The sequence below is a fragment of the Bacillus sanguinis genome, from assembly GCF_018332475.1.
Taxonomy (GTDB): Bacteria; Bacillota; Bacilli; order Bacillales; family Bacillaceae_G; genus Bacillus_A; species Bacillus_A sanguinis.
The window spans coordinates 1-53,504 of the sequence record NZ_BOQB01000025.1; the positions used below are offsets into that span (position 1 = coordinate 1).

Annotated in this window: 54 protein-coding genes and 3 pseudogenes; 43 read left to right on the top strand and 14 right to left on the bottom strand. The window is 35.4% G+C overall.

Annotated elements, in window-relative coordinates:
- Positions 1-328: 328 nt before the first annotated feature.
- Positions 329-658, bottom strand: coding sequence for a hypothetical protein (locus tag KI369_RS03745; RefSeq protein ID WP_000403420.1), 330 nt, complete (start codon positions 656-658; stop codon positions 329-331).
- Between the two features lie 65 nt (positions 659-723).
- Here KI369_RS03745 and KI369_RS03750 point away from each other — a divergent pair, with 65 nt between their 5' ends.
- The 8 genes from KI369_RS03750 (at position 724) to KI369_RS03785 (ending at position 6,175) form a co-directional block, all read left to right on the top strand.
- Complete coding sequence (locus KI369_RS03750; protein WP_212955058.1) at positions 724-1,971, top strand: lipase family protein; 1,248 nt, start codon at positions 724-726, stop codon at positions 1,969-1,971.
- A gap of 14 nt (positions 1,972-1,985) precedes the next feature.
- Complete coding sequence (locus KI369_RS03755) at positions 1,986-2,282, top strand: hypothetical protein (RefSeq protein ID WP_001137438.1); 297 nt, start codon at positions 1,986-1,988, stop codon at positions 2,280-2,282.
- A 200-nt stretch (positions 2,283-2,482) separates the two neighbouring features.
- A complete protein-coding gene (locus tag KI369_RS03760; protein ID WP_212955059.1) occupies positions 2,483-3,064 on the top strand; it encodes a TetR/AcrR family transcriptional regulator in 582 nt (193 codons plus the stop codon).
- A gap of 2 nt (positions 3,065-3,066) precedes the next feature.
- On the top strand, positions 3,067-3,234 hold the full coding sequence (locus KI369_RS03765; RefSeq protein ID WP_212955060.1) for a hypothetical protein: 168 nt from the start codon (positions 3,067-3,069) through the stop codon (positions 3,232-3,234).
- Between the two features lie 79 nt (positions 3,235-3,313).
- Positions 3,314-3,790, top strand: coding sequence for a PH domain-containing protein (locus KI369_RS03770; protein WP_212955061.1), 477 nt, complete (start codon positions 3,314-3,316; stop codon positions 3,788-3,790).
- Positions 3,783-5,234, top strand: coding sequence for a PH domain-containing protein (locus KI369_RS03775; RefSeq protein ID WP_212955062.1), 1,452 nt, complete (start codon positions 3,783-3,785; stop codon positions 5,232-5,234). The genes KI369_RS03770 and KI369_RS03775 overlap by 8 nt, the downstream gene beginning before the upstream one ends.
- A 243-nt stretch (positions 5,235-5,477) precedes the next feature.
- Entirely contained in the window at positions 5,478-5,915 is a 438-nt protein-coding gene (locus KI369_RS03780; RefSeq protein ID WP_212955063.1) for a hypothetical protein, read from the top strand.
- Positions 5,912-6,175 (top strand): CPCC family cysteine-rich protein, encoded by a 264-nt coding sequence (locus KI369_RS03785; protein ID WP_212955064.1) that lies wholly within the window; start codon positions 5,912-5,914, stop codon positions 6,173-6,175. The genes KI369_RS03780 and KI369_RS03785 overlap by 4 nt, the downstream gene beginning before the upstream one ends.
- Before the next feature lie 64 nt (positions 6,176-6,239).
- Here KI369_RS03785 and KI369_RS03790 read toward each other — a convergent pair whose 3' ends face one another.
- Positions 6,240-6,623, bottom strand: coding sequence for a hypothetical protein (locus KI369_RS03790; protein ID WP_212955065.1), 384 nt, complete (start codon positions 6,621-6,623; stop codon positions 6,240-6,242).
- Between the two features lie 295 nt (positions 6,624-6,918).
- Between KI369_RS03790 and KI369_RS03795 the strand changes: the two genes are divergently transcribed.
- The 4 genes and pseudogenes from KI369_RS03795 (at position 6,919) to KI369_RS03810 (ending at position 11,521) form a co-directional block, all read left to right on the top strand.
- Positions 6,919-8,511, top strand: a complete 1,593-nt coding sequence (locus KI369_RS03795) for an S-layer homology domain-containing protein (RefSeq protein WP_212955066.1) — start codon at positions 6,919-6,921, stop codon at positions 8,509-8,511.
- A gap of 557 nt (positions 8,512-9,068) precedes the next feature.
- A pseudogene (locus KI369_RS03800) lies at positions 9,069-9,257 on the top strand (nitroreductase family protein); the annotation flags it as partial.
- Positions 9,258-9,306: 49 nt separating this feature from the next.
- Entirely contained in the window at positions 9,307-9,678 is a 372-nt protein-coding gene (locus KI369_RS03805; RefSeq protein WP_212955067.1) for a DUF1304 domain-containing protein, read from the top strand.
- An 853-nt stretch (positions 9,679-10,531) separates the two neighbouring features.
- On the top strand, positions 10,532-11,521 hold the full coding sequence (locus KI369_RS03810; RefSeq protein WP_212955068.1) for a hypothetical protein: 990 nt from the start codon (positions 10,532-10,534) through the stop codon (positions 11,519-11,521).
- Between the two features lie 108 nt (positions 11,522-11,629).
- On the opposite strand, the gene KI369_RS03815 is transcribed toward KI369_RS03810, so the two are convergent.
- Entirely contained in the window at positions 11,630-12,265 is a 636-nt protein-coding gene (locus KI369_RS03815) for a pentapeptide repeat-containing protein (RefSeq protein ID WP_212955069.1), read from the bottom strand.
- Positions 12,266-12,543: 278 nt separating this feature from the next.
- Here KI369_RS03815 and KI369_RS03820 point away from each other — a divergent pair, with 278 nt between their 5' ends.
- From KI369_RS03820 to KI369_RS03835, 4 genes are all read left to right on the top strand, one after another.
- Positions 12,544-13,347, top strand: a complete 804-nt coding sequence (locus KI369_RS03820) for a MerR family transcriptional regulator (RefSeq protein ID WP_212955070.1) — start codon at positions 12,544-12,546, stop codon at positions 13,345-13,347.
- A 315-nt stretch (positions 13,348-13,662) separates the two neighbouring features.
- Positions 13,663-13,959 (top strand): protoporphyrinogen oxidase, encoded by a 297-nt coding sequence (locus tag KI369_RS03825; protein WP_212955071.1) that lies wholly within the window; start codon positions 13,663-13,665, stop codon positions 13,957-13,959.
- Between the two features lie 75 nt (positions 13,960-14,034).
- On the top strand, positions 14,035-14,511 hold the full coding sequence (locus KI369_RS03830) for a PH domain-containing protein (protein WP_076869180.1): 477 nt from the start codon (positions 14,035-14,037) through the stop codon (positions 14,509-14,511).
- Positions 14,504-15,922 (top strand): PH domain-containing protein, encoded by a 1,419-nt coding sequence (locus KI369_RS03835; RefSeq protein ID WP_212955072.1) that lies wholly within the window; start codon positions 14,504-14,506, stop codon positions 15,920-15,922. The genes KI369_RS03830 and KI369_RS03835 overlap by 8 nt, the downstream gene beginning before the upstream one ends.
- Positions 15,923-16,091: 169 nt before the next feature.
- Here KI369_RS03835 and hmoB read toward each other — a convergent pair whose 3' ends face one another.
- The gene (gene hmoB, locus KI369_RS03840; protein WP_016094592.1) at positions 16,092-16,595 is read right to left on the bottom strand and encodes a heme-degrading monooxygenase HmoB; all 504 of its coding nucleotides are present in this window, start codon (positions 16,593-16,595) and stop codon (positions 16,092-16,094) included.
- 128 nt (positions 16,596-16,723) lie between these two features.
- Between hmoB and KI369_RS03845 the strand changes: the two genes are divergently transcribed.
- The 4 genes from KI369_RS03845 to hemY all read left to right on the top strand — a co-directional run bounded on the left by KI369_RS03845 (position 16,724) and on the right by hemY (position 22,465).
- Positions 16,724-18,841 (top strand): transglycosylase domain-containing protein, encoded by a 2,118-nt coding sequence (locus tag KI369_RS03845; protein WP_212955073.1) that lies wholly within the window; start codon positions 16,724-16,726, stop codon positions 18,839-18,841.
- Positions 18,842-19,018: 177 nt separating this feature from the next.
- Entirely contained in the window at positions 19,019-20,065 is a 1,047-nt protein-coding gene (gene hemE, locus KI369_RS03850) for a uroporphyrinogen decarboxylase (protein WP_000252614.1), read from the top strand.
- A 14-nt stretch (positions 20,066-20,079) separates the two neighbouring features.
- Positions 20,080-21,015: a ferrochelatase gene (gene hemH, locus KI369_RS03855; RefSeq protein WP_212955074.1), complete on the top strand. Its 936-nt coding sequence runs from the start codon at positions 20,080-20,082 to the stop codon at positions 21,013-21,015.
- 19 nt (positions 21,016-21,034) lie between these two features.
- Positions 21,035-22,465, top strand: coding sequence for a protoporphyrinogen oxidase (gene hemY / locus KI369_RS03860; protein ID WP_212955075.1), 1,431 nt, complete (start codon positions 21,035-21,037; stop codon positions 22,463-22,465).
- A gap of 39 nt (positions 22,466-22,504) precedes the next feature.
- Here hemY and KI369_RS03865 read toward each other — a convergent pair whose 3' ends face one another.
- On the bottom strand, positions 22,505-23,857 hold the full coding sequence (locus KI369_RS03865; RefSeq protein WP_212955076.1) for a DUF4026 domain-containing protein: 1,353 nt from the start codon (positions 23,855-23,857) through the stop codon (positions 22,505-22,507).
- A 241-nt stretch (positions 23,858-24,098) separates the two neighbouring features.
- On the opposite strand from KI369_RS03865, the gene KI369_RS03870 reads away from it, so the two are divergent.
- A complete protein-coding gene (locus tag KI369_RS03870) occupies positions 24,099-26,465 on the top strand; it encodes a DUF6359 domain-containing protein (RefSeq protein ID WP_212955077.1) in 2,367 nt (788 codons plus the stop codon).
- Between the two features lie 40 nt (positions 26,466-26,505).
- Here the strand turns inward: KI369_RS03870 and KI369_RS03875 are convergent, their stop codons facing one another.
- Positions 26,506-26,799, bottom strand: a complete 294-nt coding sequence (locus KI369_RS03875; RefSeq protein ID WP_212955078.1) for a hypothetical protein — start codon at positions 26,797-26,799, stop codon at positions 26,506-26,508.
- Between the two features lie 291 nt (positions 26,800-27,090).
- Between KI369_RS03875 and KI369_RS03880 the strand changes: the two genes are divergently transcribed.
- On the top strand, positions 27,091-27,390 hold the full coding sequence (locus tag KI369_RS03880; protein WP_212955079.1) for a hypothetical protein: 300 nt from the start codon (positions 27,091-27,093) through the stop codon (positions 27,388-27,390).
- A gap of 87 nt (positions 27,391-27,477) precedes the next feature.
- Here KI369_RS03880 and KI369_RS03885 read toward each other — a convergent pair whose 3' ends face one another.
- Entirely contained in the window at positions 27,478-28,332 is an 855-nt protein-coding gene (locus KI369_RS03885; RefSeq protein ID WP_212955080.1) for a hypothetical protein, read from the bottom strand.
- Between the two features lie 327 nt (positions 28,333-28,659).
- On the opposite strand from KI369_RS03885, the gene KI369_RS03890 reads away from it, so the two are divergent.
- The 4 genes from KI369_RS03890 to KI369_RS03900 all read left to right on the top strand — a co-directional run bounded on the left by KI369_RS03890 (position 28,660) and on the right by KI369_RS03900 (position 32,970).
- Positions 28,660-29,232, top strand: a complete 573-nt coding sequence (locus KI369_RS03890; RefSeq protein ID WP_000963378.1) for a TetR/AcrR family transcriptional regulator — start codon at positions 28,660-28,662, stop codon at positions 29,230-29,232.
- Between the two features lie 213 nt (positions 29,233-29,445).
- On the top strand, positions 29,446-32,217 hold the full coding sequence (locus KI369_RS03895) for a YhgE/Pip domain-containing protein (protein WP_212955081.1): 2,772 nt from the start codon (positions 29,446-29,448) through the stop codon (positions 32,215-32,217).
- A gap of 195 nt (positions 32,218-32,412) precedes the next feature.
- Positions 32,413-32,628, top strand: coding sequence for a hypothetical protein (locus KI369_RS29420; RefSeq protein ID WP_238484902.1), 216 nt, complete (start codon positions 32,413-32,415; stop codon positions 32,626-32,628).
- A gap of 36 nt (positions 32,629-32,664) precedes the next feature.
- Positions 32,665-32,970 carry a DUF2087 domain-containing protein gene (locus tag KI369_RS03900; RefSeq protein WP_212955082.1) on the top strand — a complete coding sequence of 102 codons (306 nt, stop codon included), beginning with the start codon at positions 32,665-32,667 and terminating at the stop codon, positions 32,968-32,970.
- 26 nt (positions 32,971-32,996) lie between these two features.
- On the opposite strand, the gene KI369_RS03905 is transcribed toward KI369_RS03900, so the two are convergent.
- Entirely contained in the window at positions 32,997-33,350 is a 354-nt protein-coding gene (locus KI369_RS03905) for a PH domain-containing protein (RefSeq protein WP_212955083.1), read from the bottom strand.
- A 133-nt stretch (positions 33,351-33,483) separates the two neighbouring features.
- Between KI369_RS03905 and KI369_RS03910 the strand changes: the two genes are divergently transcribed.
- Together KI369_RS03910 and KI369_RS03915 are read left to right on the top strand one after the other, a co-directional pair.
- Positions 33,484-33,993: a GNAT family N-acetyltransferase gene (locus tag KI369_RS03910; RefSeq protein WP_212955084.1), complete on the top strand. Its 510-nt coding sequence runs from the start codon at positions 33,484-33,486 to the stop codon at positions 33,991-33,993.
- Positions 33,994-34,230: 237 nt separating this feature from the next.
- A complete protein-coding gene (locus KI369_RS03915; protein ID WP_000103726.1) occupies positions 34,231-35,244 on the top strand; it encodes a LacI family DNA-binding transcriptional regulator in 1,014 nt (337 codons plus the stop codon).
- Between the two features lie 39 nt (positions 35,245-35,283).
- On the opposite strand, the gene yhfH is transcribed toward KI369_RS03915, so the two are convergent.
- Positions 35,284-35,412 carry a protein YhfH gene (gene yhfH / locus KI369_RS03920; protein WP_000567010.1) on the bottom strand — a complete coding sequence of 43 codons (129 nt, stop codon included), beginning with the start codon at positions 35,410-35,412 and terminating at the stop codon, positions 35,284-35,286.
- A 180-nt stretch (positions 35,413-35,592) separates the two neighbouring features.
- Between yhfH and KI369_RS03925 the strand changes: the two genes are divergently transcribed.
- From KI369_RS03925 to KI369_RS03960, 8 genes and pseudogenes are all read left to right on the top strand, one after another.
- On the top strand, positions 35,593-36,327 hold the full coding sequence (locus tag KI369_RS03925; protein WP_212955085.1) for an MBL fold metallo-hydrolase: 735 nt from the start codon (positions 35,593-35,595) through the stop codon (positions 36,325-36,327).
- 9 nt (positions 36,328-36,336) lie between these two features.
- Positions 36,337-37,326 carry a lipoate--protein ligase gene (lplA, locus tag KI369_RS03930; protein ID WP_212955086.1) on the top strand — a complete coding sequence of 330 codons (990 nt, stop codon included), beginning with the start codon at positions 36,337-36,339 and terminating at the stop codon, positions 37,324-37,326.
- A gap of 170 nt (positions 37,327-37,496) precedes the next feature.
- Positions 37,497-37,937: a hypothetical protein gene (locus KI369_RS03935; protein WP_212955087.1), complete on the top strand. Its 441-nt coding sequence runs from the start codon at positions 37,497-37,499 to the stop codon at positions 37,935-37,937.
- Positions 37,938-38,083: 146 nt separating this feature from the next.
- Positions 38,084-39,616, top strand: a complete 1,533-nt coding sequence (locus KI369_RS03940) for a fatty acid--CoA ligase family protein (protein ID WP_212955088.1) — start codon at positions 38,084-38,086, stop codon at positions 39,614-39,616.
- Between the two features lie 112 nt (positions 39,617-39,728).
- Entirely contained in the window at positions 39,729-39,980 is a 252-nt protein-coding gene (locus KI369_RS03945) for a hypothetical protein (RefSeq protein WP_000435468.1), read from the top strand.
- 84 nt (positions 39,981-40,064) lie between these two features.
- A complete protein-coding gene (locus tag KI369_RS03950) occupies positions 40,065-41,087 on the top strand; it encodes an S-layer homology domain-containing protein (protein ID WP_212955098.1) in 1,023 nt (340 codons plus the stop codon).
- Between the two features lie 129 nt (positions 41,088-41,216).
- Positions 41,217-41,636 (top strand): annotated as a pseudogene (locus KI369_RS29425) (alpha/beta hydrolase); the annotation flags it as partial.
- A 146-nt stretch (positions 41,637-41,782) separates the two neighbouring features.
- Positions 41,783-42,889, top strand: a complete 1,107-nt coding sequence (locus KI369_RS03960) for a metallophosphoesterase (protein ID WP_212955089.1) — start codon at positions 41,783-41,785, stop codon at positions 42,887-42,889.
- A 41-nt stretch (positions 42,890-42,930) separates the two neighbouring features.
- Here KI369_RS03960 and KI369_RS03965 read toward each other — a convergent pair whose 3' ends face one another.
- Complete coding sequence (locus KI369_RS03965) at positions 42,931-43,284, bottom strand: DUF5412 family protein (protein ID WP_029437792.1); 354 nt, start codon at positions 43,282-43,284, stop codon at positions 42,931-42,933.
- A gap of 358 nt (positions 43,285-43,642) precedes the next feature.
- Between KI369_RS03965 and KI369_RS03970 the strand changes: the two genes are divergently transcribed.
- Positions 43,643-44,620 (top strand): HD domain-containing protein, encoded by a 978-nt coding sequence (locus KI369_RS03970; RefSeq protein ID WP_212955090.1) that lies wholly within the window; start codon positions 43,643-43,645, stop codon positions 44,618-44,620.
- A 44-nt stretch (positions 44,621-44,664) separates the two neighbouring features.
- Here KI369_RS03970 and KI369_RS03975 read toward each other — a convergent pair whose 3' ends face one another.
- Both KI369_RS03975 and KI369_RS03980 read right to left on the bottom strand, forming a co-directional pair.
- On the bottom strand, positions 44,665-45,783 hold the full coding sequence (locus tag KI369_RS03975) for an anti-sigma factor (RefSeq protein ID WP_212955091.1): 1,119 nt from the start codon (positions 45,781-45,783) through the stop codon (positions 44,665-44,667).
- A gap of 5 nt (positions 45,784-45,788) precedes the next feature.
- Positions 45,789-46,239: pseudogene (locus tag KI369_RS03980) on the bottom strand (RNA polymerase sigma factor); the annotation flags it as partial.
- 339 nt (positions 46,240-46,578) lie between these two features.
- Here KI369_RS03980 and KI369_RS03985 point away from each other — a divergent pair.
- Positions 46,579-47,481 carry an AraC family transcriptional regulator gene (locus tag KI369_RS03985; RefSeq protein ID WP_212955092.1) on the top strand — a complete coding sequence of 301 codons (903 nt, stop codon included), beginning with the start codon at positions 46,579-46,581 and terminating at the stop codon, positions 47,479-47,481.
- 59 nt (positions 47,482-47,540) lie between these two features.
- A complete protein-coding gene (locus tag KI369_RS03990) occupies positions 47,541-47,906 on the top strand; it encodes a VOC family protein (RefSeq protein ID WP_166704128.1) in 366 nt (121 codons plus the stop codon).
- Positions 47,907-48,072: 166 nt separating this feature from the next.
- Here KI369_RS03990 and KI369_RS03995 read toward each other — a convergent pair whose 3' ends face one another.
- Together KI369_RS03995 and KI369_RS04000 are read right to left on the bottom strand one after the other, a co-directional pair.
- Positions 48,073-49,815: a sensor histidine kinase gene (locus KI369_RS03995; RefSeq protein WP_212955093.1), complete on the bottom strand. Its 1,743-nt coding sequence runs from the start codon at positions 49,813-49,815 to the stop codon at positions 48,073-48,075.
- 9 nt (positions 49,816-49,824) lie between these two features.
- Positions 49,825-50,529 (bottom strand): response regulator transcription factor, encoded by a 705-nt coding sequence (locus KI369_RS04000; RefSeq protein WP_212955094.1) that lies wholly within the window; start codon positions 50,527-50,529, stop codon positions 49,825-49,827.
- 133 nt (positions 50,530-50,662) lie between these two features.
- Between KI369_RS04000 and KI369_RS04005 the strand changes: the two genes are divergently transcribed.
- The 4 genes from KI369_RS04005 (at position 50,663) to KI369_RS04020 (ending at position 53,457) form a co-directional block, all read left to right on the top strand.
- A complete protein-coding gene (locus KI369_RS04005) occupies positions 50,663-51,517 on the top strand; it encodes a CPBP family intramembrane glutamic endopeptidase (RefSeq protein ID WP_212955095.1) in 855 nt (284 codons plus the stop codon).
- A 37-nt stretch (positions 51,518-51,554) separates the two neighbouring features.
- Positions 51,555-51,854: a hypothetical protein gene (locus KI369_RS04010; RefSeq protein WP_064476854.1), complete on the top strand. Its 300-nt coding sequence runs from the start codon at positions 51,555-51,557 to the stop codon at positions 51,852-51,854.
- A gap of 11 nt (positions 51,855-51,865) precedes the next feature.
- On the top strand, positions 51,866-52,054 hold the full coding sequence (locus tag KI369_RS04015) for a hypothetical protein (RefSeq protein WP_212955096.1): 189 nt from the start codon (positions 51,866-51,868) through the stop codon (positions 52,052-52,054).
- 134 nt (positions 52,055-52,188) lie between these two features.
- Entirely contained in the window at positions 52,189-53,457 is a 1,269-nt protein-coding gene (locus KI369_RS04020) for a M48 family metallopeptidase (RefSeq protein ID WP_212955097.1), read from the top strand.
- Positions 53,458-53,504 lie beyond the last annotated feature (47 nt).

Here is a 53,504-nt window from a genome sequence, read left to right on the forward strand (position 1 = left end):
ACAGAAGGGGATAAAATTATAGAGAAAAACTCTTTAGGCATTCCGATGAAGCCAGGGAAGGTATGAAGGATTTAAAAACGGATACAAATCATTTTGTTAAGAAAAAAATTCATATGCTAAAATATTTTACGTGAAAAGGGACATTTATCAATATATATATATTGATATCGTTTATAGATGTCCCTACGGTTTTTAATAGCTTGTATGTTTCTCGATTGTACTTAAGGAATGTAAAAAAAGCACTCATAGATACAATCTACGAGTGCTTTTGACGGTATGGATTTGTTTAGGGTTTTCATAAAGAAAAAATATTACAACAAATCGTTAACTAATCATGTTTTAGTTCAAAATTTTTGGTGGTTGAAATGGTACTGATATGATAGTTATTAGCGTATTCAACTGCAACACTAAATTCTTTGCTTTTGTCATCCGTTACATAACCGGATATGAAAATTGTTTGAAGATCATTTGGAGTGAATTTATGTTTAGTAATAGTTACATCTACGTTTTCCTCCTCCTTGAAGTATTTAATAGTTTCTTCTTTTGCTGTATTAATGATTTCTTCCTCTTTATTATTTTCCACATTACACCCTCCTAAAATAGTAAATATTAAAGTGAAAAAGAAAAATATACCAATAATCTTCTTTTTTATTTCCATATATACCCTCCAATTATGGTATTTTTATTATTAGGATATCGCATAATTTACAGGAGGGGAAGAACTTGCAACAAAATGAGAAAGTATTAGACACTACGTATTATCAATTAGCTCGTTATGCATACCAAGATGATGAAAATTTAAAAGATAATGTTTACATTAGAGATAATGGGAAGAATAAGATCCAATCGTGGGCAGTAGAAAAAACATTCCACGACAAACAAACCGGAATGGACGCAGTAGTCTTTGAACGAGATATAAATGGGAAAAAGCAAGTTATGGTATCTTTCCGAGGAACAGAAGGGGATAAAATTATAGAGAAAAACTCTTTAGGCATTCCGATGAAACAAGGGGAAGGTATGAAGGATTTAAAAACGGATACGAATCATTTTGTATTACGAGAAGGTGTTCATGAACCAGCAGCACCTCCTGTAGCAGGAACTGAGAATGCAGGTTCAAAGAAATATTGGAATGAAGAGAATCAGCGCTGGGAAACACATAATCAATTTGAACAAGCTGAAAGGGTCATGAAACAAGTAACGGATACATATAAGGGCAGGGATGATGTGGAGATATATACGACGGGTCATTCATTAGGGGGAGCTTTAGCGGAATATGCAGCGGCATCTAATGACAATGTAAGATGTATGTCATGGAATGCGCCAAGTGCAAAACATTTGTTACCGCCTGATTTACAAGAAAAAGCAAATAATGGTGAGTTTAATAATAGAATTGTAAGTGTTGTTCACGGAAATGATTCAATTGGTTATGGACCATTTGGTGCATATGAAAGTCATATAGGATCTACTTATGCGGTAACACCACCAATTTCGAAAGAAGAAATGTCCGAGTTATCATTACAACAAAAGCTTGGGATGGATGTTACTCGATTTTTGAATTCGATAAGTGGTCCTGGTTATCATTATCAAACAGATAAAAACTTCCGATTTGGGGAGAATGGGTCTTTATCAAATAAATACTTGTTAAATGTAGACACGAATGAAAGAGTTTATGATTCACCGGGCGCGTTATTAGGCGGGGGAGAGATTCGTGTAGTTGTAGAGAATTTGGAAAAAGCCGTAAGAGATATGAAGCGAAACGCACAAGAATTTCAAGATAGAGTACCGAGGTTAATTTCTAATATGATGACATTATTAGAAACGGCTGAAAGTAGACGGGTAGAAGCTAAAGTAAATAATATACGCGCACATGTAGAGCATTTAAGTTTTTGGTACATACGAACAGCAACGGAAATTTCAGATTTTATTGAGAAGAAAGCCGATGATTATAAGAAGACGGATCAACAATATTAAGGGAGAAGATTAAGATGCCGAGAATTTACTTAAATGAAGAAGTATTGAGCCAAGCTTTACAACAATTTGACCATATGATTCAAGACTTAAACCATAATAAAAGGGTTGTAAGTAATGTACATAATTTACTTCTTTCAAGCTGGTCGCAACTTGGAGTAGGGAAAAAAGCCATTAGCGATTTAGAATCTTTTAAAAAAGATATCGAAAGAAGGATGGAAGAATTAGAGTCTGATAAAAGAGAGTTAAAGGGTGCGATTGATTTATTAAAAGCGTTAGATCAAAGTTATGATTACATGGGGCCTAAATATTAAATTACAAGAAGCACTCGCAAAGGTGCTTTTTGTAGTTTAACTGGATGAAAGATTACTGTAGTAATTATGGAAGAATATGATTCTGATTCATAAAGTGAATGGAGAAAGTAATATGTAGTTTTGAATCAAACTTGCAAACGATGATTTTTTATTTTACAATTTATTTACCGACCGGTAAGTAAAAATAAGTGAGGTACAGTATGACAAAGAATTTACAAACATCGCAAAACATTGTCGAGGCATCATTTAAACTCATGGCAGAGCACGGCATTGAGAAGATGAGCCTTTCTATGATTGCGAAAGAAGTAGGTATTTCAAAACCGGCTATTTATTATCATTTTTCTTCTAAAGAAGCGTTAGTCGATTTTTTATTTGAAGAAATTTTTTCTGGGTATCATTTCGTGAGTTATTTCGATAAAGAACAATATACGAAAGAAAACTTTGCAGAAAAGTTAATTTCAGATGGTTTACATATGCTCTCTGAATATGAAGGGCAAGAAGGAATATTACGCGTTATAAATGAATTTATCGTAACTGCATCGCGAAATGAAAAGTATCAGAAACGCTTATTTGAAATACAAGAAGAGTTCTTAAATGGTTTCCACGATTTATTGAAGAAAGGTGTAGAACTGGGCGTTGTGTCACAATATGAAACGGAAGAAAATGCTCATACGCTAGCGCTTGTGATCGATAATATGAGTAATTACATGCTCATGGGATTCGAGTTAAAGTATAAAGAAATTTGGATTCGAAATGTGAAAAACGTTATGAAGGAGGAATAGAAGTGAAAATGCAAAAAAACTGGTGGCTCGGTTTTCTCGGATTCATTGGAGTTTATAAAATACCAGGTATGATAGAGGCTTTTCAAGCGAATGGAAGTTGGCTGAAGTTAATCGGCTTCATTTGGCTACTTTGGTTCGGATATTTTATTCCTAAGAAGAAAGATAATTAAATTACAATTTTCTGTAAAGTTATGTAAAATATAGATTGAGACTATTCGTATATTAGATTACTAGATTTGGAGTGGTTACATGGATCCATTGAAAAATGAAATTCACCCTGACATGGTGAAGGTGTGGAAAGTTCGTGCTGTAATTGAAGAAGGGATCGGTATTCTCGTCATTTTAGCTTACCTTTTCCTCATGATAAAGTTTGATTGGTGGGCATGGATTTTGTATGTGATGATTGGGCTAACAGTTGTGTTCGCACCATTTTCGTACTTCTTATTCCCGAAACTACGTCAGCGTTATTACAGTTATCAATTAAATGACGAAGAACTTGAAATTCAGCACGGTCTTTTCGTCGTAAAGCGCGTATTAGTACCGATGATTCGTGTACAGCACGTGACAATTGAACAAGGACCGATTATGAGAAAATATGGCTTAGCTGAATTGCACATTTCTACAGCAGCAACTTCTCACAGCATCCCAGGTTTAACGATGTATGAAGCAGAAATGTTGAAAACGAAAATCGCAGAATTAGCGAAAGTGAGTGATGAGGATGTATAAGAGGCAGCATCCAATCACGATGTTATTAGAATTAAAAATAACAGACTTTATACCACTCATTATTTTCATGTTTAGTTTAAACGGAAAGTTCCCGTTTTGGTATTTAATTCCCGCTGCATTCGGTTTACTCACCGTCTTTTCAGCGTTTGAAAAATGGTACTACACAACATACTGGGTTGAAAATAACGTACTACATGTGAAACAGGGGCTCTTTGTGAAGAAGGAGAGCTACTTAAATAAAGAACGTGTGCAAACGATTCATACAAGTTCTAACGTGTTATATCAAATGCTTGGCTTAAAGAAAATTCAAATCGAAACAGCTGGTGGGGGCGACGATGCAGAAGTTAGTTTAGCTGGTATTACAGTAGAAGAGGCAACAGAGCTTATTACTTTGCTAAATGAGCCAACTCCAGAAGTGAAAGCAGAAGAAACGTTAGACGAAGCAGTAGAAAATACAGAAGAAAAACAAATCGTTACAGAAGAGAAACAATCGACAGAATATAAATTGACTTGGAAAGAAATTTTACTAGCATCTGTTACATCTGGTCAGTTTGGACTATTATTCTCATTAATCTTTTTCGTATATCATCAAGTAGATGAGTACATTCCGAAATGGATCGAGAATGGCGTAAAGTCGTATGTAATGGACCACGATATATATGGCTTGATTTTCATGATAGCCATTTTGATCGTCCTTTCATGGATTATATCGACAATCGGTTATGCGCTAAAACATGGAGATTTCACAGTGAATCGAAGAAATGATGAGGTCCGCATTTCACAAGGATTACTTGAGAAAAAAGAACTCGTCCTAAAATTGCACCGTATTCAAGGTATTACGATAAAAGAAAGTATTTTACGTCAGCCATTCGGTTATTGCGCTGTGCAAGTAGAAGTCATTCAAAGTAAAGGACTGGATGACGAGAAAGAAAAAGTTACACTGCATCCAATCATTCGAAAAGATCGCGTACAACAGTTACTCGCACATTTACAATTACCATACGAACTGAATACAAATATTATTTCATTACCAAAAACAGCATTACGCCGCTATCTCATTGATAGTTTCATTTTCTTCGCAATGCTAGCAATCCCGCTTACTGGAATAAGTATATACTTTGAAAAGCACTTCATCATGTGGGCATTCATTCCGCTAGCGATCCTCATCTTTACACTTGGATATGCAACATTTAAAACAAATGGTTACAGTGTAAATGGAGAGCAAATTACGCTTGTATATCGCAGCGTCGGAAAATATACAGGACTTGTTAGAAGAAGACACGTCCAATCAATGGAAAAGACACAATCATATTTCCAGCGCCGTGCAAATCTATGTACGTATAAGTTCTCTAACGCATCATCGAATTATAAATTAGAGCATACGGGAGTAGAAGATGCGGGGAGAATGCAGGATTGGTATAAGAAGAGATTAAGTGAGGATTAAATAGAATGGCTCGTCTTTTGCGGAAGATGGGCTATTTTTTTATCCCGCATTAACGGGCAGTAAAATCCCCAACTCAAAATTCAGCAAAAGCAAAGAAGTTAGGTGCCGGGATCAACTGCTCGTAAAAGCCCGATTGGTGAGGGCTGATAAACAGTGGGGGATGAAAAAAACCACAGATTAAAGTTTCACTTTATGTGAAAATAATGAATAATATATGTGGAAGGAAAAGTGAGGTGAATGAGAGTGAGCAAATTTTTAATTCCGTATTCATTTTCTATATTAAGTTTCTTTATTTCAGTAACGGCACTTGATTTATACGATAGGATGGGAAACAATAGTGAGCTGGTTTCGCCGAACATACTTGGTAAGATAATTCAATCTACTGCGCAAATGGGAGTCCTTACATTGTATTTCGGAGTACCTATCATTTTCGGTGGCTGTCTACTTGGTGAGTTATTGTTTAGAGGTATCATTTTACGATTTAAACTAAGCTATATTATATCTTTATTATTATATTTGCTTTTAGCTTGTAGTATTGTTTCTGTAACGGTAGGAATGCCAGCTACATATGAAGATTCTAATGTTTTTTTCATGGGAATAACTATGATTTGCGCTGTTACATTCTTAGTGGGGCGGAATATATGGGAGAAAAAACAAGTTAATAATGGAGTGGCAAAATGAAATACACATGTCCATGCTGCGGGTATAGAACAATAGAAGAAGAACCACCAGGTACATATGAAATTTGTAATATATGTTATTGGGAAGATGATGAGGTTCAGTTTAACGATCCTGATTTTGAAGGCGGGGCGAATGTAGCTTCGTTAAGACAAGCACAGAAAAATTTCATTGCATTTGGTGCTTGCGAGGAGTGCTTTTTGAAATCAGTTAGAAAGCCGACTGGTGAAGATGTGAAGGATGCTAGTTGGAAGCAAATGTAGTAAGGAAAATGTTATTACTCAATTTATTAGGAGTAATAACATTTTTTATGCAATGATGAAAGAATTAGCGCCGTCTTACAAGATAAAACAGTAAAGATGATACAGTAATAGGAATGCCAGTATTCAGAAAGGTTTCTAAAGTAAAGGATAGAAAATCTCTGTCGTTAAACCACATAAAGAATACATGATTGTAGGCAATACCTAACAATATAAATAAAGGAATACCGATTTTTAATTCGTGACTTCTTTTTATTTTTCTATAACAAAATTCACCTAATAAACAACCGATAAGAACAGGGATGCTTCCAAGAATTGAAAACATAATAATGGATACCCAAATCGGTCCCCATGAATCCGCATAATTTGGGACGCTTGCATACTGTAAAACATTCACAGCAGTAGAGAAAGCTAGTAAACATGCTATATAGCTAACAGTAAATTTCTTCATTATTATCCCCCGAGACTATGTAAAATGGCATGTAGCAATAGAAATAGAAGCAAATGAAAATCTTCCATCTTCTATATGTGATTATATCAAGTGTATAAAAAACTAGCTCTATTTTTTCGCTTCTCATATAAAAAAACAAACTGGTAGTTCATTATTTCTGCTTATATTGTTATTGGAATATTTAAGGCGAAAGGTTATAATTAACATTTGTGTAATCTGTCATTATGATAATTTTTGTGAAACGAATCACAATGGTACTACGAGTTTAATAAAGAAGAGGGGAACATGTGTAAATATGAAGCTTATAAAAGTAGCAACGATAGGTATGATTGCGGTAGGATTTCTTTCTATTTCTTCAAGTTCTTTAGCTGAAGTGGAAAATGTAACGAAGAATGAAGTGCAAGCAGCTCCAAGTAGTTTCCCTGATGTTCCGGATTGGGTAAAGCCATCAGTAGATTATCTTATAAATAAAAATGTATTATCAGGTATGCCTGATGGCACGTTTTCACCAAATTTAGAGATAGATAGAGGCTCAGCCGCCAAAATGATGGCGAAAATATTGAATCTTCCTGTCGATCAATCGGCAACGCCGTCTTTTGATGACTCAAAAAGAAATTGGGCAGCTCCGTATATTGCGACTATAGAAAAAGCGGGTGTTATTAAAGGAGATGGTAACGGGAAATTCAATCCTAATGGAAAGCTAACAAGAGGCGCAATGGCTTCTATGTTAGTAAATGCATACAAATTGCAAGAGAAAGTGACAGGGAATCCTCCAACAGTATTTAACGATTTAAAATGGCACTGGGGCGAGAAATATGTAAACATCTTGGTTGAATTAGGTATTTCAAATGGATACGGTAATGATAGTTGGAAGCCTGATCAAACAATTACTCGTGCAGAATCGGTAAATTTAATTGCTCGAACAGATATGTCAAAAGATAAAGAGCTAAAACGTAAACAAATTCAAATGTCTAAGCCATTCTTTGTTTATCAGAGTGCCTCATTATCTTCAGGAATCGCTTTTGAATGTACACCACAAACTGTAACGGTGTATGAAGAAAGAGGAGATGGCTGGGTTAAAATTCATACATCTCAAGGGTTCAAATGGGTCTTATTAAACGAGAAAAGAATTCATATTAATAGAGACTTTTTTACATATGATTATCCAGCAGACTCAGCGAATGTACTGTTAAAATATACAGCGCAAACGGTGACAGTAGTTGAAGAAAGAGGTACGTGGTTGCGTATAAGAACTGGTGCTGGTCTACAATGGATGAATACGAATGAATCTAGAACAGTTATTGATAATTTAAAAACAATCCAAAATAATCAACAAGTTATTTTAGTTACCACAAAAGGTTATCATACGAATCAAGCTCAAATTCGTACATTTGAAAATTCAAATGGGAAATGGAGAGAGCAAAAGAATATAAATGGATATATTGGGAAAAAAGGTTTTGCAGTTGAGATGAGTGAAAGTGGTATGAGTTCACCAAGAGGAAAATACACAATTGGTTCAGCTTTCGGTAGACAAGGAAATCCTGGTACGAAACTACCCTTTATTAATTTAACACCAAATCATGTCTGGGTAGATGATTCTAAATCTCCATACTATAATACGCTGCAAGAAAAGCCAGTAAGAGGTAGATGGAAATCAGCTGAAAATATGTATATCCCAGCATATGATTATGGATTCGTCATTAATTATAATACGGAATCACGTACACCATACAAAGGAAGCGCAATTTTCTTCCATGTCTCTACTTCATGGACAGAAGGGTGTACAGGTGTAGATAAACAAAATGTTATTGATATTTTACGATGGATTGATCCAGGGAAAAATCCTGTTATTATTCAAACACCTGAAAATGAACTGATGAACTATTAATTTGATAATCTTAAAAAACTTTAAGTCTACTTTCATTAGTAGGCTTTTTTTGTTAAGTATGAAATTCTTGTTTTGTTGGTATGATCTCATGCCCATAGAGCTAACTAAATGGACTGCCCCTAAAATAATAAAAATGAGTTTTATTAATAGAAGAGATATAAAATTTACGTTTTTGGAGACAACTAATTATTAATTTGATGATTCAGCTGATTTCTTTTATGTAGTTATTAAAAAATATTATAGTTTCTAAGGAGTGAACAGAGGTTTTGAATTGATTTAAAGTTGACGGAACAAAATAAAACGAATTGAGCAAAAAAACTTGCAAAACTAAAGGAGGAGTTGTATATTAATTGACGTATCAAATATTGATATATCAATTAATATTTTAATAAGTAAGAAGGGGGAATTTTTGAAAACTTGTTATTTAGAAGATGTCGGAATTTTATATAGGCTACAAGGTTAAAGTGAAGGTAAAGGGAATATATGTAAAACCTTTTTAAGCTAGGATACATGTTGCAAGAGGGTAAAAAAAACAGACAAGTAAAAGCATGGCATGCACATTGCAGTTGATGACAGCACGTGCACATGGATATGATATAAATCCAGTAGGGGCTATAGAAGAAAGTATAACTGTAATCTTTGGATTGGAAAAAGAGTACTATGTACAAGTTATGTTTCTATTTGTCAGTAAAGCAGCAGACAAAGGATATGTTTCATACCGTCTCCTTGTTGATAGAATTGCATAATGGAAAGAAGTATAAAATTGATATTAGGGAGTAGAGGGGGCAGAATAGTGTGGAAATAATCGCAGCTATTTTAGTCGGGATCGTAGCATTAGAACATTTATTTATCATGATCCTCGAAATGTTTTTTATTAATTCAAAAGTGGCAAAACGTGCTTTTCAATTACCGGAGCATTTAGAAGGAGATCGAAACGTAGCCATTATGTTTGCAAACCAAGGTTTATATAATGGATTTTTAGCCGTTGGTCTCATTTGGGGACTTATACTTGGTCTCAATTCAATTGGTTATATGGTTCAATTATTTTTTGTAATATGTGTGGTAGTAGCAGCTCTTTTCGGCGGTTTCACATCTAATAAATCAATTATTGTGAAACAAGGACTTCCAGCTATATTAGCGTTGATTTCCCTTTTAATTGTGATATAGAACCAAAGTGTTTGAATAAAAGAACTCATTTTTGAAAAATACGCTATTCTTTCTGTAGGCTCATAGGAAAGAATAGCGTATTTTTTCCTTTTAAGGGAGGTGATCCTATCCCTTTCAACTTAAGAAGTTTATAACATCCGAAAATAATAACTTTGTACATTTTCACTTAGAAATGTAAATTTTCTCTTTTTTTTTGCAGGATTGTTATGAAAATGCTTATTACATTAAGGATTAGAATTTTTTGTTTTCTGAAAATATAGATAGGGGAAAATAATGTAAAAAAAACTATTGTATATTGAAAACTCTTATGTTACATTTGTGTTACAGGAAAGTTACAAACGGTAACTTATGTTACGGTTTGTTTTCTTTTGTTTTTCGGTATGTTACGAATTGTGGTTCGTATCCAATCAACCGAGAACATGTAAAGCGAAAGAAATAGCAACCTAAAAATAGTTTTTCTATGTGTATAAGAGTGTGTGTAGTAAAGAGCCTGGTGAGAGCTTTACGCACATTATTAAAATTCCTTTCTGTCTTAAAAGAAGAAAACCAACTACCAACTATTTAGGAGTTTTAAGTAATGATAGTAAATGAAATGTACTTCCTTTCCCACACACAGTACATCTTTACTTTCAGTCTAATTACTACACAGACTTTTATACATATGCTGTTACCCCGCATTAACGGGCAGTAAGACCCCCACCTCAAAATTCAGCGAAAGCAAAGAAGTTAGGTGGGAATCAACTGCCCGTAAAGGCCCGATTGGTGAAGGCTAATAATCATTGGGGGAGGAACAAAACGCCCCACTGATTAAAGTTTCACTTTATCGTTTTAGAGATATATAGGAGGAGAAAAAATGAAAAAGTTATTAATGGTAATTGGACTTACGTTTTTAATGTTAGCTGGATGTAGTAATGGGAATTTTGACAAAGCAATGGATGAAGGAAAGACCGCGTTAACGAATAAAGAATATAAAAATGCTTTATCATCATTTGAAAAAGCGCTAGATGAGAAGAAAGACGATTCAGATGCAAAGATGCTTGTAGAACAGACGAAAGCAATGATTGAAGCAGTGAAGTTAAAAGAAGAAACAAAGGTAGAAGAATCAATCAAGTCATTTGAAAAAGTAGAGAACATGAAGAATGGAAATGCTACGCTTGTAAAACAAGCAAAGGAAGAACGAACAGCATTACTAGCCATCTTAGAGCAAAAAAAGAAGTATAGCGAGCAACTGACGAAAAGTGAAGAGTTAATAAGTAAGAAAAATTATGCAGAAGCGAAAGAGATATTAAATAAGCTAGTTGCTGAAACAAAAGATAACAAAAATCTTGAAGAATATAATAAAAAAGCGGTAGGATTAGTTACTAAAATGAATGAAGAAGAAAAAACTGCAAAGAGTGAAGCAGCGAAACCACAAAAAACAAATGTAGTAACGAATCAAAAGGTAGCAACAGAGAATAATAAAAAAGTAGAAGCAGATAAAACTCAAAAAGTAGCGACAGAAAATAATAAAAAAGTAGAAGCAGATAAAACTCAAAACGTAACGACAGAAAATAATAAAAAAGTAGAAGCAGATAAGACTCAAAACGTAACGACAGAAAATAATAAAAAGGTAGAAACAGGAAAGACTCAAGATGCATTTACTTTTGAGAAAGCGAAAGAATATATCAAAAATGAATATAAAGAAGACTATGATTACACGCTAGAGAATACGCAAGTAGAGAATGGAAAAAAATATTATCAAATTAGAGTGCGTACGACATATAAAATAGAAGGCGCAGCTGGAGCAGGATTTACTGGCGTATTCAAAGTATTCGAAGATGGTACAATTGTTGAATTGCACTAAGTTGTTGAAAAAAACATGATACAAAACAGTAACAAAATAGAGATAATAAAAAGGTATCCTTTAAGTAGTACGAGGATACCTTTTTACATTTTCAATCGTTCTTTTTAACTAATCTTTAATGATCAATCCCAATAAAGATGCAAACTGAATAGCTTGATATGGTGATACTTTACATCCCCTTAAATCGTTCACTGAAACGGTAAGTGTATCAAAAGTAGAGGAACTAATATCTATTCCTTTCAGTGATGTTTGATCAAAATTTGCTTCGTCAAGGCTGCATGAATCAAATTCAACCTTCTTTAGCTTACAGTCAAAAAAGTCTGCATTATTTAATGAAGTTTCATTAAATATAATCTTTTCTAGCTTAGAATTTCCAAATGAGGCTAAATTCAAAATTGAATTTTCAAATTCAACATTCCCTAAACTAGATTCTGTAAAATTAACTCCAATTAATTTACTGTTTTTAAATTCGACTCTGTGAACAGAAGAATTGCTTAAATTAACATTTGATAAATCACAGTTCTCAAAACAAACATCTGTAATATCGATATTGCTAAAGTCTGTATTCGTGAACTTACAATTCTTTATCACCGCACTATATAAACGTACTCTATCTACAGATTCATTTTCAAAAGTAGAATCGATAATTTCACACATTTCTAATGTTGGATCTTCTTCATAAAAAATATCGTGAAAATTCTTTAAAGATAACTCTGGCGAAATTTTTGGTCTATCAATTTTCATATTATATCCTTCTTTCATTGAATTAGTTAGCAGAAAAAATGGTATGTCCTATAGAAAGAGCTTTGTAGAAATTCCTTCTCTTTTTATACTACGCTTTTACTGACTTTAGTAATAAAAGTTAACTGTTCATTTCACGTTGCAGTATTTCAAAAAACAACGATACGTGATAGCCATCTACTGTTGCATGACCTATTTTTTATTATCATTCTATTAACTTTAACGATAAAATAATAATGTCTCCCTTAAGAGGAGAGTCAAGAATAAGGGGGCAAAATAAATTGGAAAATTTATTTTCTATTGGTGAAGTTGCTAATATGAAAGGCATTACAATAAAGGCTTTAAGATATTATCATCAAACAGGCATTCTTATCCCAGTATACATTGATACAAAAACGGGTTATAGATACTATTCGGTAGATCAATTTGTTTATATTGATATAATTAAAGTTTGTAGAGCTTTAGGAACGAGTACGAAAGAACTGCAAAAGATTTTTACGGAAAAGAATATGGATGAATTATTAAAATTTTTTGCATTAAAAAGAGAAGAAACTAAGCAAAAGATAAAAGAGATGCAAGCAGTCATTCATACGATTGATAAACTAGATAATAGTGTACAAGTCGCTAAAAAGGTACTAGTACATAATCAAATAACAATACAGTATTTTGAGCAACGTTATATCGTCACTGCTCCATGTAAAGAAGTGGGTAATTTTAAAGAATTTCTTTATTATTCAGATGTAGATAAAATGATTCAGGAGAGAAATTTAGAAACGACGATGGAGATTGGTATAGCATATACCATTCATTCAAAATACAGATTTGAACCGAAGTATGCTTTTTCTGTGTTATGTAAATATGATTACACAGAGAAAGAGCAAAATATAGATATATTACCAGAAGGTAATTATTTGACACTGGCCTATAAAAAGAATAATAAAGAAGAAAGTATGGAGAAATTAAAAGATTATATAGAGAAAAATAATGTAACAATCAAAAATTGCATTGAAGTGGAATTATTAGATGAGTTTTTTAGTACGGATTCTTACAGTTGCCAAATGCAATTGTTTATAGAAAATGAGTGAAAACGCACTTTAGAGCATACTCAGAAATAATATAAACTAGAAGATGAGGCTGGATGATGTAAGTACAATTGTTGAAAAGGTATCCTCAAAGTATGTGAGGGTGCTTTTTTAGCATAAAAAAAGGCATCTAGCAAAAGTACTAGATGCAAATAAAAACACAAGGGAAGACAAAATTCTTCCCGTTTCCCGTATGTAATTATATCAAAAATTATATAAAAAACTAGCTTTATTTTTTATATAGTAGATGTGTAAAGCTATGAAATGATAAGATTATACTGTTTTCATAGTGTTTTATTGAAAAAAGGAGCTGCGTATATGATTAATTTTAAACCAGAAAATTTGAACCAACTATTAAAAATAATGTTAATTAGTGCGAATAAGTCTTATGATGCGATTAAAGATTATGAATGTACGGGTGAAGCAGTAGTGTTTCGTGTAGACTTCGAATATATTGACGTTTCTTTAATGATTGTAGATATGTTAGGAAGATCAGCTTCTAAATTTAACATTTTGCCATTTGCCCGTCCGAATACGAATGAGATAGATTACATTCAGTTTCAAGTGTATTCGATTAATGAAGGGAATTTTAAAGAAGTAATGGACACGATGTAAAAAAACTATAATTTTACAAAAATGTATATACCAACTAATATATAAGTAATAAATTCATATAATTGGAGTGATGAAATGCAGCCGTTAGAAAGGGAGATTCATTCTAATATGCTGAAAGTGTGGCGAATTCACGCTTTAATTGGGGCGGCAGTTATACTAGCAGTCGTAATTGCGTATTTCTTTTTTATGATCAATTTTAATTGGTGGGGCTGGTTGTTTGGTTTGTTAGTAACAGGCGCTATTCTATTTATCCCGCTTGATTATTTCGTGTTTCCAAATTTACGTCAACGTTATTATAGTTATAGATTAAATGAAGAAGAAATTGAGATTCAAAAGGGAATGTTCATTGTAAAACGCGTACTTATTCCGATGATTCGTGTGCAGCACGTAACGATTGAACAAGGTCCGATTATGAGAAAGTATAATTTAGCAGAATTACATATTTCAACAGCAGCAACTTCTCATAGTATTCCAGGCTTAACGAAAGAAGAAGCAGAGCAGCTGAAAAGACAAATTGGAGAACTTGCGAAAGTGAGTGATGAGGATGTATAAGAGGCAACATCCGATCACGATATTGTTAGGTATTCGAATTGCGACTTTGTTGCCTTTTATTTTTCTTGTTTTATTTCGATCAGATGGTGAAGTGAAACCTTGGTATTTCTTTCATCTCGTTCTTTTGGCCATATTATTTATTATGGCAATTTTCTCAGCTATAAAATGGTATTTCAAAGTGTACTGGGTTGAAAATAATATTGTACATATAAAGCACGGTGTGTTCGTTAAGAAGGAAAGCTACTTAAATAAAGAACGTGTGCAAAATATTAGTACGTCTTCTAACATCATTTATCAAGTGCTTGGATTGACGAAATTAAACATAGAAGTAGCCGGCGGTGGTACTGAGCCGGAAGTGATGTTAGCTGGCATTAGAGAAAGTGAAGCGAAGGAACTGATTTCTTTATTACATAAAGAGAGAAGCATTGTGACTGAAGAAGAGCCCGCGACGACAGAAAATAAGACAATTTATCAGTTAACAGCGAAAGAAATTTTATTCGCCTCTATTACATCTGGTAGATTTGGATTAGTATTTTCTATGTTAGTCATCCTTTACACAGAGTTTAATCAATTTCTACCAGAATGGCTCATCAATAAAGTAGAAGCGTATGTAATGGATAACGGTGTATATGAATTAATCGTTATGGCCGCGATTTTAATGGCGATTTCGTGGGTCATTTCAACAGCTGGTTATGCGTTAAAATATGCGAACTTTAAAATAGAGCGAAAAGGAAATGAAATTCGCATCGTACAAGGGTTATTTGATAAGAAAGAGTTTGTTTTAAAATTACATCGCATTCAAGCGATCACGGTGAAAGAAGGTATTCTCCGTCAGCCTTTCGGTTATTGTTCTGTCGAAGTAGAAGTTATTCAAAGTATAGAAGCAGCGGGAAATGAAGTGATGTTACATCCTTTTATGAAGAAAAAAGATGTCCAGCAGTTACTCGCATATTTACAGTTACCGTATGAAATGGAAGAGGAAATCGTTCATTTACCAAAAGTAGCATTATGCCGTTACGTAATAATGGGCTGGATTACAAGTGCTATGCTTGCACTGCCGATCATCGGTGCGAGTATATATTTTAAGCAAAATATTGCGTTATTCACCTTGATACCACTATTTATCATATTTACGTTACTTTCATACGCTCGGTATAAAAGTGGTGGATATATAATACGGGAAAATCAATTAGTCATGGTATACCGTGGCCTTGCAAAATATACAGGAATCATGCGAAGAAGGCATGTTCAAGCAGTAGGGTACAATCAGTCGTATTTTCAAAAGAAAGACGAGTTATGTACAGCGGTCGTATCGGTAGCGGGGCATAAATATAAAGTGAAGCATATGCGAAAAGAAGACGCGATTCTTATATATAATTGGTATAAAGAAAAAGGAAACACCGTTGTGTAATGGTGTTTCCTTTTTTGTGTCGTGATTTGTCGATAAGTCAATATCCTCTGTCGAATCGTCGATATATTGAAAAAATCGTTGATATATTCAAAGATACGATAGATATATTCGAAAAATCGTTGATATAATTTCACATACCGTGATTTTCAAACTCCGAACTCCAAAACCTCTAAACTAACACATCAAAAGTAGTTACAAATGACGGACGAGAGAAAATACTTTTCTGCTGTTCCGCATGCGGATGCGCCTGAGCTGGAGCTTGTCCTTCTGCTTGTGCAGGGCGTTTTTTATGAGCGTTTTCGAATGAACGTGATTCTGTCCAGTCTTTAAAGTTTTGCTCCGTTTCCCACATTGTTAAGATGACATATGTATCGTTACTTAATGGGCGTAGAACGCGGATTGCTTGAAATCCTGGTTCGTTTTCGATAAGGCCTGCGCGGTTTTTGAATCGGTTTTCAAATACTGGGCGACCTTCGTCTGTTACAGAAATGTTGTTACAAACGATGTAGCCAGGTTGTCCTTTAAATTCGCCAACAGCGTCTAGTACGTCATACTGAAGAGAACCTTCTACAGATTCTTCTGTATTTTCTTTATAAAACATATCTTTTTCATTATTTTTTGCAGTGAAATGTGCTTGTTCTAGAGGTGTTTCGTATGAAATAATAGCCTTCATTTTAATGCCCCCTTTAATTATTTGTTTCTATTATATCAACTCTCTTAAAAAACTTCGAAGATTATATACATAAAGATACTTCTTTTTCAAATAATAAATGTACCATCATTTGGAAAGAAGGCCGATGTATGAAGAAAGTAAAGTGGACTTTATTAGGTGGGTTAGCAACGCTCGTATTAGCGATTGTACTTTATAAACTTATCGTGTTAGCTGGTGGCTATATGATGGATGAAAAGCAGCTCGTTTTCCACTCTTCATCACGTATCGTTGACCAGAAAGGGAAAGAAATTACGAAATTATACGTAGAAAATAGAGACCTCGTACCAATCGAGCAAATTCCAAAATACGTGCAGCAGGCGTTTGTTGCGGTAGAGGATTCTCGTTTTTATGAGCATCAAGGAATTGATTATCCGTCTATATTCCGTGCTCTTTATAAAGATACGTTAGCTGGAGAGAAGATCGAAGGCGGTAGTACGATTACGCAGCAACTCGCGAAAAACGTCTTTTTAACTCGTGAAAAAACAGTTACGCGTAAATTGAAGGAAGTCGCAATCTCTCTTCAATTAGAGCAAAAATATACGAAGCAACAAATTCTTGAAATGTATATGAATCATATTTATTTTGGTCATGGGGCTTACGGTATTCAAGCAGCAGCAAAGTTGTATTTTAATAAAAATGTAGAGGATTTAACAGTAGAAGAAGGAGCAATGCTTGCAGGTCTTCCGAAGTCGCCAAACGGGTATTCACCTTATTTCTCTCCAGAGAAAAGTAAGGAGCGCCGTGATCTCGTATTGTCACTTATGCATAAACAAGGTTATTTGACTGCCGAAGATAGCGTACGTTATCAAGGAAAGACAATTGCACTATATAAAAACTTAGACGAAAATGAGCTCGCATATATGCCGTATGTTGATATGGTCATAGATGAAGCCGCACGTATATACGGATTGTCTCATCAAGAAGTACTTCGGGGAGGATATACGTTTGTCGTACCAATGGATGAAAAGATTCAAAAGGTAGCATATAACCAGTTTCAAGATGCAAAGAATTTCCCTGGTAAAGAAGAGGGGGCGCAAGGTGCTTTTTTATTAATGGATAATCGTACGGGCGGAATTAAAGCGGCGATTGGCGGAAGAAAGTACGTCCCGAGGGGCTTTAATCGTGTTTTCGCAAAAAGACAACCTGGTTCTGTGCTAAAACCACTTATCGTCTATGCACCAGCACTCGAAACGAAAAAGTATAATCCGTATTCTTTATTAAAGAATGAAAGAACTTCTTTTGAAGGTTATGAACCCCGCAATTACAATCGTCAATATACGAAAGAAATGACGATGTACGATGCAATTTTAGAATCAGCAAACGTACCGGCAGTTTCTTTATTAAATGAGTTAGGAGTAGAAGAAGGCAAGCAATATTTAGAGAAAGGCAATGTTCATATTACTGATGCTGGTTTAAGTACAGCGCTTGGCGGATTGAAAAATGGTGTTTCAACATTTGACCTTGTGAAAATGTATCGTGCATTTTTAGCAAATGGCGCTATTATTGAGCCACACGTGATTGATAAAGTGTTAAATAGACACGGCGCAGTCATTGGAGAATCGCCAAAAGTAGAAACGAAAATTTTCTCGAAACAAACGGCATGGTATATGACGAAAATGTTAGAAGGAGTTGTGAAGGAAGGGACAGCGAAAGCAGGTACATATAGCGGTGCATTAGCTGGGAAAACAGGCACAACTTCCTTACCAAATGACGATAATGGAGCTAGAGATATGTGGTTCGTTGGCTATACGCCAAATTTAGTAGGCGCTGTTTGGATTGGTTATGACCGTACGGATAAAGAGCATCAGCTGCAAGGAGAAAGTGCGTCAGCAACGAAATTGTTTAAGAAAATTTTAACGAAGGCAAATGTAGAACAGAAAGAGCAGTTTATGAAGCCAGAAGGTGTGGAAACAATTGGTGCTCCGATTCGTCTGCGCAAGATTGAAGATGTAAAAATGAAATTAGCGTTTAGCCCTTTCGGTTTATTTAAAGCGAAATTAAGCTGGACACCACTTCCAGATGATAGAATTATGTATCGCATTTATAGAGTGGAAAACGGAGTCCATACGCTTGTAGGAACAGTAAATGGTGCAGGAGAATATGAAGAAAAATTTGTTAACATCTTTTCAAAACCGAGTTTTTACGTTGTGCCATATAACACACAAACGAATCGCGAGGGAGAAAAATCAAAAGTAGCTAAACCATAGTTTTTCTCTGTGTTATAATAAGAATGTTGTGAAAATGGTAAGCGTTTTTAAGAATGTTTGTGTCAATTTAATGAACAACGTACATAATATTATGCATTTTGTTTTTACAAGCTGTATAGTAAAAAAAGATAAATATCGAACGTATTCGAAGCATTGGTAAGGAAGGGAGCAAGGGTCTTGGTAAGAACTATAAATGAGACATTTTTAAAAGCATGTAGGGGGGAACGTACTGATTATGTACCAGCATGGTATATGCGTCAGGCAGGTCGTTCGCAGCCGGAATATAGAAAGATAAAAGAAAAGTATTCTTTATTTGAAATTACACACAATCCAGAGTTATGTGCTTACGTTACAAAGTTGCCAGTTGATCAATATAACGTAGACGCAGCAATTCTGTATAAAGATATTATGTCACCACTACCTGCAATTGGTGTGGATGTAGAAATTAAATCGGGTATTGGCCCAGTTATTGATAATCCAATCCGTTCTTTACAAGACGTAGAAAAACTAGGGGAAATCAATCCAGAAGATGACGTACCGTACATATTAGATACGATTCGTTTATTAACGACAGAAATGCTAGACGTACCGTTAATCGGTTTTTCAGGAGCTCCATTTACATTAGCAAGCTATATGATTGAAGGCGGTCCATCTCGTAACTACCATAATACAAAAGCGTTCATGTATGCAGAGCCGAAAGCTTGGTTCGCATTAATGGATAAGCTAGCAGATATGGTTATTACATATTTAAAAGCGCAAATTAACGCAGGAGCAAAAGCAGTTCAAATTTTCGATTCTTGGGTTGGAACAGTAAACGTAGCGGATTACCGCGTATTTATTAAACCAGCAATGGAGCGTATTTTTGCAGAAGTTCGTACGATGGGTGTTCCAATGATTATGCACGGCGTAGGAGCTGCACATTTAGTAAATGAATGGCACGACTTACCGCTTGATGTAGTAGGATTAGATTGGCGCTTACCGATCGAAGAGGCACGTGCACGCGGCGTTCATAAGGCGGTACAAGGTAATATGGATCCTTCATTCTTACTTGCGCCATGGTCTGTTATTGAAGAACATGTAAAAGGTATTTTAGATCAAGGGATGAAGCAACCAGGTTATATCTTTAACTTAGGTCACGGTGTATTCCCAGAAGTAAATCCAGATACATTAAAACGTTTAACTACATTTATTCATGAATACTCTAAAGGGCAGTTAGCGAAGTAAAGGAGCATTGCTGTATGAAAAAGAAAATTGGTTTGCTTGTAATGGCATACGGAACGCCATATAAAGAAGAAGATATTGAACGTTACTATACACATATTCGTAGAGGAAGAAAGCCAAGTCCTGAAATGCTAGAAGATTTAACAGAGCGTTACCGTGCAATTGGTGGTATTTCTCCTTTAGCTACTATTACATTAGAGCAAGCTAAAAAGTTAGAACAGCATTTAAATGAAGTACAAGATGAAGTAGAGTACCATATGTATCTTGGCTTAAAACATATTGAACCGTTCATTGAAGACGCAGTGAAAGATATGCATAACGACGGTATACAAGATGCAATCGCACTTGTTCTTGCGCCGCATTATTCTACATTTAGCGTGAAGTCGTATGTAGGACGAGCACAAGAAGAAGCTGAGAAACTTGGTAACTTAACAATTCACGGCATTGATAGCTGGTATAAAGAGCCGAAATTCATTCAGTACTGGGTTGATGCAGTGAAAGGTATATATAACGGTATGTCAGAAGCAGAGCGTGAAAAAGCAGTATTAATCGTATCTGCACATAGTTTACCAGAAAAAATTATCGCACTTGGCGACCCATATCCAGATCAATTAAATGAAACAGCTGATTATATTGCAAGAGGTGCTGAAGTAGCAAACTATGCAGTAGGTTGGCAAAGTGCAGGAAACACACCAGACCCTTGGATAGGTCCAGATGTACAAGATTTAACGAGAGAATTAAATGAAAAGTACGGTTATACTTCATTCGTATACGCACCAGTTGGATTTGTTGCGGAACATTTAGAAGTTTTATATGACAACGACTTTGAGTGTAAAGTTGTAACAGATGAAATTGGCGCGAAATATTATCGTCCAGAAATGCCAAATGCATCGGACGCATTTATTGATTGCTTAACAGATGTTGTATTAAAGAAAAAAGAATCTGTAATGTAAAAAGAAAGGGGGAGCATGCTTGAGGAAAAAAGTTGTAATCATCGGCGGTGGCATCACAGGATTAACAACAATGTATAACTTACAAAAAGATATTTGTGACAACAACTTGCCGATCGATACATTACTGATAGAAGCATCGGGTAAACTTGGCGGGAAAATTCAAACCGTTCGAAAAGATGGATTTACAATTGAACGAGGTCCGGATTCTTTCTTAGCAAGAAAAGAAAGTGCAGCTAGATTAGCACGAGAATTAGGTCTTGGCGATGAACTTGTAAATAATAAGGCCGGTCAATCATTTATCCTCGTAAACAATCGGTTACATAAAATGCCGATCGGATCAATGATGGGAATTCCAACGCAAATTACACCGTTTCTATTTTCCGGGCTGTTCTCCCCAATTGGTAAACTAAGAGCTGGTTTTGATCTGTTAATGCCGAGATCAAAGCCAGTATCTGACCAATCACTTGGGCATTTTTTCAGGCATCGCCTCGGCAACGAAGTGGTTGAAAATTTAATCGAGCCATTACTATCAGGTATTTATGCAGGAGATATTGATGAAATGAGCTTAATGTCAACATTCCCGCAAATGTATCAAATTGAGCAGAAACATCGCAGTATTTCACTTGGCATGCGTACGCTTGCTCCGAAAAAAGAGATATCTGAACCGAAAAAAGGAATCTTCCAAACAGTGAAAACAGGTTTAGAATCTATCGTAGAATCTCTCGAAATGAAGATGCATGAAGGTACGATAATAAAAGGTACTCGTATTGAAAAAATTGCAAAACTTGCAAAACTTGGTGATGGTTATACGATTACTCTTAGTAACGGAAAAGAAATAGAAGCAGACGCGGTCGTAGTGGCAACATCACATAAAGTATTGCCATCTATGTTTGCGCAGTACAAGCAATTTCGTTTCTTCCGCAATATTCCGTCCACATCAGTTGCGAATGTAGCAATGGCTTTCCCGAAATCAGCCATTCAGCGCGATATTGATGGCACAGGGTTTGTCGTATCTCGAAATAGTGATTACACAATTACAGCATGTACGTGGACACATAAAAAATGGCCACATACAACACCAGAAGGAAAAATGCTACTTCGTTGTTACGTTGGACGCCCTGGTGATGAAGCAGTTGTAGAACAAACAGAAGAGGAACTCGTTCAGCTCGTACTAGAAGACTTACGAAAGACGATGGATATTACAGAGGATCCAGAGTTTACAGTCGTAAGCCGCTGGAAAGAAGCAATGCCCCAATATACAGTAGGCCATAACGAGCGAATGAAGAAACTCACAACATTTATGGAAAAAGAGTTGCCAGGTATATACTTGGCAGGTAGTTCTTACGCTGGTTCTGGTCTTCCGGACTGTATTGATCAAGGTGAGAGGGCTGCAAAGCGTGTATTATCTCATTTGGAGAAAGTAATGAATACGGAATTAATTGCACAATAAAGAGAAACGCCTTCAATCACATTGAAGGCGTTTTGTTACTTATTCACCAATAAACATATATAAGTTATTTGGCTTTATAACGGCATCTCCTGCATAAATAACCCACTCTGTTAAGTTGTCAAAATCTAAATGATAACTCTTTCCTTCACTCATATCTTTTATAAAATATGGTTCGTTAATGAGTATTCCTTGAATGAAGTCTTCTGTAATGTTTTGCATTTCAAACCACATATGTTCACTTTTTCCTTCTTCGTAAGAGACACCAAACTTAGCGAGGAAACGAAAATCTTCATTCGATTGTTCAATGTGAAAAATGTTGCTGAAATATCCGAAAGTATTCTTCGCATTGTAAGCCATACGATCGGTTTCACTATTTGTTTTATAGAACATGAGCCCTGTAGCTTCCTCGTGTTCTTGGAAAAAGCTTTCAATATATTCTTCTGAAGTATTACATTTGAATAAAAGAACGGATGGAGATTGATGGTATTCATCTCGGTCATCCATCCCGCCTAAGAATGTGTTTTGTGCATCAATAGGCTGTAGTTTCACTTCTTCATCCTCAATTGAAGATAATTGATCCATACTCGTTTTATGCCCAATATAAGATAAACCTTTTTCCCACGGAACAGCTACTGTATGTATAGAACCTTGCTGACTATGCGCGATAACGATAGGCTCATTCATAGGGACTTGTCCGTTCTCAACGGCATTATTAGCAAATGTTTGAAAAAGATCGCCAATGCCGTAGTAGGAAGAAATACGATTTGGAATAATTAATTCTATTTCTGTTACGCCTGCTCTTAAAAGGCCATGTGTATGAAACCAATATTGCGTAGGCTCGCCTTCTTTATCGTCTTCATAAACAGAATGAATAACGTACAAGTCAGGAATGTCAGGTAATAATTCATTTTCAACGTGATATTCAATATAGCTTCTAGATATCACTTTCATTGCGGCACTTGAATCAATCACAAATAATAAATCTGGGGCGAGGCTCCATAAAAACTGTAACTGCTGGAAAAAGCAGTCCAGCACATCGCCTACAAATAGTGTGCGAGTGAAAATTTCAGTACCGAAAGCCGCATCTTCAAAATGACGATCTACGATTGTAGAATCTTGTCTATTGTACATTTTATATTCTTCTGGTTCATTGGCCTCATCAATATGCAGTTCATAAGGTATGATTGTTTCATCCATATGTAACTCAACAATAAGGCTTGTCTCATCACTATAAACAATTTTCAACTCATCAACTTTAGTAGCGATCGTTTCTAGCCGCTGTTTTAACTGCTCAATTGTAATTCTAGTTGGTATAACGGCAATCATATCTGAAAAATGACGTTCTAATGTTCCATTCATAGCTGCGCGGTATGTTTCTGTTTGCATTTCCATCCAATCACTCCTATTCAAATGAATCCATTTTACATGCCAATGAAATTTCGATATTTTCTGTTTTCTCTCTCTAACATTATAGAGTGCATTTGTAGAAGGTGTAAAATTATTATTTTGTATTATAGTTTGAAAGCTTGTAAATTAAATAAATTTTTTGTAAAACTTGTCGAAATAGCATTCTATATAACGAATCATTTGATATGATAGACATGCTGAGAAAATATGAAATAGGGAGAGGAAAATGGCTGTGAAGAAATTGTTAAGTGTATTTTTATCATTCATACTATTGCTTTCATTTACTGGAACTATAGTACAAGCAGAAGAAACTACTTCTATGTCAGTAGAAAAAGCAATTCAAGTATTTAAGCAGCAAGGGAAAACGAAGGGGGTAGTGGAAGGATATATTGTCGGATATACGCAAAGTCCTTCTAAATACACGAAAGATCCGGCTAAGTTTGATGATACAAACGTAGCAATTGCGGATTCGCCAAATGAAACGAATCCAGACAAAATTATGCCTGTTCAGTTGCCAAAAGGCGATGTGAGAGCGGCAGTAAACGTGAAAGATCATCCTGAAAATATCGGTAAGACAGTTAGTTTAACAGGCACGCTTGAATTATACTTTAGTAGCCCAGGTTTAAAATCGGTAACAGCTCATAAGTTTCAAGGGGAAGGACAAAACCGTGTTAGCGATGTAGTAGCTTCGCCTGGTGGCGGAGAAATTGTGAAAGGCACAGCGGTAACGTTAACAACGAATACAGAAGGAGCAACAATCTACTATACGTTAGATGGCTCTAATCCTACAAATAAAAGCGTTCGTTATAACGGACAAATTGTAGTGAATGAAAATAGTGTAATTAAAGCAATTGCAGAGAAAGAAGGGCTTACTTCTTCAGCGATTTCAACATTTTCATTTATTATAGTAAACAATGAACCAGTTCGTATTCATGATATTCAAGGAAAATCACATATTTCTCCTTACAAAGGGAAGAAAGTATACAATGTGGAAGGCGTTGTAACAGCGCTTGATAAAAACGGTTTTTATATCGAAGATAACCAGCCAGATGATGATCCAGCTACTTCAGAAGGTATGTACGTATACAAAAAAGATGCGAATGTAGCGGTAGGAGATCTTATTCAAGTTGATGGAGAAGTAGAAGAATATGTTGGGCCTGGATATGCAGAAAGATTTGACACAGACTTAACGACGACGGAAATTAAAGCGAGCCGCGTTGCTGTAATCGCAAAAGATCAACCTTTACCAGCACCGATTGTACTTGGAGAAAACGGTGTAAAAATCCCTGATCAAATTATTGATAATGATGCATTCGGTTTATTTGATCCAAATGAAGATGCAATCGACTTTTATGAAAGTGTAGAAGGTATGCGCGTTACGATGCCAACGCCGAAAATTATTGCGCCTCAGAAAAACGGGAATTTATATGTAACAGTGAAAAATGGTGGGAATAAAGTCGTAACGAAATATGGCACACCTGTATTAGATGAAAATCAATTAAACCCAGAACGTCTTTCTGTAAAAGTACCTCGTGATTATGTAGCAAAAGTAGGAGATACTTTCACAGGAGATATAACAGGAGTAGTCGGATATGATTACGGTTCGTTCCGCATTTCGCCAATAACGGAATTACCATCTGTAGTGGACGGTGGATTTAAGCAAGTAGGGGCGAATATTCAGCCGCGTCTTGATAAGTTAACAGTTGCTACATATAATATTGAAAACTTCTCGGCGAATAAAAAAGAAACAACAGATGAAAAAGTAAAAGCGCTAGCGTATTCTATTAAATACAATTTAAAAATGCCAGATATTATCGGTGTAGAGGAAATGCAAGATAATAACGGAACGATTAATGACGGTACAACAGATGCTTCTTTAAGCGCAAAACGTATCATTGATGCAGTTCTAGAAATTCGCGGGCCAAAGTATGAGTATGTAGAAATTGCGCCGCACAATAATCTAGACGGGGGAGCGCCAGGAGCGAATATTCGCGTCGGTTTCTTCTACAACCCATCACGCGTGAAATTAGCAGCAGTACCGAAGTTACTTAATAAAAATGTTGTTCGCATTGGAGACGAAAACCCATTATTTGAAAGTACACGTAAACCGCTTGCAGCAGAATTTACGTTCCAAGGACAAAATGTTGTTGTCGTTGCAAATCACTTAAACTCAAAAATAGGAGATGCAACGCCATTTGGAAAAGTACAGCCGCTCGTATTAAAGAGTGAAGAAAAACGAGTTCAATTAGCACAAGAAGTAAACAATTTCGTACAAGATATTCAGAAAAAGAACACGAATGCACCAGTTGTTGTGTTAGGAGATATGAACGATTTTGAGTTTGCTAAACCACTAAAAACATTAGAAGGAACAAACTTAAAGAATATGTTAAACACAGTGCCGAAAGAAAATCGTTACACGTACATCCATGAAGGAAATGCACAAGTGTTAGATCATATTTTAGTAACAAACAACATCGCACCACACACAATTGTAGACCCAGTACACTTAAACTCAAACATTATGAAAGAACATGGACGTGTAAGTGACCACGACCCAGTACTTGCTCAAATTGATTTGAAGAAAGCTTCTTAAATCAGGGAGAACGCTTAGGTAACTAAGCGTTCTTTTGTGCTTATCTAGTAAAAAGGTATCCAAATAAGAGAACGGCACTAATAAGTAATATGTTCATAAGGCTAATCACTAAAGTTATAATAGGTAATACTTTCTTTTCAGAAGGGCTATTAAATGAAATAATGGCCATTACGATTGATACAATGGTGCCACCTAAAATAGAGTATGTTATAGGAGTAACTGTATTGGGACCAAGTCGGTCTAAGGCAGGAACAAGTAAAAACATTAGCATGGTACTTAACAAGCTAAAGGTTAAAAACGTGTAACTTTTCCAAGTGTGGGTTTTAGGTTGCATAATGAAAAATCCCCTTTCTGAGCTAATATGAACGATTCATGTTAATCCTTATATAAAACATAACTTGTTAATAGTAATTTTACAATATTGTAAAAAATTAGGGTGGTTACACTCTAGTTATCTAGCGTTTGTTTTCGATGATGAATTTTAAGTTTCCATTGTCAATAGCAGCAATCATTTTATTTTGAACAAAGAATATAAATAATTGCTCTAGATTCCATAGAGGTAAGCTTTTTCTGCAAAATCATGTTAAAATTAATTAAATATTCAGTTTTCTGAAAGGGGTTAACGATGCAAGCACGACTAAATGGAAAAGTAATGAACCAGCTTGCAATTTTTTTTAGTACGATTGTCATGCTTCAATTTATAGCTGAGGTAACAGGACTTACTCAAAATTTGGATATCACGTACAACTTAATCAATACAGCAGCTTCTTATATAACATTTAGTTTGGCAGTGATTTTTACTTTAATAGGTGCAAGAGGAGAACTAAGTAAATATGCAATTATTTTATTATGTTCAGTGGTAGGTATTAAAGCGATTTATTTTGTGATGTTCGTTATCTTATGGGGATTGGCAGGTACACCGTAAAAGGGAGGATGATTATATGAGTAATGATAATAAGAGCGTAATTCTCTAAGCTAACTTAGGGAATTACGCTCTTATTCGTTCAATGATTTAGTCTGAAATGGCTTGAAACGCTTTTCTACACCGATCTCTTTTTTGCAGTCTTCTTCTATATTTTTTTCTATCCCGCTTTACTCCTTGTATATACATGAATAAGCTAACGAGAAGGAAGAAAGCACATTGCATCGTTAAAATGTACGGTGACATGCCTTGCAATGGTTGTTTCGGATCATATAAATGAATAGGTGCTCCGCCTATTGAAGGAAGTATTGTATTTAGCAGGACGTACGGAATGGAGGCAACTGCAAATGGAAAGAGAATTGCCATATAGTCCTTTTGTGACCATACAGATGCAGCAAGTCCTAAAAGGGCCATTAAACCTGCAAATAAAAAATTAATTCCGATATATACGGTAATGTAAGTGAGAGGCGCATCTAAATATATGTTTGCGAACATTCCATCATCATTTATGATGCCTGAACCAGCCGTAGGTGTTCCGTCTGGAATGGTTAATTTGCAAAATAATAACGATAAGATGAATGGAAGCGTATAAAGAAATCCCCCGCAAAAAAACGTAACGATATATTTTGTTACTGAATAAGGAAATATAGAAATCCCCTTACTCACAAACGGTTTAAAACCATCTGACTTATCCGAATTGTAACTTGTACTAAAGGGGAAACTCGCAATAACTGGCATTAATAATAAATAAACATCCATTTCATTGTCGCGAAACCCAATCCATTTTATATCTGTTGATATAGGACCATTCGCTGCGTCTCCTAAATAACGAATTACATAATAATAGTGATAAATGCAAATAAGAACGAATCCACTAAGCATCATAATTAAAGAAATACGACTACAAAAAGCTTGCTTTATATTTAAACGAAGCGCACGCATCATGACTGAAAAAGCCTCCACTATTTTGATAAACTTGTCTATTTTCTATATTACTATTAAATGTAAGGATTTTCTTGTTTTTTTATTTGATTATTTGAAAAAAGGGAAATTTGTTGTTGGTAAGTAAGGTTTAGTTGTATATCTTAAGAACACCTTTTCTTTTTCTCTTTTCTTCTGATAAACTATGGACAGTATGGTATACACTGACTGGAATTTTTTTATACTGGAAATAATAAAAAAGAGAACTTGTCTAGAATGTAAGCGTGTGGTAATATCAAAGATGTACTAATTGACTATATTATCCAATTGGTCATTTTTGGAGGTGACGATGTGGCGATAGATCGAAAACGTTCTATTATTGAAGCTGCAACAAAGTCTTTTTCAGCGTTCGGTTATAAAGCAACAACGATGGATCAAGTAGCGAAATTAGCGAATGTAGGAAAAGGAACGATTTATACTTTTTTCAAAAATAAAGAAGAGCTATTTGGTGAAATTATTTCTAATTTAATTACAGAAATGAAGCAAGTTGCAGAAAATGCAATTCGTTCAGATGTTTCATTTTTTGAAAATGTACATAGAGCATTATATAGCATATTAGAATTCAGAAAAGAACATCAGCTCATGATTAAATTAATTCAAGAAGAGCGTGATATGGGAACGAAAGAAGTACAAGAAGTGATGCAACAAGTAGATGTGGAAATCGTTTCTGTCATTCAATCGTATTTAAAGATTGCGATTGAAAAAGGTGAAATTAGCAAATGTGATCCAGAAATTACAGCATTTATTATGCTTCGCTTATACGTATCGCTTATTTTTGATTGGGAAAAAAATCATGAACCGTTAGAAAAAGAAAAAATCGCAGAATTATTTGAACTTTATTTATTAAAAGGATTGTCAAACTAAGATAATCCTTTTATTATTATAAAAAGTGACCAATTGAACAAAGTGGTCATATATTTATTTTAGGAGGGATAATAGAAATATTCACTTCATAGTAAGAAACAGTTGCATAGTATAAATTCGGGGATAAGGCATATGTATGAATAGGTATAGCCTTTTTATTTGGGTGGAAATGACCAAATGAACAATTCGGTCATTCGGAAAGGGGTAGAAATGATGAAATGGAATCAGTTACTTCGTAAAGAGTTTACTGAGATTATAAAAAGTAAAAAAATATTAATTCCAATTATCGCGGTTTTATTCGTGCCAATTTTATATGCAGGTATGTTTTTATGGGCCTTCTGGGATCCGTATAAACAGTTAGATGACTTACCAGTGGCGGTAGTCAATTTAGATAAAGGTGCAGTATTTGATGGGAAACCAATTGAGGTCGGAAAAGGGCTCGTTGATAATTTAAAAGATAATACAAGTTTTAAATGGGAATTTGTAAGTGAAAAAGAAGCGAAAAAAGGAATGGAAGGTAGAAAGTATTACATGTTAGTACGCATTCCAGATAACTTCTCAAGCAACGCTACAACGTTATTAAAAGATGATCCAAAGCCATTAAACTTAGAATACATTCCAAACGAAAGTTTGAACTTCTTATCTTCACAAATTGGTGGAACAGCGATTGAAAAAATTAAAGGTGAAGTAGCAAGTACGTTAACGAAAACATATGCAGAGAAAATGTTTGATTCCATTCAAGACGTCTCAAAAGGATTAGCAGATGGGGCGGAAGGAGCAAATAAACTACACGACGGATCAAGTGAGCTGCATGATGGTTCGAATAAAGTGACGGATGGCCTTCATACACTTCAAGGGAAGTCTGGAGAGATGAAGGATGGAGTTGGGAAACTAGCAGATGGATCTGGGAAAGTAACGAATGGTTTAAATACGTTAAACAGCAAAACAGGTGATATGCAAATAGGTATCGGAAAATTAGTAGATGGTTCCGGAAAAGTAACGAACGGTTTAAATACGTTAAATAGTAAAACAAATGAGATGCAGACAGGTATAGGGAAATTACAGGAGGGGTCTCAGAAAGTAACAGCAGGTTTAAATACTTTAAATGGTAAAACAGGTGAGATGCAGGCAGGTATAGGGAAATTACAAGACGGGTCCGAGAAGGTAACAGCAGGTTTAAATACATTAGTAAGTAAATCCGGTGAATTAAAAACAGGGACAACGGATCTATCAAATGGTATGGAACAACTGGTTGGGGGGCAAAGCAAATTAGAGGGAGCTTCTCAAAAAGTTGAAAAGGGTTTGGAAGATTTAAATCGTACAGTAAAAAATTCTGCTGCAGATTTAAAGGAAATGCAGTCGAAAGGCCCTTCTATATTGAATACAGTAAATGAGAAAATAGATGGAGCTGGGGGGAATGTAAAGCAGTTAAATGAGCTTACGCAATCAACAGCAGAAGATGCAAAAAATGCAGCGCAAGATGTAGTGAATTTACAAAAGCAAATTGAGAGTTTACCGAAAGAATATCAAGAACAGTTACAACCATTCATAACAAGTGCTGTAAAAAGTACAGCGACAGTTCAGCAAAAAGCTGCCGGAGTAGCAGGTGGAACAAATAAATTAAATGAAGAAGTAAAACAATTAAAAGGTGAAATAGATCAAAAAACAAGTGATTCACAAAACAAGCTACCGAGCACAGAAAAAATGGCCTCTTTAACAGATAGTATTGAGCAATTAGTCGGTGTGCAAAAAGGTTTTGTTGAAAGTTCCCAAGAGTTTGGTAAGAAATTAAATGCAGCAAAAGAAGGCGCAAATAAATTTAAAAATGAATCCAGTCAATTAATTGATGCGATAAATCAATTAGCAGATGGCTCAGGTAAAGTAACAGGCGGTTTAGGAACTTTATCTGCAGGAGCAAATCAAATGGCAGGTGGAGTAAATCAATTAGCAGATGGTTCGAGCCAAGTAACAGGCGGTTTAGGTGCATTATCTGCAGGAGCAAACCAAATGGCAGGCGGAATAAATCAATTAGCAGATGGTTCAAGCCAAGTAACAGGCGGTTTAGGTACATTATCTGTAGGAGCAAATCAAATGGCAGGTGGAGTAAATCAATTAGCTAGTGGCTCCGGTCAAGTAACAACAGGATTAAGTACATTGTCAATCGGCTCAACACAGCTAATCGATGGAGTAAATAAACTGGCAGACGGATCAGGAAAAGTAACAGATGGCCTCGTAAAAGTAAACGAAGGTTCAGGTGAACTTGCTGAGAAACTTGGCGAGGGGGCAGAGAAAACGGGTGAAGTAAAAGGAACCGATAAAACGTACGATATGTTTGCAAGTCCTGTAAAAGTGAAGACGGAGAAAATGGCGGAAGTTCCTAACTACGGAACTGGATTTACACCGTATTTCTTATCACTCGGTTTATTTGTTGGGGCATTACTACTATCAATCGTATATCCATTACGTGATACAGTGGGCGTTCCAAAATCAGGATTTAGCTGGTTTATTAGTAAGTTCGGTGTGTTACTATCAGTCGGTATTATTCAAGCGATAGTAGCAGATATTATATTACTATTCGGATTAGGTGTAGAAGTACAAAGTATTCCGTATTTCATACTCTTTAGCATCGTTACAAGTTTAGCGTTTATCGCATTAATTCAATGTTTAGTAACAGCATTCGGTGATGCAGGGCGTTTCATCGCTATCATCACATTAATTATTCAGCTTACAACAAGTGCTGGAACATTCCCGCTAGAATTGATTCCGAAGTTTTTACAACCATTCAATGCTTGGTTACCTATGACATACTCTGTATCAGGATTGAAAGCAGTCGTATCGAGTGGAGACTTTAACTTCATGTGGCAAAACATAGGAATACTCATGATTTTCATCGTGGTATTATCACTTGGAACAATTGCATCCTTAACTTGGATGCACAAAAGACAATTTAGAAATATTGCTGAAAATCAATCGGTTGAAGCGTAGAAAAAAGCACCTTTTCGGTGCTTTTTTTATTTTAGTTCTTAATTCCATGCCTATTCTTTTTAATGCTAATTCAGCTATTCTAGGTACTCAATCAATTTGTCTCTGGAGCTCTTGCTTTTAATTTCTGATTGCAGTCTAAACGAAAGAAAAGGAATTACAACAATTTACAGAGAAACATAGAATAGAGGAGTTGATATGATGAAAGGAAATCCCACTTATTATTTTATCTTATATCCACTAATCTTCTTTCTTGTTTTCACCCTTTCACCTATTTTATTTCACAAAGAGGAATATACAAGTATAAAAGATACATTAGGAATACTGCTATTCTACTATGTGTTAATTAGCGGGTATTACCTTATGGCTGTTATAAGTGAAAGAATAAAGAAAAATAATAAGGACAAACAATAAAGTTGTATTATTTAAAAACCGATGGAGGATAACAAAATGAACGGAAATGAAATCAAATTTAGAGATACAACTATTCGTAATTTTTTCGATAAAGAGGACCGCCTAAAATCAATTCCAGGTCAAAAGAAGAAAAAGTTAGTATTGTTAGAGCATTTAATTAGCAAATTAAATGCTGAAAATCAATATACGGAAAAAGAAATTAATATATTCATAAAACAATATCATGATGATTTTTGTACGATTAGACGTGAGTTTATTGTACACGGGTTTATGGATCGAGAGGATAATATGTACTATATAAACGGGAGAGAAGTGTGGACGAAGTGGGAGGAGTTAAAATAATGAATCAGCAGGGGGATCCCCACTGATTATGAGTTTGTGCTAGTCTTGCATTTCCTGCGTAGTAAGTCTATGAATTCTTCAATATTTGAACTTGTAATGTATCCCAGTGTTATATATTCATCTTCATAGTAAAATATTATTTTTTTATCAAAGATTCGTCTCTTCGTTTCTATGGATAGAATTTTTTCATAATCAAATTCGGCAATTAATGTGTTCTTATCTTGGCTCAAAAAGAGAAGTCTTCTATTAGTAGTAAGTAGCATGCCTGGATACGGAACATTATACGTAATCATATAGCCAGTAAGTGAACAATTTAAAGTGGATAAAATTGTTTCTTCTTTATGTAATAGTTGTTCTGCAGTGGTTAAAATTGGATTCATTGTATACATTCCTTTTACATAGATATAAGAATATTGTATCAAAAGTGAAAAGATGCTCAATATGTAATATTGCATATTGAGCGTTTGATAGTTTGAATATTATTTTTTAAAGAAAAAAGTAAGAGGTGATTCGGTGATACGATTAGCAAAAGAGGTTGATGCAGAATCAGTTATGGATATTAGAAAAGAAATTATATTATCGGAAACTACTACAAAGTTTTTTATAGTATCTCCAAATAATGTACCAAATGAGATTGATGCAGAAAAAGAAAAGATACGGAAAAGCAATGAAAAAGGTAATCTTTACATAGTTTATGAAGTAGATAAAAAAGTCGTTGGTTTTTTAATTTTCAATCGATATGAATTAGACCGCTTACGACATGCAGGCACAATGGGAATGGGAATTAAAGAGGCGTACTGTAATCAAGGCATTGGTACAAAACTAATTGAATTTCTTATTCGTTGGGTTAAAGGGCAGGAAGGGTTAGAGAAAATTTGCTTAGGCGTAGTTTCTATTAATGATAGGGCGATTAAGGTGTATAAACGTATGGGATTTGTAGAAGAAGGAAGACAAAGGAATCAAATTAAATATGAAGATGGATCTTATGGAGATGACGTATTGATGGGGCTTTATATTGATTAAAATTTGATTTTATAAAGGACGTATTAATAAGTTGATGTGTATACGTAATGGTATGTACATCTTTTTTTATGCCTCCTGTAAACTTCTAAAACTAATATAAATTCCCCGCCAATTAACATACTTTTCCCTATGTATAATATTAATATAGTAAAATCATAACAACCCATATTGCAGTTTCCAATAATATACTATATAATCAATTTAAGAAAACGTTTTCATGCAAAGGGGGAGAATTTCGTGTCGACTATAGAGGACGTGGCGAAATTAGCGGGGTTATCAAGGACAACGGTTTCTAGGGTGATTAATAATCATCCATATGTTTCAGATGAGAAGAAAAAAAGGGTTCAATTAGCAATGAAGCATTTAGGCTTCGTTCCTAATTCTGCGGCGAGAAGGCTTCGTAAACAAAAGACGGAAACAATTGCGGTGCTAGTTCCAAGGATTACCAATCCTTTCTTCAGTAGATTTATCGAAGCAATCGAGATTGCTGCTTCTGAACATAAATATAAACTGATTATTTGTCAAACAAGATATTTACCGGAAAAAGAGATGGAGTATTTACAATTATTATCTACGAAACAAGTAGATGGGATTATTCTATGTTCACTAGAAAATCCGTGGGAAGATGTAGAGCCATACTTACAGCACGGTCCAATCGTGTTATGTAATGAATATATTGAGGAAGCAAATGTTCCAACAGTGAAGTTTGATCATGCACAAGGAGCATACATAGCTGCTAAGCATGTGTTAGAACAAGGATATCGTAATCTTATTTTTTGTCGTGGTAACGAAACCAAAGTGGTTAGTCAACAGCGAAAAATGGGCTTTTTACGTGCCATAACAGAGAAGAGCCGCCAAGTAGAAGCGATCGATTTTCTTGAAAACGCTTTCTCTTGGGAGGATGGAAAACGAATATTCCATGAAGTATTAAAAGACAAAAAAAATCCTACCGCGATTTTGGCAGGAGGCGATGAGGTAGCAGCTGGAATTATCTCAGAGGCTAAACGCCATGACTGGAGTATTCCAGATGATCTCGCTGTTATCGGTTTTGATAATCAAATTTTATCACAGATTACAGAGCCAGGCATTACGACAATTGAACAGCCAATCGATGAGATGGCCCGAAAAGTTGTCGACCTGATGATGGATAAAATCCATACGAAAAATTATCGAAAAAAAGAATTGTATGAGTTTGAACTGGAGCTCTTGGTGAAAGGTTCAACGATGAAGGATACGATGTTATTAGCCTAGTAGACTATGTCTGCTAGGTTTTTTTCTGTTCACAAACTACTATTCTTCGTGGACGCAGTCATCACATTTGTTATGGTATGCTTCGTGCTGCTCATCAATTTCTTTCCCGCAGTGCGCACAAGTTTTCGTCGGTAAATTTCTGAAGAACTCCATTGGTTGATCGATCATGTCAATCCCTCCATTTCCATTTCTTACTATCATTGTATTAGTACAAAAAACAAAAGTCAACAACTGTTTTATAACAAAATTGAAAATTAATGAAAAAGTTTAGGAAATGGATTATAGTTAACAATGTAGGATGTAAGTAAAACATGCATTCCTACTCGGTTTTAGAAAGGATGGATACATATGAAAATGACTGTTGTCGGCTTTTGGGGCGGCTTTCCAGAAGCGGGAGAAGCAACGTCGGGGTATTTGTTTGAACACGATGGTTTTCGTTTACTTGTAGACTGTGGTAGTGGTGTACTAGCACAGATTCAAAAATATATAACACCATCTGATATAGATGCAGTTGTACTTTCGCATTATCATCACGATCATGTTGCAGACATTGGGGTATTGCAATACGCGAGATTGATTACGAGTGCGACAAAAGGACAACTACCGGAGTTACCAATATACGGTCATACGTTTGATGAGAATGGATTCCATTCTTTAACGCATGAACCGCATACGAAAGGAATCGCATACAATCCAGAAGAAACACTTCAAGTTGGACCGTTCTCGATTTCATTCTTAAAAACTGTTCATCCTGTTACATGCTTTGCGATGCGTATTACAGCGGATAGTGATATCGTAGTATACAGCGCGGATTCCAGTTATATTCCTGAGTTTATTCCATTCACGAAAGATGCTGATCTTTTCATTTGTGAGTGTAATATGTATGCACATCAAGAGGCTGCAAAAGCAGGGCATATGAATAGTACAGAAGTAGCAAGTATTGCAAAAGATGCGAATGTAAAAGAACTTTTATTAACGCACTTACCGCATACAGGCAACACATCTGATTTAGTAACAGAAGCAAAACAAATTTTCAGTGGCCATATTACGCTAGCGCATAGTGGCTACGTATGGAACTCATGAGGTGATATGATGTTATTTATTGATAATAAAGGAATTACAGATCCTAGAATAAACTTAGCAATTGAAGAATATTGTGTGAAGAATTTAGATATTAACGAAACGTATTTACTGTTCTACATTAACGAACCTTCGATTATCATTGGTAAAAACCAAAACACAGTAGAAGAAATTAATGCTGATTATGTAAAAGAAAAGGGTATTCATGTCGTTCGTCGTCTATCAGGCGGAGGCGCAGTATATCATGATTTAGGAAACTTAAACTTCAGCTTTATTACGAAAGATGATGGAGACAGTTTCAGTAACTTCAAAAAGTTCACAGAGCCTGTAACGAAAGCGCTTGGTAAATTAGGTGTAAATGCAGAACTAAGTGGTCGTAACGACATTTTAGCTGAAGGTAGAAAAATTTCAGGTAACGCGCAGTTCTCAACGAAGGGTCGTATGTTCAGTCACGGTACGTTACTATTTGACTCTGAAATCGATCACGTCGTATCAGCGTTAAAAGTAAAAATGGATAAAATTCAATCAAAAGGTATTAAATCAATCCGTAGCCGCGTTGCGAACATTACAGAGTTCTTAAATGAAAAAATGACGACAGAAGAGTTTAGACAACTTCTTTTAGAAACAATTTTCGAAGGGGAAACAGAAATTCCAACGTACGAATTAACAGAACATGATTGGAAAGAGATCCATAAGCTTTCAGAAGAACGTTACCAAAATTGGGATTGGAACTATGGAAAATCTCCGAAGTTCAACTTACAACATTCACACCGCTTCCCAGTTGGACAAGTTGACGTTCGTCTGGAAGTGAAAAAAGGAACAGTAACAGAATGTAAAATTTACGGTGATTTCTTCGGTTCACTAGATGTGCATGACATTGAAGAGCGTCTAACAGGCGTACAATTTGATAAAGATGCATTCACTACAGCTTTAGAAGGCGTAGATATCGCGCGTTACTTCGGTAACATTACAACAGAAGATTTCTTACATTTATTCTTCTAAAAATAAGGGAGGCTGCCGTAAAGGCAGCCTCTTTTTTTGCGTAGATTGTCGCGTTTTATCGGTAAGTCGATATATTTTAAAAATCGCTCATATAATTTCATTCACCATAAAATCACAGGACATTTGCCCCTTATAAAGGAATATATATATTCCAAAGGAGGCGAATCAAAATGAAAAGGGTAATGTACGTTGTAGTATTGCTCAGCTTCGTTATCGGAATGACAGCTTGTAACGATGAAACGTCCTCAAGTCGTACACTGTTATCTATTGGAAAGCCTGCGAAGGATCATGTCATATATTTTACGCATACGGATAACAAACGAAAGATAGATGATATACAAACTATGTTTCAAAATAAGAAATGGAAAAGAAATGAAGCTTTTAGTACCGTGAATAAAACGCCGGATCTTGTCTTTTCGATAGATGACAATAAAGGATTACTGATATTATATGTTACATTGTTTTTTCATGAAGATGGAGCGGACGTTCTTAACTTGTACGGGGAGTATACGAGCTTAAATAAAGAAGAACTTGCAATGCTGAGAGAAAAAATGAATGCATATTATCCTGAAATGATTTTAGCACTCGTTTCATCATTTGCTAACAAATGAAATCCCCTTATCCTTCCAAAGATATTCGAAAGGAGGTGAGCGTTGTATATGCAGTTAATGGAATATCACTTGCCACTTTAATTTTCTTTTAATATAATTAATTTAGAATTTTTAAATATTCTAAATTTTATAAAGGTGGGGTTTGTGTGAATCTCGTTCAATCTTTGGCTGAAACGGCGAAAAAGAAGGGGGATAAACCGGCTTATATATTTATGGATCAGTCGGTCTCGTATGACCAATTAAACAAAATGGTCACAAGGTTTTCTAGCAATTTAGCAGCAATGGGCATTGGAAAAGGGGACAATGTCGCATTAGTTGTTGGAAACTCACCACATTTTTTGGTCGGTTTATATGGAACAATGAAAGCTGGAGCAACAGTTATTCCAGTTAATCCAATCTATACAGCAGACGAAATGCATTACATTTTACAAAATGGAGATGTAAAAACAATTATCGTACTCGACGTCCTTCTACCTGTTATACAATCTCTTACAACAAGACTTCCTTCACTTGAAAATATCATCATATGCGAAACCTCATCAGATTTTAACCATACAGAAACCGAAAAAATGAAAACGTTTACGAGAATGATAGGGGCCGGAGATGTAACTTACGAAGGCCCAGAGCTAGATGAAGAAGATGTAGCGGTTATTCTATACACTTCGGGCACAACTGGAAAACCGAAAGGCGCTATGTTAACAAATAAAAATTTATATAGTAATGCGAGCGATGTGGCTTCGTATTTACAATATACTGCGGATGACCGCGTCGTTGCTGCATTGCCGATGTTCCATGTATTTTGCTTAACAGTGGCGGTCAATGCACCGATTGTGAACGGGGCGACTATTTTAATGTTACCGAAATTTAGCCCGAAAGAAGTATTCCGTATTTGTCGTACGTACGAACCAACGATTTTTGCGGGTGTACCGACGATGTACAATTATTTATATTTATTCGAAGAAGCAAGCGCAGAAGATGTGAAGACGCTTCGTCTTTGTATTTCAGGTGGTGCATCCATGCCTGTTGCTCTTCTACAAAACTTTGAAAAACGTTTTGACGTTATTGTTTCAGAAGGATACGGTTTATCAGAAGCGTCACCAGTTACTTGTTTTAACCCGCTAGATCGTCCGCGCAAACCAGGATCGATTGGTACAAATATTTGGCATGTAGAAAATAAGATTGTGAACGAACTTGGGGAAGAAGTACCTGTTGGCGCAGTCGGTGAATTAATTGTTCGCGGACCTAACGTTATGAAAGGATACTATAACGCACCAGAAGATACAGCTGCGACATTGAAAGACGGCTGGCTGTATACAGGCGACTTAGCGAAAAGGGATGAAGAAGGTTACTTCTATATCGTTGATCGTAAAAAAGATATCGTCCTAGTTGGTGGTTATAACGTATACCCTCGTGAAGTAGAGGAAGTATTATATACACACGAATCTGTAGCAGAAGTTGTCGTAATCGGTGTTCCTGATGAAAACTTAGGAGAAGCAGTACGAGCTTACGTTGTTTTAAAACAAGCTCAAGTAACAGAAGAAGAACTGATGCACTATTGCACGTTACATTTAGCAAAATATAAAGTGCCAATGAGTATTGAGTTTTTAACAGAATTGCCGAAGAATACGACAGGTAAACTGTTAAGAAGAGCGTTAAAAGAGAAAGCGATGCAAGTATAAAAATAGGGGCAACCACTTTTATGAAGGTGGTTGCCTTTATATTTTTTAGAATTGTTTAAGCTATAGCACCATATATTTAAACCGTAATATGACTAATAAGGAGGAGATATACGTGGAGCAAAAGGAATTACGTTTACGGCGAGTGCAGTATCTTATTTGTGACATTATGGATGAAATGAACGCGGAAAGTGAGAAGAAAAACTTAGAAATACTGCAGCAAGTCATTGATCATCTTTCCGGTGCGATAGGTGATTTAGTTGATCCATCAAGCTCGTATTCTATCGATTATTTAGAAAGGAAAGTTCATACGGCTCATTATTTGCTTTTTAAAAATGAACGAAAGGCGTATTTGTGCAGGAAATGACATTTTTTATTTGACATTGATAATCATTATCAATATGATGGTTATGTTGGGTATATTTATATAAAGGGAGATGTCATATTGATAATGATTAAGAAAAAATATATGAATGCATTCGTTATAGCAGCAACTTTAGCTGTTCCACTAAGTGGTTTCAGTGCACCAATTGCAAAAGCAGATGTGATTGAAATGAAGGCAGCTAGTAAACTTGCAGATGGTACATATGATGTTATTTTAAAGACTTATAAAGATCAAACGAATGATACATCAGTTGCGTCTACATATTTAGAAAATCCAAAAGTAACCATTCAAGGTGATAAAAAAATCGTTACGTTAACAGTTCAAGATAGTAGTTATTTTCAGTACCTTAGAGTAGAAGATCCAAATAAATTAGGGACATTCCATGATGTAAAAGTAATCTCCGAAGATAAAGCGAATAACGGTACGAAAGTTGTTCAATTTGAAATCGGTGAGTTCTCGAAAAAATATAATATGCAAATGCATATATTAATTCCAGCAATTAAATATGATCATAAATATCAACTGCAGTTTGAAATAGATGCAAGTGCAATTGAACAGAAGCCTAAATTCTCAGATGTACCAGCTTGGGCACAAGAATCAGTTCAATATTTAGTAGATAAAGAAGCAGTACACGGTAAGCCAGACGGTACATTTGCTCCGGCTGAAAATATCGATCGTGGCTCAGCTGCAAAAATATTAGCAACTGTTTTAGGGTTAGAAATTAAGCAAGATGCAAAGCCATCATTCCGTGATGCACAAAATCATTGGGCAACTCCATATATTGCTGCTGTTGAAAAAGCAAGTATTGTAAAAGGTGATGAGAAGGGTAACTTTAATCCAAGTGGGTTAATTAATCGTGCATCAATGGCTTCTATGCTAGTAAATGCATATAAATTAGAAAGAAATGAAAATATGAAACTACCAAAAGAATTTGCTGACTTAAACAATCATTGGGGTGCAAAGTATGCCAATATTTTAATCCAAGAAAACATTTCAATTGGAACAGATAATGGCTGGGCTCCAGATAAAGCGGTAAGCCGCGCGGAAGCAGCACAATTTATTGCGAAGACAGATAAGCTGAAGAAATAAATTAAAACGTATACTAGATTTTGTATAAATAAAAAAGGAAGATTTGAACTTCAAATCTTCCTTTTTGCATTGTTATATATTCCTCCTCATTAACTCACCAACCTGCGTCGCAACGTACTGCTGAAGCACGCGGGCGGAGCAGAGGCGATGATTACGAACTGGATTCCTAAAAATCAGGAGGAATTAAAGGCGGCAGGTATGACGGATATAGATATTGTAGAAGCAGTAGATTATTATACAACACCAAGAGGTCAAAGTGTTAACTCTCCAAATAAGCTACACTTTACGAGCATGGAATCGGTAATTGGTTTTGATGTGTTCCATTTAGCAGATACATTATTAACACAGCCGCTGCAAATTATTGTCGGCAGCAAGCAAGGCGCATTCGGTTCTTATAAAGATGGTCATGAGCTTTATGAGAAAGCAGCTTCAGAGAAAAAAGATTTACTTGTTGTAGAAGGTGCGAGTCATTACGATTTATATGACCAACCAGAACCAGTAAAAATTGCAGTTGAAAAATTAACAAGTTTCTATAATGAAAATCTGTAAAAGTAATTTTGTGTTGAATTGCACCTCTAATTGTTAGGTTTGCATCTAGCGGTTAGAGGTTTTTATTGTGAAGATGGTTGTGCTTAATATTTACGTTAAACGTGCATAACAAGATATAATAGAAGAAATGAATAAGGAGGCTAGTTGTGAAAAATCTTCGTTATCTCAATATATTTACGATATTAATTATATACACACTATTTATGCTTTACATCGGCTGGAACGGCTGGGTTTGGCTTCATGCAGTATTTGGCTGGGAATCTTGGAGATATTACGCTTTTGTAGTCGGATTTATTTCATATGCGTATATTCTCGTGCAAGTGTTTAAGTTCCTGCCATTCCTACGAACGATAGGTTCGATTTGGTTTGCGGTTATACAATATGCGCTTATGTTATTGCCACTTGCTAATATTACAGTCTTTCTTTTACAGTTTGGGGTGGAGAAAGAAGCGGCAATTATTTGGACAGGGGCAGCTGTGTTAGCTGCATTTATCTTTATCTTTGCGTATGGAGTATTCAATGCATATAGTCCAGTAGTAAGAAAATATGAAGTACATATACCGAAAAAAGTAGAGGGACGTAAAAGTTTACGCATTGCGATGGCTTCCGATATGCATTTCGGTAAATTATCTGGTGTTTCACATTTAAAAAGGCTTGTTCGCCATGTAAATGAAATGGAGCCGGATATTATTTTACTACCAGGAGATATTATCGATGATCATCCAGGTGTGTTCATTCAAAAAAACATGGGACCAATTATGAAACAAATGAAAGCTCCACTAGGCGTATATGGTGTGTTAGGAAACCATGAATATTATGGACGTGCGGTTCCAGAATTTTTACAAGAGATGGATAAGATTGATATTCGTATTCTGTTAGATGAAGTGATTACAATTGAAGATGATTTTTATATCGTTGGAAGAAGAGATAAAACAGAGCGAGATCGCCAAAGCTTTGAAAGTTTAATGAGTACGGTAAATAAATCTATGCCCGTTATCGCAATGGATCACCAACCATTTGAGTTGAAACAAGCAGCGGATGCTGGCGTTGATTTACTATTATCCGGCCACACGCACCGCGGACAAATGGCACCGAATCATATTGTAACGAGAAGAATGTACGAATTAGACTGGGGATACGCACAAAAAGGTGCATTCCACGCAATTGTTTCTTCTGGATTCGGATTTTGGGGACCACCATTAAGACTTGGAAGTAGGTCGGAAATTGTACAGGTGGAAGTTACGTTTGAATAGTAGGGTAGAGGGCCAACTAATAACAGTTGGTCCTTTCTTCTTTAGTTTTTTCTAAAATCATATGTGTCCGTTTCTACATTTAATTTATGTTTATTAATCATCAATGTATGATCATCTAACCATTTGACGGTTGCAGTTTCTTCACGATAATTCCAGTATATATTTTTCTTGTTCATAAACTTTTTATTATTTGTTACAAGCTCTCCTCTTATAGCATAGCTAGTTGTTGCTCCGCCATTATGCCTGTATATATGTAACGTATACGTTTTATCTGGTGAGTGTATGGATTGAATCTTTTCACCGCCTGAAAGCCCAGATAAAGTGAAGAATTTCCAATATCCTAAACTAATGAATACAATAATGATGAATAGAATGGTAAAGAAAATCTTTTTCATGTTTCCCCTCTTTCCCTTAATAGCTATACATGTATTAAATCAAAAAAGAAATAAACTGACAATTTTATCCTTTCTTTTGCGGGGTATGTATGTTTCTATTTCGAGTGTCCTGTTCAAGATTCAAATGAATCATTTCTCGTATTTGATTTGGAATGAAGTCTCCATTTTTCGAACAAAAAAAGCTCCATATAAGGAGCACTCAATGAAAAATAAATGAATTAAAACAAATAATAGACATGTATAATATACAACATTTGTAATTCGGTATCAATATATTTAGATTTAATGCTCGTATTGGTGTCGATTTCATAAAAGAGGTACGATTATAAGACATGGCTAAAATAAAGGGGGATTATAAGTGATCATATCAGATGTACTATACGGAGAAATTGAAGTGGATCAAGTGTTAGGAGAATTAATCTTAAGTAAGTCTGTGCAAAGACTAAAAGGAATTCATCAAACTGGTGCAAGCTACTTAATAAATGAGAAATGGAATGTAACACGCTTTGATCATTCAGTTGGCGTTATGTTGTTAGTGAAGAAATTCGGTGGTTCAGTAGAAGAACAACTTGCAGGTTTACTGCATGACGTATCACATACTGCTTTTTCTCATGTGATTGATTACGTTTTTGATAATAGAAATGAAAGTTATCATGAAGAGATATTTAGTTCTGTCGTGAAAAACTCAGAAATCCCAGCGATTCTTGCGAAGTATGGTTATAACTATGAAGATATTTTGTTAGATGATTCGAAGTGGACGTTACTTGAAAGGTCAGCACCAGAATTATGCGCAGACAGAGTGGATTATACGTTACGAGATATGTATACATACGGATATGTTTCTTTAGAAGAGGTTCATAGCTTTTTAGAGGATGTCATCGTTGTAGATGGGAAAATGGTTCTTCAAAGTATTGAAATGGCAGAGTGGTTTACAGAAACGTATTACAAAGAAGTCATCGAGTTCTTTATGCAACCAATGAATAGTTACGGAAATGATATGTTAGCTAAGACGCTAAAGTTAGCTCTACACAAAAAGGTTATTCATGCAGATGATTTTCTTCTTGAAGATGATGAGCTTATTTTGAAATTGCAGCAATGTAGTGATTCAGAAGTACATGCTTTATTAAGCAAAGTCCACCCGAATGTAATAGTAAAAGAAGATAGAAACGATTACGATTTGTATCAGAAAAATAAAGTCCGTCTCATTGATCCTCCATTACTTCATGAAGGGGAAGTTGTTCCAGCGTCTGTCGTATCAGAAAACATAAGGCAGATGAGTGAAATTGCTTATGAAAAAGCGGTGAGAGGGATGTATGTGAAAGTGATTTCGGATTAAAGAAGAAGTAGAGCATCACTTCTAGATGCTCTACTTTTCCCACATCACTGATTAAACCAATTCCAAACCTCAATAGCTCCAAGAGTCGCATAACGAACGTGAGGCGAGTTTTGTAATTTTAATAACTCTTTCGACGGTCCGGTAATGACGATCCCGTATACTTTCACACCGTTATCTTTTACATACTCATAACGCTTATCTAAGTTCAGCTCTTTTTCAGAAGTCTCAGTAGTTTTACTTACAGTTTCTTTATGTGTAGAAAGAATACGCATCATTTCGATTACTTCATCTTCTTTTGTCTTCGGTCGTTCTGCTTCATTATCAGGGAGATTTATATGTTCTGAAAATCCGATAACCTCTCGGCCATGTAGAATGAAATCTTCTTCATCTATTCTTTCTTGCCCTGTGTCTAAAGCGTACCATATGGGAGTGGGCGGCATTTCTTGTGCTTCAAATGTGCTATATAGAATGGATGCTAATTCTTGTAAAGTGTAAGGTTTGTCAAAAGATATCGCTACTTCTGCAACGGTGCCCTCATGTATCTTTCCGAGTGTACTCCAAACTTTTTTAGAGATTTCTTTCAAATGATCATCTTGCTTGATTTTCGGGTGAACAAAGGAAAGTTTGTTGGAATAGGGTGTATTTGCCCAGGATTGATTTGTGTCAGTTACAGATGATAAGAAGCTACGCGTTGTTACTGTACCAATTGGAATTTCTTTTTTGCCGACAGTTTTAACTAAATTCATTTCATTTTCTGTACGGAAAAAGGGTTTGATTTTTGTACTGCCTCCAGTGGAACGACTATTTGGAATTGTTGCTTCTAGTGCGAGTGCTGGAATCTCATCTACTTCGACTAACTTTTTCATATTATAGAAGTAAAAAGAAGATGAAAAATGGCCGACAAAATAGATAGCAATACAAACGGCAAGGACAAAACTAACGGTTTGCCAACGTTGTTTCCATTTTATTTTCCAAAATGGGACTTTAAGGTTTTGTGGTGGTAATCTTTTCTTTATCGGTTCACTCTTTGAAAGTAACTCATCTAAGTAAGCTTCACACTCTTCACATGTTTCAATATGACTTTCTAACATTTCCTGTTCATCATGCGTGAGCGTTCCGTTTTCGTACTTCTCCCATAGTTTTTTAAATGCTGTACAACTCATCTGTATCACTCCTTTATGTTTCTCGTTTCTTTTCGTCCGCGGTGTAATTCAATTTTTACTTTCGCTAATGAGAGACCGGTCATTTCTGCTATTTCCTTATACGAGAATCCGTAGTAATCTCGTAGTAACAGAACATTTCGTCTTTCAAGTGGAAGAGAAGATAAACTGTATAACCAACTAGCAATCTCATGTTTTACGAAATATTCATGTTCTGTACTTGGTACGTTCTGTACTTGGTACGTTCGGTAAATGGAATTCTTCAACTGTCGTTGTTTTATATCTGTTTTCTTTTCGATACCAATCGATAAAGGCATTGTAGGCAATTGTAAATAACCAAGGCCTAATTTCTTCTCCTTTATAATAGTCAATATGGACGAGCATCCGGTAAAACGTTTCTTGCATGAGATCTTCAGCAAAATGAGAATCTCCGGTTAGGGAGAGAAGATAGCGAAATAAAGTGAAACTTTAATCAGTGGGGGTTTTCTTCATCCCCCACTGATTATTAGTTGAACCAATCGGACTTTTATGGGCAGTTGATCCCCCACCTAACTTCTTTGCTTTCGCTGAATTTTGAGGCGGGGATCTTACTGCCCATTAAAGCGGGATAAATCATGCATATGATTTGAATAAATGTCTTCTAATGATTGTTTGCGTTTCACTAATTTCCCTCCCTTCATACATAACAACGAAATACATATAAAAAAGTTACAATGTTTTATGGAATTATAGTAAAAAACGTCAAGAATTGGATAAGATTCTCTTTTATCATAATACATATAAGGCGGGTGAACAGAGATGGAAAGCTATGAAACACAAATTCAAAGGTCAATTGATTATATCGAGGAAGATGTCATGGAAAAACAGACGCTGCGTAATTTAGCTCGTATTGCAGGTTTTTCTGAGTCGCATTTTCATCGTGTATTTCAGGCGTTAGTAGGTGATACAGTAATGGAGTATGTTCGAAAGAGGAGGTTAGCCCGGGCAGCTTATCAACTTTCTCATACGGATGAAAAAGTTATTGATATCGCATTTGAGCATGGCTTTCAATCTCACGAAACGTTCACGAGAGCCTTTAAAAAAATATTTCAAATGACACCAAGTGAATATCGAAAACAAGAAATTGAAACACCGATGTATTACAGCGTGAATGTAAAGCAAAGAAAATTAAATCCGTATTTAGGAGGCATACAAATGGAATATCGTATTGTAAATAAACCAGAATTTTTAGTGGCGGGTTATGAACTGAAGACGACAAGTAAAGAAGGGAAAAACCATCAAGACATCCCAGCATTTTGGCAAGAATATTTGCAAAAAGATCTTGGAACAACGATTCCGAACCGTAAAGATACGAGCCAATGGGTAGAGCTTGGATTATGTACTGATTTTAATTTAGAAACAGGCGACTTCACTTATATTATCGGAATGGAAGTTACAGGCTTTGAAAATGTACCAAATGAAGTTGTGAAGCGTACTTTCCCAGCAGCGACATATGCAGTATTCACAACGCCGAAAGTTCCTCATGAAGAAATGGTATCGTCTATTCACCAAACGTGGAATGCAGTATTCGCAGAATGGTTCCCGCATTCAGGATACGAACATTGTGGCGTTAATGAGTTTGAGCTATATGATGAGCGTTCCCATGCAGATAAGAGTGAGTTTGCTCAAATAGAGCTTTGGATACCGGTGAAGAAGAAGTAATAGGATAAGAGCGAATCATTGGGAGATGGTTCGCTTTTTTATAAAGGGGGAATGGGAAGATGTTCAAAAAATTAGAATGTGTATCTATACATACGAAGGATATAGAAAGGTCAGTTTCTTTTTATAAAGAAATGGGAATGAAGCAAAACTGGGTTATAGAAAGAGAATTAGAAGAAGGGGCTATTTGGACGTTAATAGGATTGAAGTTTCCAGATGAGAAAAGTTCGGAGTTAGTAATAAGTAATCATCCAGATATTCATTTTATGGAAGTCGAAATACTAGTAGAAGATGTGCAACAAACGTATGAAAGTTTAAAAGGTAATAAAGATGTAAAATGGATTCGCGAACCATTTCCAACAGAATCAGGACATGTTGCGGTAATGGAAGCACCTGATGAGAATGTGTTTGTGTTAGTAGGGAAATAGCTAGAATATGGAGATGACCTTTCATAGTGAGTTGTGAAAGGTTATTTTGTATGGTAGGGGAGGAGGATTGTTTGTCAGTAAATTGATATAATTTCATTTACCGCCGAACTACCAAGAAAATAGAGTTCATTCACCAAAAAAGAAAAGACGCCACATAGCGCCTTTTCTACGAATGAAATGGGAACACAAGTATAATTGTCGTTCCTTTTCCTAGTTCGCTATCGATAGAAATCGTTCCGTTATGAGCGTGAACGAGCTGTTTTGTAATAGCGAGGCCAAGTCCAGTTCCGATGTTACTTTCTTCTGTATTCGTTCCTCTGTAATATCGCTCAAATAGAAGTTCTTTCGTTTTATCATCCATTCCTTTTCCGTTATCTGAAATAGATAGTGTAAATGAATTTACATTTTGCGAAAGCTTTACGATTACATTAGTCGTTTCATTATTATGTTTTACCGCGTTTACTAGTAAGTTTTCGATAATACGCTGGAACCATTTTTCTTCAATGAAATATTGAATTTTATTTGAGCTCGGTACGAATTCAATATTTTGATTTTGAAGTGTCGGATTATTAATGAATTGTAATAATACTTTTTGAACGAATTGATTCATTTCAATGTTTACGTTCTGCGCAGGAAGACTGTTATTTTTTAATTGATACGTTAAGCTTAAATCATCAATTAATGTCGTCATATATTGAGATTTCTCCTTCATAACGCTGCCGAATTGTTGAATGTCACGATCAGTCCAGTTGTACTGCTGTGATTCTAGTAATAATGCGTAGCCGTATATAGAACTTAGTGGTGTTTTTAAATCATGCGTGAGACCAGTAATCCATTCTTCACGTGTTTGTTGCAGTACTTGCCTCATTGCATCATTTTTTTTGAGTGTAATAGAAAGGTGCTCTAGTGAGTTTGTCACATCACTAAATAAGCGGAATGACCATTTTTCTTTACCAGATCGCCGGAACCTGACTGGTTTTCCTTTTTTACTAACAGGCTCTTCGTACTTTCCACCAGCTATATTTTTAAGCCAGCGCATCGCATGTAATAACGGTTTTCCAAATTTATTACCGTACCAAATAGAAAGAATGACTAAATAAACAAATACGATAAGAAGGATTAATCCGCATCCGACTAGAAACTTTTTAGTAAATACATCGTCTATTTCATCATCTGGGTAATAGTACTCGTTTTTGGCAGTTACAACGAGAAGATGATTGCTATTTGTGTCGTAAAAGCTAGACGTGTTTTCTTTATGATTCCACGGTTCCTTTTCGCTAAGAGCAGCTTGTATAACAGAAAACGTTTTTTTCTTTCCATCTGGATAGGAGAATACTTCTTCGCCATCACTATTAAAGATTTGAAGTGCTGCTTTTTCTTTAGAAAGTAACTGTTTTTCTTCTTCTGTTAATGTGAACGAATCCGTAGATACAGACGGGTGCTCTTTCTGTATTGTTTTTAGTAATACATTGCTTTTTAACGTACCGCCGTAAATAACAAGTACGTTCTTTTCTTCCAATTCAATTTCCCAATATGTAAATGTATAAGGGCTTTCTATGTGATTCTGTATATATGAGAATAAAGATACTTTCGTATAAGATGTTGGCACGTCACTTGGCGTATTATAGTGATAGAGAACTTTTCCGTTTTCCTCCACAACTTGAATCCAATCATTTTTCTCTTTAATTAAGTCTTTTACTTCAGTTTTTAACGAAATATTACCATCTTCTGAAGAGATATATCTTGCAATCATAAAATTATCAGAATCTGGAATGTTCGGTTCGTATGAAGTACTCGTAACAAGAAAAATTAAATAAGTGAAAGCAGCTACTACAGCAATCAGTAATGTAACTAAAACAAATACGTGTTGCAGAATAAACTGGATAATAAGTCGTTTATTAAAGTTCATATCGTCACCCTACTTTGTAATGAACTTATAGCCAAGTCCACGAACAGTTTTTATATATTCTGGTTTACTTGGGTCTTGTTCAATTTTTTCACGTAGTTTTCGAATGTGGACCATAACGGTATTGTCATCGCCATTGTAGGCAGGTGCTCCCCAAACTTTTTCGTATATTTCTTCTTTCGAAAATACATAGTTCGGATTCTCGCAAAAGAAGAGTAATAGCTGAAATAGCTGGGCGGAACATTCGACAACATGTCCATCTACTGTAAGTTCTGCGGAATATCGATCAATTTCAAATCTGCCAAATGAACTGGAGTGTGCTTTTTGTTCATTGGGTACTGCTTGTTTCATATGTCTACGGAGTTGTGCTTTCATACGAGCTACTACTTCAAGTGGATTAAATGGCTTCGTAATATAATCATCTGCACCGTGTGAAAATCCAGATATTTTATCTAAATCAGATGTTTTAGCTGTGAGGAAGAAGATCGGGCAATCTGTTTTTTGGCGAATGATTGGACAAATATCAAAACCAGATTGTCCAGGAAGCATGACATCTAAAATAATTAAATCGTAATCGTTTTGCTCGGTGAGAGATAAAGCTATTTCAGCGGATGTTGCAGTTGTAATATGAGAAAAACCTTCTTTTTCAAGAATAGTAGTTAGTAATTGTAAAATTGCTGTTTCATCATCAACGAGCAAAATATTTGCTTCATACATAAAAATCCCTCCTAATTTCCTCGAATATCATATCATCTTTCTGTAACTTATGGAATTTTTAAGGAAATTTTAAGGTTTTCTTTCTCAAAAAATTAAGAATCAAGTGATATGATAAAAGTACATAGGGGAGGAGATGAGTGTGAACCCGTTTCAAACGATGCGAGCTAGATATTTTTTAATTGTATTTGCACTATTAACGTTAGTTGCAAGAATCAGTAATGAATTGATAGAAAATACATTTCATATGCAAAATTCTACTTTTATAAATATTCTTATATTCTATATCCTTCCAATTACGTGGATTATTTTTGAGTATAGAAAACACCGTGTTTCCTTTTCATTATTTATTAATAAAAATGAAACATTTAACCTGGTGCAAGTTTTATACATTGCACTTATGTTAGCCGTGTTTAGTTATGGATACCTTATTTTGTACATGTATAGTTTTGCATGGATTACACCGGAATTTATTATGAACGCATTACGTGAACCGATTATTGATAGTACAGGGGGATATGTATATCAAATTATTATGGTCGTGTTCATCGCACCAATTATTGGTGAATTTGTTTTTCGGGGATTTTTACTGCAACGCTTTGCAGCAAAATGGGGAACGAGTATAGCGATCATTGTAGTAGCGATGTTGTTTGCGTTGTTACATGTTGATTTCCTAGGCGCAGTAGTATTTAGCGTTGTACTATCAATCGTATATATTCGTACGAATAGTTTACTTATGCCAATTGCTATTCACATGTTAAACAATGCATTTGTAATCGGCGCTTCTTATTTAATAAATAAAGAAGAAATAATGAGTTTTGCAGATTTCTCAAATTATACGACGTTCTTTCCAGGACTTATTATTTTTATGACGGGATTAAACTTAGTACTCATCTTCTTATTTGTTAACCGCAAATATTGGAGTAAAGAAATGCCCGCTATATATGTAGAACAAGAAAAGAGTTTTTCAGACGTAGTGGAGGGCAAGTAAGATGAAGAAAATGATTGAAAGGGATGTATAAAATTATATGAATGAAACAATATCATCAAATAAGTTTTTTTATTTGATTTTGCTTAGTATAGTGCTGATAACGACAGTCAATGTTATTCTTCGCTGGGAGGAAGCGTATTTCTTTATGTATTTAGCACTCCATTTATTAGGGATATTATGTATAAGTGGCGGAATAGTTGCTGAAAAAAAGAGTGAAGAAAGCATTAATTATATGTGTGTGACCGGTCTAATTTTACTATTAGCAGTACAAGGTATTATGAAATATAGTTCTTTTTCTCTGCAAGATTTTAGCTTATTAATGGATGTACTTCCTTAAGGGGGCGCGTTATGTTATCTAAGAAGCAAATAGGATACGTACTAGTTTTAATTGGATTTTTTACGATTATTGTCACGACGTTATTTTTTCAGGACTATGAATATATACGCTATATAAAAGGCGCTGGTTTAATATGTTGGGTTGTAAGTATATTTCTTATCCCAGATTATGAACCGAAGAAAGTGTCTAAAGGTAGGTAAAACTCTTCTTTTTGTAGAAGAGTTTTTTTATATAAATAGAAGGTTCTCGAGCAATTCGCATAATAAGCTTGTTCTAATTTAGCATGTACGAACTTACAATAATAATAGACAGGCAGCATAGAGGAGGGAATAGCGTGAGGAAGGTTATTGGGTGGTCGCTTTTTTTGTACGTTGGGTTTGCGTTGCTTATATATTGGTATTTATTTGGATGGAATCATGAACTGATTCCGGACATGTATAAAGGAACGAGTGCAGATCCAGAAACGTTTATGAATGCAAGAGAGCTTACGCTAAGCCAAGATTATTCGCGCGTGAAAAATTTACTGTACTTTTTAGCGACGCCTCTTGAATGGATTATTTTATTATTTGTACTTGTGCTCGGTGTTTCAAGAAAGTTTGAGAAATGGTCGAAGGAAACGACGAAAATAAGTGTCCTGCAAGTTGCGATTTATTTCTTTTATTTATCGCTACTCACAACAGTTCTTGCCCTGCCGATGCAATGGATTAGCCGAAAAGTGTCCGTTGATTACGGCATTTCAACGCAAAGTACACAAAGCTGGATAAAAGATCACGTTATCGGCTTTTGGGAAAGTTATGCGACTATGTTAATCGTAGTTACCGTTCTTTTATGGCTCATCCGTAAATTCCCGAAGAGATGGTGGCTAGCAGGGTGGGCACTCTCTGTTCCATTTACAATCTTTTTAACATTTATACAGCCTGTCGTTATTGATCCACTTTATAATGATTTTTCGACGCTGAAAAATAAAGAATTAGAAACGAAAATTTTAGCGATAGCAGACAAAGCTGACATTCCTGCTAAACATGTATATGAAGTAAATATGTCGAAGAAAACGAATGCATTAAATGCATATGTAACAGGAATTGGCCCTAACGCCCGTATTGTAATGTGGGATACAACGCTTAAGCAATTAAAAGATAAAGAGATTTTATTTATAATGGCCCACGAGATGGGGCATTATGTTATGAAACATATATATTGGGGCGTAGCGAGTTATATGTTGCTATCGTTTATAGGGATGTTTCTCATTAGTCGTATTATCAATATGTGTATTCGAAAATGGGGGAATACGCTGCAAATTTCAAAAGCAGCATGTTTTTCGATTTTACCTTTATTTTTCTTAATTTCTTCTGTACTCTCTTTTGCATCACAGCCAGCAACAAACTATGTTTCTCGTATAGAAGAACGAGCAGCAGATCAATACGCTTTAGATATGACGAAGGACGGGAAATCTGGTGTAAAAACGTTTCAATATTTATCAAAAACGAGTTTAAGCCAAGTAAATCCACCTGCGTTAGTGAAGTTTTTCTTATACACACATCCACCAATTTTCGAAAGAATTCATACGTTTGAACAATATGAGAAACAAAGCAAAAAGAAGTAGCTATTATGCTACTTCTTTTTTATAGAGATATAAGTTTATATTGGGAA

Coding starts and splice junctions, on each gene's coding strand:
- KI369_RS03795 (WP_212955066.1), top strand. CDS start 6,919: ATGAAGCTTATAAAAGTAGCAACGATAGGTATGATTGCGGTAGGATTT.
- KI369_RS04000 (WP_212955094.1), bottom strand. CDS start 50,529: ATGTATGAAGCAAATATTTTGCTCGTTGATGATGAAACAGCAATTTTA.
- KI369_RS03815 (WP_212955069.1), bottom strand. CDS start 12,265: ATGAAAATTGATAGACCAAAAATTTCGCCAGAGTTATCTTTAAAGAAT.
- yhfH (WP_000567010.1), bottom strand. CDS start 35,412: ATGATCGATCAACCAATGGAGTTCTTCAGAAATTTACCGACGAAAACT.
- KI369_RS03845 (WP_212955073.1), top strand. CDS start 16,724: ATGAAGAAAGTAAAGTGGACTTTATTAGGTGGGTTAGCAACGCTCGTA.
- KI369_RS03770 (WP_212955061.1), top strand. CDS start 3,314: ATGGATCCATTGAAAAATGAAATTCACCCTGACATGGTGAAGGTGTGG.
- KI369_RS03825 (WP_212955071.1), top strand. CDS start 13,663: ATGATTAATTTTAAACCAGAAAATTTGAACCAACTATTAAAAATAATG.
- KI369_RS03870 (WP_212955077.1), top strand. CDS start 24,099: ATGGCTGTGAAGAAATTGTTAAGTGTATTTTTATCATTCATACTATTG.
- KI369_RS03880 (WP_212955079.1), top strand. CDS start 27,091: ATGCAAGCACGACTAAATGGAAAAGTAATGAACCAGCTTGCAATTTTT.
- KI369_RS03875 (WP_212955078.1), bottom strand. CDS start 26,799: ATGCAACCTAAAACCCACACTTGGAAAAGTTACACGTTTTTAACCTTT.
- KI369_RS03785 (WP_212955064.1), top strand. CDS start 5,912: ATGAAATACACATGTCCATGCTGCGGGTATAGAACAATAGAAGAAGAA.
- KI369_RS03760 (WP_212955059.1), top strand. CDS start 2,483: ATGACAAAGAATTTACAAACATCGCAAAACATTGTCGAGGCATCATTT.
- KI369_RS03830 (WP_076869180.1), top strand. CDS start 14,035: ATGCAGCCGTTAGAAAGGGAGATTCATTCTAATATGCTGAAAGTGTGG.
- KI369_RS03885 (WP_212955080.1), bottom strand. CDS start 28,332: ATGATGCGTGCGCTTCGTTTAAATATAAAGCAAGCTTTTTGTAGTCGT.
- KI369_RS03925 (WP_212955085.1), top strand. CDS start 35,593: ATGAAAATGACTGTTGTCGGCTTTTGGGGCGGCTTTCCAGAAGCGGGA.
- KI369_RS03950 (WP_212955098.1), top strand. CDS start 40,065: ATGATTAAGAAAAAATATATGAATGCATTCGTTATAGCAGCAACTTTA.
- lplA (WP_212955086.1), top strand. CDS start 36,337: ATGTTATTTATTGATAATAAAGGAATTACAGATCCTAGAATAAACTTA.
- KI369_RS04010 (WP_064476854.1), top strand. CDS start 51,555: ATGAATGAAACAATATCATCAAATAAGTTTTTTTATTTGATTTTGCTT.
- KI369_RS03865 (WP_212955076.1), bottom strand. CDS start 23,857: ATGGAAATGCAAACAGAAACATACCGCGCAGCTATGAATGGAACATTA.
- KI369_RS03975 (WP_212955091.1), bottom strand. CDS start 45,783: ATGAGTTGTACAGCATTTAAAAAACTATGGGAGAAGTACGAAAACGGA.
- KI369_RS03895 (WP_212955081.1), top strand. CDS start 29,446: ATGAAATGGAATCAGTTACTTCGTAAAGAGTTTACTGAGATTATAAAA.
- KI369_RS03985 (WP_212955092.1), top strand. CDS start 46,579: ATGGAAAGCTATGAAACACAAATTCAAAGGTCAATTGATTATATCGAG.
- KI369_RS03745 (WP_000403420.1), bottom strand. CDS start 658: ATGGAAATAAAAAAGAAGATTATTGGTATATTTTTCTTTTTCACTTTA.
- KI369_RS03755 (WP_001137438.1), top strand. CDS start 1,986: ATGCCGAGAATTTACTTAAATGAAGAAGTATTGAGCCAAGCTTTACAA.
- KI369_RS04015 (WP_212955096.1), top strand. CDS start 51,866: ATGTTATCTAAGAAGCAAATAGGATACGTACTAGTTTTAATTGGATTT.
- KI369_RS03995 (WP_212955093.1), bottom strand. CDS start 49,815: ATGAACTTTAATAAACGACTTATTATCCAGTTTATTCTGCAACACGTA.
- KI369_RS04005 (WP_212955095.1), top strand. CDS start 50,663: ATGAGTGTGAACCCGTTTCAAACGATGCGAGCTAGATATTTTTTAATT.
- KI369_RS03905 (WP_212955083.1), bottom strand. CDS start 33,350: ATGAATCCAATTTTAACCACTGCAGAACAACTATTACATAAAGAAGAA.
- KI369_RS29420 (WP_238484902.1), top strand. CDS start 32,413: ATGATGAAAGGAAATCCCACTTATTATTTTATCTTATATCCACTAATC.
- KI369_RS03790 (WP_212955065.1), bottom strand. CDS start 6,623: ATGAAGAAATTTACTGTTAGCTATATAGCATGTTTACTAGCTTTCTCT.
- KI369_RS03775 (WP_212955062.1), top strand. CDS start 3,783: ATGTATAAGAGGCAGCATCCAATCACGATGTTATTAGAATTAAAAATA.
- hmoB (WP_016094592.1), bottom strand. CDS start 16,595: ATGAAGGCTATTATTTCATACGAAACACCTCTAGAACAAGCACATTTC.
- KI369_RS03810 (WP_212955068.1), top strand. CDS start 10,532: ATGAAAAAGTTATTAATGGTAATTGGACTTACGTTTTTAATGTTAGCT.
- KI369_RS03900 (WP_212955082.1), top strand. CDS start 32,665: ATGAACGGAAATGAAATCAAATTTAGAGATACAACTATTCGTAATTTT.
- KI369_RS03990 (WP_166704128.1), top strand. CDS start 47,541: ATGTTCAAAAAATTAGAATGTGTATCTATACATACGAAGGATATAGAA.
- KI369_RS03835 (WP_212955072.1), top strand. CDS start 14,504: ATGTATAAGAGGCAACATCCGATCACGATATTGTTAGGTATTCGAATT.
- KI369_RS03935 (WP_212955087.1), top strand. CDS start 37,497: ATGAAAAGGGTAATGTACGTTGTAGTATTGCTCAGCTTCGTTATCGGA.
- KI369_RS03965 (WP_029437792.1), bottom strand. CDS start 43,284: ATGAAAAAGATTTTCTTTACCATTCTATTCATCATTATTGTATTCATT.
- hemH (WP_212955074.1), top strand. CDS start 20,080: ATGAAAAAGAAAATTGGTTTGCTTGTAATGGCATACGGAACGCCATAT.